At 65.6% G+C, this 57,126-nt stretch carries 50 protein-coding genes (2 of these 50 running past the window's edge); 24 read left to right on the plus strand and 26 right to left on the minus strand.

Annotation, left to right across the window (positions count from 1 at the left end; all coding sequences use genetic code 11):
* The 5 genes from QZ471_RS09145 to QZ471_RS09165 all read right to left on the minus strand — a co-directional run.
* Positions 1 to 552: the 5' portion of an ABC transporter permease gene (locus QZ471_RS09145; protein ID WP_295462922.1), read on the minus strand. 405 nt of this gene lie to the left of the window's left edge; 552 of the gene's 957 nt are visible here — the first part of the coding sequence; the start codon lies at positions 550 to 552; its stop codon lies off the left edge, out of view.
* 73 nt (positions 553 to 625) lie between these two features.
* Positions 626 to 2,263 (minus strand): ABC transporter substrate-binding protein, encoded by a 1,638-nt coding sequence (locus QZ471_RS09150; RefSeq protein ID WP_295462925.1) that lies wholly within the window; start codon positions 2,261 to 2,263, stop codon positions 626 to 628.
* A 449-nt stretch (positions 2,264 to 2,712) separates the two neighbouring features.
* Complete coding sequence (locus tag QZ471_RS09155) at positions 2,713 to 4,005, minus strand: FAD-binding oxidoreductase (RefSeq protein WP_295462928.1); 1,293 nt, start codon at positions 4,003 to 4,005, stop codon at positions 2,713 to 2,715.
* A gap of 25 nt (positions 4,006 to 4,030) precedes the next feature.
* Positions 4,031 to 4,702 carry a haloacid dehalogenase type II gene (locus QZ471_RS09160; RefSeq protein WP_295462932.1) on the minus strand — a complete coding sequence of 224 codons (672 nt, stop codon included), beginning with the start codon at positions 4,700 to 4,702 and terminating at the stop codon, positions 4,031 to 4,033.
* Positions 4,703 to 4,867: 165 nt separating this feature from the next.
* The gene (locus QZ471_RS09165; RefSeq protein ID WP_295462934.1) at positions 4,868 to 6,343 is read right to left on the minus strand and encodes an aldehyde dehydrogenase family protein; all 1,476 of its coding nucleotides are present in this window, start codon (positions 6,341 to 6,343) and stop codon (positions 4,868 to 4,870) included.
* Between the two features lie 183 nt (positions 6,344 to 6,526).
* On the opposite strand from QZ471_RS09165, the gene QZ471_RS09170 reads away from it, so the two are divergent.
* Positions 6,527 to 7,369 (plus strand): GNAT family N-acetyltransferase, encoded by an 843-nt coding sequence (locus QZ471_RS09170; protein ID WP_295462936.1) that lies wholly within the window; start codon positions 6,527 to 6,529, stop codon positions 7,367 to 7,369.
* A 121-nt stretch (positions 7,370 to 7,490) separates the two neighbouring features.
* Here QZ471_RS09170 and QZ471_RS09175 read toward each other — a convergent pair whose 3' ends face one another.
* Entirely contained in the window at positions 7,491 to 8,186 is a 696-nt protein-coding gene (locus QZ471_RS09175) for a hypothetical protein (protein WP_295462938.1), read from the minus strand.
* A gap of 345 nt (positions 8,187 to 8,531) precedes the next feature.
* Here QZ471_RS09175 and QZ471_RS09180 point away from each other — a divergent pair, with 345 nt between their 5' ends.
* Positions 8,532 to 9,680: a GGDEF domain-containing protein gene (locus QZ471_RS09180; RefSeq protein WP_295462940.1), complete on the plus strand. Its 1,149-nt coding sequence runs from the start codon at positions 8,532 to 8,534 to the stop codon at positions 9,678 to 9,680.
* 12 nt (positions 9,681 to 9,692) lie between these two features.
* Here the strand turns inward: QZ471_RS09180 and QZ471_RS09185 are convergent, their stop codons facing one another.
* The 7 genes from QZ471_RS09185 to QZ471_RS09215 form a co-directional block, all read right to left on the minus strand.
* Positions 9,693 to 10,100, minus strand: a complete 408-nt coding sequence (locus QZ471_RS09185; RefSeq protein WP_295462942.1) for a hypothetical protein — start codon at positions 10,098 to 10,100, stop codon at positions 9,693 to 9,695.
* Between the two features lie 75 nt (positions 10,101 to 10,175).
* A complete protein-coding gene (locus QZ471_RS09190) occupies positions 10,176 to 11,318 on the minus strand; it encodes a glycerate kinase (RefSeq protein WP_295462943.1) in 1,143 nt (380 codons plus the stop codon).
* Between the two features lie 100 nt (positions 11,319 to 11,418).
* The gene (locus QZ471_RS09195) at positions 11,419 to 12,495 is read right to left on the minus strand and encodes a sugar diacid recognition domain-containing protein (RefSeq protein WP_295462944.1); all 1,077 of its coding nucleotides are present in this window, start codon (positions 12,493 to 12,495) and stop codon (positions 11,419 to 11,421) included.
* 93 nt (positions 12,496 to 12,588) lie between these two features.
* Positions 12,589 to 13,668 (minus strand): 4-hydroxyphenylpyruvate dioxygenase, encoded by a 1,080-nt coding sequence (gene hppD / locus QZ471_RS09200; protein WP_295462945.1) that lies wholly within the window; start codon positions 13,666 to 13,668, stop codon positions 12,589 to 12,591.
* A 128-nt stretch (positions 13,669 to 13,796) separates the two neighbouring features.
* Entirely contained in the window at positions 13,797 to 14,435 is a 639-nt protein-coding gene (maiA, locus tag QZ471_RS09205; protein ID WP_295462946.1) for a maleylacetoacetate isomerase, read from the minus strand.
* 99 nt (positions 14,436 to 14,534) lie between these two features.
* Positions 14,535 to 15,782, minus strand: a complete 1,248-nt coding sequence (locus tag QZ471_RS09210) for a 2-oxo acid dehydrogenase subunit E2 (protein WP_295462948.1) — start codon at positions 15,780 to 15,782, stop codon at positions 14,535 to 14,537.
* A 1-nt stretch (position 15,783) separates the two neighbouring features.
* Positions 15,784 to 17,880 carry a transketolase C-terminal domain-containing protein gene (locus QZ471_RS09215; protein WP_295462950.1) on the minus strand — a complete coding sequence of 699 codons (2,097 nt, stop codon included), beginning with the start codon at positions 17,878 to 17,880 and terminating at the stop codon, positions 15,784 to 15,786.
* Positions 17,881 to 18,013: 133 nt separating this feature from the next.
* On the opposite strand from QZ471_RS09215, the gene QZ471_RS09220 reads away from it, so the two are divergent.
* A complete protein-coding gene (locus tag QZ471_RS09220; RefSeq protein WP_295462952.1) occupies positions 18,014 to 18,496 on the plus strand; it encodes an Lrp/AsnC family transcriptional regulator in 483 nt (160 codons plus the stop codon).
* A 3-nt stretch (positions 18,497 to 18,499) separates the two neighbouring features.
* Here QZ471_RS09220 and fahA read toward each other — a convergent pair whose 3' ends face one another.
* Positions 18,500 to 19,798 carry a fumarylacetoacetase gene (gene fahA, locus QZ471_RS09225; protein WP_295462954.1) on the minus strand — a complete coding sequence of 433 codons (1,299 nt, stop codon included), beginning with the start codon at positions 19,796 to 19,798 and terminating at the stop codon, positions 18,500 to 18,502.
* The gene (gene hmgA, locus QZ471_RS09230; RefSeq protein WP_295462956.1) at positions 19,798 to 21,117 is read right to left on the minus strand and encodes a homogentisate 1,2-dioxygenase; all 1,320 of its coding nucleotides are present in this window, start codon (positions 21,115 to 21,117) and stop codon (positions 19,798 to 19,800) included. Before hmgA ends, fahA begins: the two co-directional genes overlap by 1 nt.
* 98 nt (positions 21,118 to 21,215) lie before the next feature.
* On the opposite strand from hmgA, the gene QZ471_RS09235 reads away from it, so the two are divergent.
* Together QZ471_RS09235 and QZ471_RS09240 are read left to right on the plus strand one after the other, a co-directional pair.
* Positions 21,216 to 21,989, plus strand: a complete 774-nt coding sequence (locus QZ471_RS09235) for an IclR family transcriptional regulator (protein ID WP_295462958.1) — start codon at positions 21,216 to 21,218, stop codon at positions 21,987 to 21,989.
* A 224-nt stretch (positions 21,990 to 22,213) separates the two neighbouring features.
* On the plus strand, positions 22,214 to 23,245 hold the full coding sequence (locus QZ471_RS09240; protein ID WP_295462960.1) for a GGDEF domain-containing protein: 1,032 nt from the start codon (positions 22,214 to 22,216) through the stop codon (positions 23,243 to 23,245).
* Positions 23,246 to 23,260: 15 nt separating this feature from the next.
* Here the strand turns inward: QZ471_RS09240 and QZ471_RS09245 are convergent, their stop codons facing one another.
* From QZ471_RS09245 to QZ471_RS09255, 3 genes are all read right to left on the minus strand, one after another.
* Positions 23,261 to 24,931, minus strand: coding sequence for a methyl-accepting chemotaxis protein (locus QZ471_RS09245; RefSeq protein WP_295462962.1), 1,671 nt, complete (start codon positions 24,929 to 24,931; stop codon positions 23,261 to 23,263).
* Between the two features lie 163 nt (positions 24,932 to 25,094).
* A complete protein-coding gene (locus QZ471_RS09250) occupies positions 25,095 to 25,358 on the minus strand; it encodes a hypothetical protein (protein WP_295462964.1) in 264 nt (87 codons plus the stop codon).
* 50 nt (positions 25,359 to 25,408) lie between these two features.
* The gene (locus tag QZ471_RS09255; protein WP_295462966.1) at positions 25,409 to 25,861 is read right to left on the minus strand and encodes a MarR family transcriptional regulator; all 453 of its coding nucleotides are present in this window, start codon (positions 25,859 to 25,861) and stop codon (positions 25,409 to 25,411) included.
* A 258-nt stretch (positions 25,862 to 26,119) separates the two neighbouring features.
* Here QZ471_RS09255 and QZ471_RS09260 point away from each other — a divergent pair, with 258 nt between their 5' ends.
* Positions 26,120 to 27,274, plus strand: a complete 1,155-nt coding sequence (locus QZ471_RS09260) for an MFS transporter (RefSeq protein ID WP_295463081.1) — start codon at positions 26,120 to 26,122, stop codon at positions 27,272 to 27,274.
* A gap of 104 nt (positions 27,275 to 27,378) precedes the next feature.
* Positions 27,379 to 28,035 (plus strand): ion channel, encoded by a 657-nt coding sequence (locus QZ471_RS09265; RefSeq protein ID WP_295462967.1) that lies wholly within the window; start codon positions 27,379 to 27,381, stop codon positions 28,033 to 28,035.
* Here the strand turns inward: QZ471_RS09265 and solA are convergent.
* Positions 28,032 to 29,201, minus strand: coding sequence for an N-methyl-L-tryptophan oxidase (gene solA / locus QZ471_RS09270; RefSeq protein ID WP_295462968.1), 1,170 nt, complete (start codon positions 29,199 to 29,201; stop codon positions 28,032 to 28,034). The genes QZ471_RS09265 and solA overlap by 4 nt on opposite strands.
* 119 nt (positions 29,202 to 29,320) lie before the next feature.
* Positions 29,321 to 30,319 (minus strand): fatty acid desaturase, encoded by a 999-nt coding sequence (locus QZ471_RS09275; protein ID WP_295462969.1) that lies wholly within the window; start codon positions 30,317 to 30,319, stop codon positions 29,321 to 29,323.
* A 358-nt stretch (positions 30,320 to 30,677) separates the two neighbouring features.
* Here QZ471_RS09275 and QZ471_RS09280 point away from each other — a divergent pair, with 358 nt between their 5' ends.
* From QZ471_RS09280 to QZ471_RS09310, 7 genes are all read left to right on the plus strand, one after another.
* The gene (locus QZ471_RS09280; protein ID WP_295462970.1) at positions 30,678 to 31,589 is read left to right on the plus strand and encodes a TauD/TfdA family dioxygenase; all 912 of its coding nucleotides are present in this window, start codon (positions 30,678 to 30,680) and stop codon (positions 31,587 to 31,589) included.
* Between the two features lie 21 nt (positions 31,590 to 31,610).
* A complete protein-coding gene (locus QZ471_RS09285; protein WP_295462971.1) occupies positions 31,611 to 32,729 on the plus strand; it encodes an ABC transporter substrate-binding protein in 1,119 nt (372 codons plus the stop codon).
* Complete coding sequence (locus QZ471_RS09290; RefSeq protein WP_295462972.1) at positions 32,716 to 33,561, plus strand: ABC transporter permease; 846 nt, start codon at positions 32,716 to 32,718, stop codon at positions 33,559 to 33,561. Before QZ471_RS09285 ends, QZ471_RS09290 begins: the two co-directional genes overlap by 14 nt.
* Positions 33,558 to 34,331, plus strand: coding sequence for an ABC transporter permease (locus QZ471_RS09295; protein WP_295462973.1), 774 nt, complete (start codon positions 33,558 to 33,560; stop codon positions 34,329 to 34,331). Before QZ471_RS09290 ends, QZ471_RS09295 begins: the two co-directional genes overlap by 4 nt.
* A 15-nt stretch (positions 34,332 to 34,346) precedes the next feature.
* Positions 34,347 to 35,108: an ABC transporter ATP-binding protein gene (locus tag QZ471_RS09300; RefSeq protein ID WP_295462974.1), complete on the plus strand. Its 762-nt coding sequence runs from the start codon at positions 34,347 to 34,349 to the stop codon at positions 35,106 to 35,108.
* A 25-nt stretch (positions 35,109 to 35,133) separates the two neighbouring features.
* A complete protein-coding gene (locus QZ471_RS09305) occupies positions 35,134 to 36,357 on the plus strand; it encodes an acyl-CoA dehydrogenase family protein (protein WP_295462975.1) in 1,224 nt (407 codons plus the stop codon).
* A 119-nt stretch (positions 36,358 to 36,476) separates the two neighbouring features.
* Complete coding sequence (locus QZ471_RS09310; protein ID WP_295462977.1) at positions 36,477 to 36,611, plus strand: hypothetical protein; 135 nt, start codon at positions 36,477 to 36,479, stop codon at positions 36,609 to 36,611.
* Between the two features lie 49 nt (positions 36,612 to 36,660).
* On the opposite strand, the gene tauD is transcribed toward QZ471_RS09310, so the two are convergent.
* The 5 genes from tauD to QZ471_RS09335 all read right to left on the minus strand — a co-directional run bounded on the left by tauD (position 36,661) and on the right by QZ471_RS09335 (position 40,733).
* Entirely contained in the window at positions 36,661 to 37,512 is an 852-nt protein-coding gene (gene tauD, locus QZ471_RS09315) for a taurine dioxygenase (RefSeq protein WP_295462979.1), read from the minus strand.
* 11 nt (positions 37,513 to 37,523) lie between these two features.
* On the minus strand, positions 37,524 to 38,339 hold the full coding sequence (gene tauC, locus QZ471_RS09320; RefSeq protein ID WP_295462981.1) for a taurine ABC transporter permease TauC: 816 nt from the start codon (positions 38,337 to 38,339) through the stop codon (positions 37,524 to 37,526).
* Positions 38,329 to 39,117: an ATP-binding cassette domain-containing protein gene (locus tag QZ471_RS09325; protein WP_295462983.1), complete on the minus strand. Its 789-nt coding sequence runs from the start codon at positions 39,115 to 39,117 to the stop codon at positions 38,329 to 38,331. The genes tauC and QZ471_RS09325 overlap by 11 nt, the downstream gene beginning before the upstream one ends.
* A gap of 72 nt (positions 39,118 to 39,189) precedes the next feature.
* Positions 39,190 to 40,176: a taurine ABC transporter substrate-binding protein gene (gene tauA, locus QZ471_RS09330; protein ID WP_295462985.1), complete on the minus strand. Its 987-nt coding sequence runs from the start codon at positions 40,174 to 40,176 to the stop codon at positions 39,190 to 39,192.
* Between the two features lie 185 nt (positions 40,177 to 40,361).
* Entirely contained in the window at positions 40,362 to 40,733 is a 372-nt protein-coding gene (locus tag QZ471_RS09335) for a response regulator (RefSeq protein WP_295462987.1), read from the minus strand.
* Positions 40,734 to 41,186: 453 nt separating this feature from the next.
* Here QZ471_RS09335 and QZ471_RS09340 point away from each other — a divergent pair, with 453 nt between their 5' ends.
* The 10 genes from QZ471_RS09340 to QZ471_RS09385 all read left to right on the plus strand — a co-directional run bounded on the left by QZ471_RS09340 (position 41,187) and on the right by QZ471_RS09385 (position 57,054).
* Entirely contained in the window at positions 41,187 to 42,308 is a 1,122-nt protein-coding gene (locus tag QZ471_RS09340) for a mechanosensitive ion channel domain-containing protein (protein ID WP_295462989.1), read from the plus strand.
* Between the two features lie 349 nt (positions 42,309 to 42,657).
* Positions 42,658 to 44,241: a glycogen synthase GlgA gene (gene glgA, locus QZ471_RS09345; RefSeq protein WP_295462991.1), complete on the plus strand. Its 1,584-nt coding sequence runs from the start codon at positions 42,658 to 42,660 to the stop codon at positions 44,239 to 44,241.
* A 159-nt stretch (positions 44,242 to 44,400) separates the two neighbouring features.
* Positions 44,401 to 46,206: a malto-oligosyltrehalose trehalohydrolase gene (treZ, locus tag QZ471_RS09350; RefSeq protein ID WP_295462993.1), complete on the plus strand. Its 1,806-nt coding sequence runs from the start codon at positions 44,401 to 44,403 to the stop codon at positions 46,204 to 46,206.
* Positions 46,203 to 48,269 (plus strand): 4-alpha-glucanotransferase, encoded by a 2,067-nt coding sequence (gene malQ, locus QZ471_RS09355; protein ID WP_295462995.1) that lies wholly within the window; start codon positions 46,203 to 46,205, stop codon positions 48,267 to 48,269. Before treZ ends, malQ begins: the two co-directional genes overlap by 4 nt.
* Positions 48,266 to 51,073, plus strand: a complete 2,808-nt coding sequence (treY, locus tag QZ471_RS09360; protein WP_295462997.1) for a malto-oligosyltrehalose synthase — start codon at positions 48,266 to 48,268, stop codon at positions 51,071 to 51,073. Before malQ ends, treY begins: the two co-directional genes overlap by 4 nt.
* The gene (locus QZ471_RS09365; RefSeq protein ID WP_295462999.1) at positions 51,070 to 51,567 is read left to right on the plus strand and encodes a DUF2934 domain-containing protein; all 498 of its coding nucleotides are present in this window, start codon (positions 51,070 to 51,072) and stop codon (positions 51,565 to 51,567) included. The genes treY and QZ471_RS09365 overlap by 4 nt, the downstream gene beginning before the upstream one ends.
* 252 nt (positions 51,568 to 51,819) lie before the next feature.
* On the plus strand, positions 51,820 to 54,009 hold the full coding sequence (gene glgX / locus QZ471_RS09370) for a glycogen debranching protein GlgX (RefSeq protein WP_295463001.1): 2,190 nt from the start codon (positions 51,820 to 51,822) through the stop codon (positions 54,007 to 54,009).
* The gene (locus QZ471_RS09375; protein ID WP_058785766.1) at positions 54,006 to 54,767 is read left to right on the plus strand and encodes an endonuclease/exonuclease/phosphatase family protein; all 762 of its coding nucleotides are present in this window, start codon (positions 54,006 to 54,008) and stop codon (positions 54,765 to 54,767) included. The genes glgX and QZ471_RS09375 overlap by 4 nt, the downstream gene beginning before the upstream one ends.
* Positions 54,764 to 56,011, plus strand: coding sequence for a cardiolipin synthase ClsB (clsB, locus tag QZ471_RS09380; RefSeq protein ID WP_295463004.1), 1,248 nt, complete (start codon positions 54,764 to 54,766; stop codon positions 56,009 to 56,011). The genes QZ471_RS09375 and clsB overlap by 4 nt, the downstream gene beginning before the upstream one ends.
* Entirely contained in the window at positions 56,008 to 57,054 is a 1,047-nt protein-coding gene (locus QZ471_RS09385) for a YbhN family protein (protein WP_295463006.1), read from the plus strand. The genes clsB and QZ471_RS09385 overlap by 4 nt, the downstream gene beginning before the upstream one ends.
* 6 nt (positions 57,055 to 57,060) lie before the next feature.
* Here the strand turns inward: QZ471_RS09385 and QZ471_RS09390 are convergent, their stop codons facing one another.
* Positions 57,061 to 57,126: the end of a polysaccharide lyase family 7 protein gene (locus QZ471_RS09390; RefSeq protein WP_295463008.1), read on the minus strand. It continues 663 nt past the right edge of the window; the window shows 66 of its 729 coding nt (coding positions 664–729); the start codon falls outside the window, past its right edge — the gene reads right to left on this strand; it ends in the stop codon at positions 57,061 to 57,063.

Genomic DNA, 57,126 nt, shown 5'->3' on the forward strand with positions numbered 1-57,126 from the left:
GGCGCGCAGGAAGTCCAGGGGACCGTCGATGTCGTGGGCGAAGGAGAGCGCCGAGGTCCATTGCAGGTGCACGGCGAAGACCAGCACCGCCAGGGTCGCCACCAGGAATTCCGGCACCGCGACGATGCCCAGGGTGAAGACATTCAGCGCCCGGTCCAGCCGCCCACCCGCGTTCATCGCCGAGACGATGCCCAGCCCGAGCGCCAGGGGCACCGACACCAGGGCGGTCACCCCGGCCAGCATCAAGGAACCGCCGAGGCGATCACCGATCAAGGCGCTGATCGGCATCTGGCTGGCCAGGGACTGACCGAGATCGCCGTGCAGCAGGCCGCCCAACCAGTGGACGTAGCGCAGCAGCGCCGGCTGGTCCAGGCCCATCTGGGCGCGCAGCGCAGCGACCTGCTCGGGCAGCGCGAATTGACCCAGCGCCTGCTGGGCGGCGTCGCCCGGCAGCAAGGCCGAGACGAAGAACACCAGCAGCGAGACGATGATCAGCGTCAGCACGGCGCCGCCGAGGCGTCTGGCGATGAGGGAAACGACGGAGCGATCCAAGGTCACCTCCTGCGAAAGCTTGGAACGGCGCGCTCGGGCCTTCCCGCCCGGGAGCGCCGCCAGGTGCGGCGCCTCAGCTTTCCAGCCAGACGTGTTCGGCGAACATGTACCCCATCAACCCACCGATGGGGATGATCCCGTAGCCGCCGAGCTTGGCCGAGTGGGCGTCGATGGAACTGGTGAAGATCGGCAGGCCGATGCCGCAGTGCTGGTTGATCAGCAACTGCATGTCGGCGTACATCTGCTTGCGCTTGGCCAGGTCGGTTTCGCCGCGGGACGCCACCAGCAACTGGTCGAACTGTTCGTTCTTCCAGCCGGATTCGTTCCAGGGCGCATCGGATTTGAAGAATTGCGACAGCAGGATGTTGGCGGTGGGCCGGGCATTGATGTTGCCGAAGCCCAGCGGATCCTTCATCCAGTGGTTGTCCCAGTAGCCGTCGGCACTGACCCGGTTGACCATCAGGTTGAGCCCGGCCTGGCGCGCGGACTGCTGCAGCACCAGGGCCATCTCGTTGGCGTTGTCGGCGGCGGTGGAGGTCACCAGCGGCATCCGCGCACCGGCGATACCGGCCTTCTGGAACAGGAACTTGGCCTTGTCCGGATCGTAGGGGCGCTGGGGTACGTCGGCTGCGTAGTAAGGCGTGCCGGGCATGATCGGCTGGTCGTTGCCGATGAGGCCGTAGCCGAGGAACACCGATTTGAGGATCTGCTCGCGATCGAACAGCAGCTTCATGCCCTCCACCACATTGGGGTCGTTGAAGGGCCGGTTGGGGATTCTCATGATGAGATCGGTGTAGCTGCCGGAGTTGTTGGCGACGATCTTGAGCTTGCCACCCTGCTTGATGCGCTCCGCCGAACGGGGATCCACCGACACGATGAGCTGGACGTCGTTGGCCAGCAGGGCATTGACCCGCGACGGCTCGTCGGTGATGCCGATCAGCTCGACCTCGTCGAGATAGGGCTTGCCGGATTTCCAGTAGTTCTCGTTGCGCACGCCCAGGGTACGTACGCCCGGCTTGAATTCCTTCACCTTGAAGGGACCGGTGCCGTTGGCGGTGGAGAAGTCCTTGGTGCCGTCGGCGATGATCAGGAACGGCGAGATGGCCAAGACCGCCGGCAGCTCGGAGTTCGGCGATACCAGGCGGATGCGCACCTCGTCGGGCGCCACGGCGGTCACCTCGGCGAATTGATCGGCCAGCGCCTTGACCTTGGAGCCCACCGCCGGGTCCTTGTGGCGCAGCAGCGAGTAGACGACGTCGGCGCTGTCGAAGGTCTTGCCATTGTGGAATTGCACGCCCTGGCGCAGCTTGATCGTCCAGGTCAGGGCGTCCTGGGTGTCCATCTGGGTGGCCAGGGCCATCTGGGGTTCGAGGTGGCTGTCGAAGACGGTCAGGCCGTTGTAGAAGAAGTACTGGCGGGTGTAGTCGCCCGAGAAGGAGCCCTTGGCCGGATCGAGCGTATCGGCCGTGGACGAACCCGCGGCGGCAGCGCGAACCCGCCCACCGCGGCGCGGCGTGGCGCCGACCGCATCTTCTGCGGCGAACGCCCGGCCGTCACGGCCGAGCAGACTGCCCACTCCGGTCGCCAGCAACCCGGCGGCACCCAGCAGGCGCAACGCATCGCGTCGCGACAGGCCCCGATGCAGGGCTTCGAAGGCCCGAACGCTCTCAGCAGCACCTATCAGGGGACTTCCAGTCTTTTTCTCGGTCATGTCGGCTCGCTCGTTGGGGACTCTGTCGCCAGGCCGCGCGCCCCTCCCCGGGAGCGCGGCGCTGTCCTCGTGGCCGCGTTGTCCAGCGGCCTGAGTCATTACAGCACCGGGCCCTCGCCGATTACCGTCGTATTGGCCCTGCGGCGAGATAGAAAAGATCGTTTTGCCCGACCGGCTCAGCATTCTTTGCGGTGTGCTTCGCCGCGGCGCATGGACCGCGCCGATGCCCGGCTTTGGCGCGCGTCGCCGGCATCTCGCCGGCATCTAACCCCCCATTGCAAAGGGCTGGGCCGGCGGGCGACGGCTTGCCAAAGGGTCCGCGTGCAGCAGTTTCTGCTCAGCGGAACGCCGCTTGCGGCCAAGCCTTGCGCAGTGCCCAGACGTGCAAAAGCCGCCAGCCCGCGCACCGTCGAAGACGGACGCGAGCTGGCGGCTCAAGGATCGCCCCGCTAATGCAGTCGATCCTGCACCCGGTAGTACAGTCCCACCAACGGTAGGAACCAGGGTTTGCCGAAATGCCCGGGGATGGCCGGCCAGTCCAGTACGCGCCAGGGATTGGCCTGGCTACGGCCCTCCAGCACCTCGGCCATCACCCGACCCATGTGCACCGACATCTGCACCCCGTGGCCGCTGTAGCCCATGGCGTAGAACAGGCCCTCCTGCTCGCCGGCACGGGGCAGGCGGTCGGCGGTCATGTCCACCAGGCCGCCCCAGCAATAATCGATGGGGGCCTGGGCCAGGGTCGGAAACAGCTGTCCGAGGGCGGCCCGCAGAACGGCGCCGCTCTTGGCGTCTTGCCGCGGATCGGACAGGGCGAAGCGCGCCCGCCCGCCGAAGATCAGCCGGTGGTCCGGCGTGGTACGGAAATAGTTGCCGATGATGCGGCTGGTCACGTAGGTACGTCGATTGGGCAGAAGTTCGTCCAGCAGCGCCTTGGGTAGCGGTGCGGTGGCGATGATGAAGCTGCCCACCGAGGCGATGCGCCGGCGAAACCATTGGAAGGGCCCGACCTGGGCGTTGCCGGTGGCCACCAGCACCTGGCGGGCGCGCAACTCGCCCTTGGCACTGGTCACCCGGAAGCTGCCATCGGGCAGCCGCTGCAGATCGCTGACCGCCGCCCCTTCGTAGACCAGGGCACCGCGGCGTACCGCGGCTTCGGCAAGGCCAACGCCGAAACGCCCCATGTGCATCTGGGCGCCATTGCGTTGCAGCAGGCCGCCATGGAAGCCCGCCGACGCGACCTCGGTTCGTACCTGGGCGGGACTGAGCAGCTCCACTTCTGGATCCACCTCTTGGCGAATCAGCTCGCAGGTGCGTGCCAGGGTGTCGTAGTGCTGCGGCTTGGCGGCCAGCTTCAGCTTGCCCGCCTTGAGGAAGTCACAGGCGATGCCCTCCTCGGCGATCACCGCCTCGACGCTGGCCACCGCATCGGCATAGGCCTGGTAGAAGGCCCGGGCGCGCTCGGCGCCCAGGCTGGCGCGCAGGGCTGCATAGTCTTGGGCAACCCCGGTATTGCAGTGCCCACCGTTGCGACCGGAGGCTTCGCCGATCACCCGGCCGGCCTCCAGCACCGCCACGCTGGCACCCCGCTTGCGCAAGGCCACGGCCGCCGACAAGCCGGTGAAGCCGCCACCGATGACGGCGACGTCCACCTCGCCTGCCACCGGTCCGGGGCTGGCCCCGGTGAAGCCCGGCGCGGTCGCGAGCCAGTAGGAATCGGACGATGCTGGGCCGTGACTCATGGGCGGACTCTCCTGCGGCAAGGGCTTACGCGAGACCGACCACGGCCGCCAGGCCGCCGATGTCCTTGATCTCGGTGTTGCTGTAGAAGGGCGTGCTCGGCTCGTGGCCGCGATTCACGAACACCTTGTTCTTGATGTTCATGTAGTCCGCGGGGATCAGGTCGTAGCGGAAGCTGGAGGACACGTGGAGCACGTCTTCCGGACCGCAGCCGAGGTTGTCCAGCATGTATTCGAAGGCGGCCAGGCGCGGCTTGTAGGCCTGGCCCTGCTCGGCGGTGAAAACGCGGTGGAAGGGCACGCCCAGCTTGTCGACGTTGGACATGATCTGCTCGTCGGCGGCGTTGGAATAGATCACCAGGGGGATCTTGTCGGCGATCTTGGCCAGGCCGGCGGTGACGTCCGGGTGCGGGCCCCAGCTCGGCACCGCTTCGTAGTAGGCGTTGGCCTCGGCGTCGGTGAAGGAGATGCCCCAGCGCTTGCAGGTACGCTCCACGGCCGAGTAGAGCACTTCCGAATAGGGCTTCCAGGCGCCGAGCACCTCGTCGAAGCGGTAGCCGTTGAAGTCTTTGCAGAACTGGTCCATCGCCTCGGCCGGGATGCGGTCGGCGAACATCTCGCGGGCCATGTCGGACATGCGGAAACGGGTCAGGGTGCCGTAGCAGTCGAAAGTGATGTACTTAGGCCGAAAGGCGGTCATGGCGTGGGTCCTTTGACGGAAAGTCGTGAGTGGAGGCTGGGACGTTGGGGCTGTCCCTGGCAAGCATTACAGCATCGGCGGGCCTGGCGAATGTCCGCTTTCAGGCACCAGCGGAGACAGAAAAAGCCGTTTTGCGGCTAGGCCTCAGCATTGTTTGCGGAAGCCTCAGGAGTGCTCCAGGTCGATCAGCACGCTCTTGCTGCGCAGGTTGGCCTCGAAGGCCGCGCGACCCAGGTCCTTGCCGATCCCGGACCGCTTGTAGCCGCCGGTGGGGATGATCCAGTCATGACTGCGCCCATAGCGATTGACCCAGACGGTACCGGCTTCCAGGGCGCGGGTCAGGCGCAGCGCCCGGCCGAGATCGGCGGTATGCACCCCGGCCGCCAGGCCATAGGTGGGGTGATCGGCCAGGGCCAGGGCCTCGGCTTCGTCGTCGAACACCTGCACGGTGAGCACTGGGCCGAAGATCTCTTCACGCACCGCGGGATTGTCCGCGCTCACCCCGGCGATCAGGGTCGGCTGATAGTAGGCGCCGCCCATGCCCTCCTCCAAGGCGCCGCCGACCAGTAGCTCCGCGCCGGCCGCCCGGCTGCGGCTGACGATGTCCTGGATGCGCTGGCCCTGGCGGTGGGAAATGATCGGCGCCAGGGTGGCCTCCGTCGCCCAGGTCGGTCCGGGCCGCAGCTCGGCGAAGGCGGCGCGAATGCCGTCCAGCATCGGCTCCAGGGCGGCGCGCTGCACCAGCAGGCGCGAACCGGAGACGCAGACCTGGCCGGCGTTGCCGGTGATGGCAGCGGCCACGCTATGAGCGGTACGGGCCAGATCCGGGGCATCGGCGAACACCAGTTGCGGACTCTTGCCCCCCAGTTCCAGGGTCACCGGCTTGGGACCGCTCTCGGCGCAGGCGGTCATGATGGCGGTACCGGTGCCGGTGGAGCCGGTGAAGGTCACCTTGCCGATGCGCGGATGGCGGCACAGGGCGTCGCCGGTCACCCGGCCATCGCCCTGGACCACGCTGAGGATGCCGGCCGGCAGGCCCGCCAGGACGGCCAGCTCGGCCAGGCGCAGGATGGAGAACGGGGTCAGCTCCGACGGCTTGATCACCACGGCATTACCGGCGGCGAGCGCAGGTGCCATCTTCCAACCGGCCATGCTCAGCGGAAAATTCCAGGGCGCGATTGCCCCCACCACGCCATAGGGTTCGGTGATCTGCAGGCCCAGGTGGCTGGTAGCAGTGGCCGCCACCTCGCCGCCATGCTTGTCGGCGAACTCGGCGAAGAAGCGGATGCCCTCGGCCACGTAGGGGATGTCCCAGGCCAGCACCTCACGCAGCGGACGGGTCGAACCCACGGCTTCCAGCGGTCCGAGCACCTCGCCGTCGGCTTCCACCAGATCGGCCCAGCGGCGCATCACCCGGGCACGCTCCCGGGGCGGGCGAGTCGCCCAGTCGCTGGCCTTCCAGGCGTGCCAGGTGCCCTCCACCACCTCGTCCACCAGCGCCGCCGAGGCACAGGGCAAGCCGCTTTGGAAGCCACTGTCGGAGGGCCGGAACACATCCAGCTCAGGGCGGGCGTCGCAGAGGCGCCCACCGATGAAATGAGCACAACGAACCGCAATTTTTCTGGGGTCGAACGAGGCCATGGCGCGCTCCGCTAGGGCTGTGGGCTTGGCCCCATGCTAGGCGTGCCTGCCGCCATCTTTTGCCGAACTGATGCGGACCTTCGGCGCCTCCCAGCGCCGCGCCTACCCACCGGCAACCGAATCTGCCGTCGGGTCTTGCTAGGCTGGCGCCTGAATTAGCCAGACCCGAACCGGAGCCCTGCCGTGTCCCACGTCACCCTAAGACCCCTGCGCGAAACCGACCTCGCCACCGCCCACCGCCTGTCCCAGGCGCTGCAATGGCCCCACCGCCTGGAAGACTGGCAGTGCCTCTTCCACACCGGCGAAGGCCTGGTACTGGAAGACGACCAGGGAGTGTTCGGCACCGGCTTCTGCGTGCCCCAGGGCGACTACGCCACCATCGGCCTGGTGATCGTCGCCGACAGCCATCAAGGTAAAGGTCATGGGCGGCGCCTCATGGACGGCCTGCTGCAACTGGCTGGTACCCGCACGCCGCTGTTGGTGGCCACGGTACGCGGCGCCCCGCTCTACCGCAGCCAGGGCTTCGAGTCCTACGAGCGCATCTACCAGCACCAGATCGCGACGCTGCCCGCCGTGACCGAACGGCAGCCGATGGAAAGCCAGGTGTGCGAGCTGACCCCGGCAGCGGCCCCACAACTGGAACGCCTTGCCCAGCTCGCCAGTGGCCTGGACCGCACCGCCCTGCTACGGGAACTGCTGCCCCAGGCCGAACGCCTCGTTGGCCTGGAAAGCGAAGGCCAACTGCGCGGCTTCGCCCTGCTGCGCCCCTATGGTCGCGGCCTCTCGGTCGGCCCGGTGATCGCCGAATCCAGCGAGCAGGCCAAGGCGCTGATCCTCACCCTGCTGCGCGATGCAGAGGGGCGTTACGTGAGATTCGACGTCACCGCCCGCAGCGGTCTCAATCCCTGGCTCCTGGAGCTAGGCATCCCGCAGGTCGATGAGGTCGAGCAAATGGCCCGGGGCAAAGCACCCGAGCCCCGCGACGGCCTGGACCAGTTCGCCCTGCTGACCCAGGCATTGGGCTAGTCAACCCGAAAGAGGTAGCGCCTTTCATACCGAGCCAATCGCGGCTTCTTATCACCATCGGCGACCCGAACGCGTATTGGCTCACCGCTTATTTGGCTTTCAAGCGACCTTCACGACACCATCAGGTAGGGCTTGCGTAAGCACATAGCAGTTGCGAGATGACAGGCCCTTGCACATAGGAAACCGCCGCGCTCAGAAATAACACCCCAACTGTAGTAGCGAACAAGGCACGAATCCGGCCAAACTCGTGCACGAGACGCTGCAACCGGAACATTAGAAAAATAAAAACTGCATAACCTATCAGCACGAAAAAGTTTGACAGGACCGCCATTGAGCTTGTTTGAATTGTCGAACTAACCGCTTCGCCATAGCCAGCCGCAGTACAATTTTGCGCCATCACCTTCAAGCGCACCCCTAATGCAGGCATTTCGAACAACTTCAAAAAAACCAACCAGCCAGCAAGGTAGAAGAAGGCATTGATGCTAACCAGCATCCCCTTTCGTGCACCTGACAACCGAGCGGCCAATCCGAAGCAAGCGCCATAAAACAAGATGAGCAGCCAGTTTGCCATGGTCATTACACCGACAAACTCAAAGCTTGGCACTACACCTGCCGACCGAGACGCAGGCAGCCCTAGTACGCTCAAACCTGTGGCTACAGCGATGCCAAACAGCCATGCCCGAGGACAGGCTTCCCTACGCTTCTTCATTTCTTCAAAAAAGGCGGGGCTGGACTGAAGGAGCAGTTGAGCATCTCGTGCAGACGCGCCTATGACTGTCCACATTTTTTCCAGGAAAAATGCCGCTGTTTTCTCCAACTGTACATTTCTCCGCATGGCAACGACTGATTGGCAAGCTTATACATCGACCAGGTAAATGTCGCACGCCGGTGCCACGCGGCAGGTGCTTGTCGAGACGTTTCGTAAAAAGCTCACTTTGGCCCACATGAATGTTCAGTCAATCATCGCGACAGCGGAAACGCTCGGCCGGTAGCGGTCATCATTTCAGGGGTTCAAGAGCTATTCTCCTCACCCGATGCCAGCCTGCAACCTAATGCTGTCCTACCGCTTACAGAACTTGGCAAACCGCTCGGTCAGACGCTCATCTATTGCCAATAACACCTACGGTTATCCTGCGTGAACTCGCAGTTACCAGGCCCAACCATGCTTTCCACCCTCGTCACCTCCTCCAGCATCGTTTTCATCAGTCTGCTGTTCGGCGCCGGCCTGCTCGTGGCCTGGCGGGAGTTCGGCTTGCAGCGCCACGTAGCGCTCTGGGCGCTGTCTTTCATGGCCGCCGCCGTGGGCCACGGCCTACGTATCGCCGGCGGCCTCTGGGTCGCCCAGCAAGGGCTGCTCGCCATGCTCGCCTGTCATGCCTCCATCGCCAGCTTCGCCCTGCTGGCCTGGGGCTTTCGCCTGCGGGCCCAGCGCGACAGCCGCCTGGTGCTCGGCTGTTGGCTCGCCTCGTTGCTGGTGATCACCGCGGTCTGGTACGGCCAGCTCGCCGAATGGCGGACCTTCTCGCGGATAGGCACCGCCGCGGTCGATGCATTCATGGTCGCCATCATTCTGGCGACCCTGCGCCATAGCCGGGGTACCGCGCGCCTTCTGCAGGGGTATCTGGCCCTCTATGGGCTATACATCGCCAGCGTCGGCGTCACCGCCTGGCTGGCACGGCCGGGCGGGATGCTGGGCAACGACGTCTTCATCATCGTGCTGTCGATCGGCACCCCGACCGGGATGATCGGCAGCGGCATCCTGACCTTGCTGATCGTCTCGGCCGATCTGGCCGCCGAGTTGCGCCGTCAGGCGCGCACCGATGCCCTCACCGGCTTGCTCAATCGGCGTGGCCTCGAAGAGCGGGCCGAGGAGCTGCTGGCGGAGCCACGCCGGCCGAGCGCCCTGGCGGTGGTGATCGCCGATCTCGATCACTTCAAGTCGATCAACGACCGTCTCGGTCACGCGGCGGGGGACGATGTCCTGCGCCGCTTCGCCCTGCATCTGCGCGAAACCCTAGGAGCGCGAGGGCTGGCGGGACGCCTGGGAGGCGAAGAATTCGTCCTCTTGCTGGCCGACTGCACGGCCGAGGCCGCCTATGGCCTGGTCGACACCCTGCGCGCCGGCGTTCCGGCCCGCTTCACCGCCAGCCATCCGGAGCTCGAGCAGGTGAGCGCCAGCTTCGGCATCGCCCTGGTGCAGCCCGGACAATCCTGGTCCGCCACCCTGGCCCGCGCCGACGCCGCGCTCTATCGGGCGAAGCGCGCAGGGCGCAATCGGGTACTGCTGGACGAGTCCGAAGTCCCGGCCTGACGGGCTAGCGAATCAGCGCCACTCGCACCCGGCCACGCGATTGCAGCTGGTGCGGGCGCGGTCGCCCTGGGAGGTGGAGAAACGGCTGATGACGTTCCAGCCCAGCTGGCGGGTGCGGCCGAGCCAGAGATTGCCGTCGCTGCTGAGCCCGCTGAAGAACTGCAGCCGGCCCAGGCGGGTGCTGGTCTGCGCCCAGGTCAGGCCCGACGCCGCATCGAAGCCGCGCATCAGGGTGTCGTTGCCCTGCACCGCCACGCCATACCAACCACCCTGTCCGTCGTGGCAGCGCAGCACAAAGGCACTACGCACACAGGTATTGGCCGGTTTGAGACTGGGAATGGCCGCCTGGGCGGCAGCCAGCGGCATCAGTAGCAGCGCAGTAGCCAACAGGCAGCTACGCGGGATCGAGGACGAGTTCATGGCGCCAGTGGGTCGGGAAGCGGAACGCCCAGCATGAGGTAAAACCCGCGGCCTTGCCAGAGGGTAGCCGCGGGTCTAGCCCGGCCTTTTCGCCACCTGCCAGAACCGTCCGATGTCCCGCGCGGTACGCTCCAGCAGGAGGTCGGCCTGGGCCACGGCCTCGTCCAGACTGAGCGGTCCCGGCACCAGGCTGAAGGCCGCCGCGAGACCCTGCTCATAGAGGGCGTCGTAGCCCTCGCCCAGAGATCCGGCCACGGCCACCACCGGCACGCCATGGCGCCGGGCCAGGCGCAGCACGCCGGCTGGGGTCTTGCCTCTCAGGGTCTGGCCGTCCAGCCGCCCCTCCCCGGTCAGCGCCAGATCCGCACCCAGCAGCGCTTGCTCCAGGCCTACCAGTTCGGCCACCACCTCGACGCCGGGGCGGAAGGTAGCTCCCAGAAACGCCAGGGCGGCGAAGCCTACCCCACCGGCAGCCCCGGCACCGGGCTGCTCGCGAACGTCGCGGCCAAGGGTCGCGGCGGTGACCGAAGCGAAATGGGCCAGGGCGTCATCGAGCTGACGCACCTGCGTGGTCGAGGCGCCCTTCTGTGGACCGAAAATGTGGCTGGCGCCCTGGGGACCGCAGAGGGGATTATCGACATCGGCGGCGATGACCACTTCCACCTCCGCCAGGCGGGGATGCAGCGGCGCCAATTCGATCCGCGCCAACTGTGCCAGGGCCGCTCCGCCGGGTGCCAGCGGCTGCCCGCGGTCATCCAGCAACCGCACGCCCAGCGCCTGCAACAGACCCGCGCCGCCATCGTTGGTGGCACTGCCGCCGATGGCCAGCACCAGGCGCTCGGCGCCCGCATCCAAGGCCACGTGCAGCAACTCGCCGGTGCCCCGGGAGGTAGCGGCCAGCACGTCGCGCCGCGCCTTGGGCACCAATTCCAGGCCACTGGCGCTGGCCATCTCGACGAAGGCGGTGCGCTGCTCGGCCAGCCAGCCCCAGCGCGCGGTCACTGGCTCGCCCAGCGGACCGGTGACCTGCCGCTCGCGTACTTCACCGCCCGTGGCAGCCAGGACGGCGTCCAGCGTGCCCTCGCCGCCGTCCCCCAGGGGGCACTCGATCAGCTCGGCCTCCGGCAAGGCCTGGCGCAAGCCACGGGCCAGGGCGCGGGCAACGCCGGCGGCGGTCAGACTTTCCTTGAAGGAATCCGGGGCGATGACGATCTTCATGGGGCGATTCTCCGTTGTTGTGCTCCAAGTCTTCTCCGGAACATACAAGACCACAACGGGGCGAACGCCCTATGAGAATCAGCGAAGCCTGTGCAGTTGCCTAATCGATATCCATCAGCAGCCAGGCGCAATAGAGTTCAGCCGCCTCGGCGAAGCGCCGCGGATCACGCCCGGTCAGCGCCTGGATGCGCTCCAGTCGGTGCCTTAGGCCGTTGCGGTGCAGCCCGAGCGCTTCAGCGCAGGCCTGGGGACTGGCGTCCGCCGCGAACCAGGCGTGCAGCGTCGCGAGCAGCTGGCCGTCACGGTCGGCCTGTCGCAGGCGCAGCAGGGGCTCCAGCAGCCTGGCGTTAGCGGTGCCGGCTGCCTGGGTCTGCAGCCAGGTCGGCAAGGCCAGGTCATCCCAGGTCAGCTCGGTACGCTCAGGTTGCAGCCGCTTCGCCACCCTGAGCAGCTCCAACGCCCAACCCGTCGTCTCGGCCAGCCCTTGCCAGGGCCGGGCCTCGTTGATCCAGACACTGCGCTCCAGCGCCCAGCCTTGGTCGGGCAACGCTACCAGCAGCGCCTGGGGCGCCTCCGTACCGGGGCGATACCAGAGCCATTGGCGCTCCTCCCGTGGCAGGCACCAACTGTTATGCACTCGCCGCTGAGCCCAGTCGCCGAAGGTGGGCGCAGGAGTGGTGAACTCCAGCAACAGGACGTCACGCGGCAGCTCCGGGCGCAGTCCCAACAGCATCGCGTGGCGGCCCAGCTCAGGGGCTGCACCTGGGGCCAGCAATTGGCGCAGCAGGGACGCGTTCATCAGGGACGCTTCGGTAGGCTGCCCGGCCGCCTGTTCGATGAGCATTTCCGCGGTCAGGCGCAGCAGCTCCGCCGGTAGCCGCAGCTGCTCGGCATCCTCCCCGGTCACCCCGAGCACACCCACCAGCTCGCCCTGGCGATACAGCGGCAGGTTGATCCCCGCCTGGGCGCCCGGTAGGCGCGCCGCGGTCGCCGCATCCAGGGCCACCGCCTGGCCTTCGGCGATGACTCGTTGCGCACCGGCATGGCGGGTGAACAGCCGCGTGGCGTCTCCCGAGCCGATGATCAGCCCGGCCGCATCCATGACGTTGACGTTGCCCGGCAGGATGCGCATGGCACGCTCGACGATTTCCTGCGCCAGGGTCTGGCTCAGCTCCAAGGCCACCTCCGCGGTTGAAGAACGCCGGCATGGCGCGCCGTCACCTTAGAGGGGACCCCACCAGTGAGCAAGCCGCTGGGGAAACGCGAACCGCTACGCCGTCGTATTCAGCACCCCACGCCGCACCTGGTCGCGCTCGATGGATTCGAACAGCGCCTTGAAGTTGCCCTCGCCGAAGCCGGTATCGCCCTTGCGCTGGATGAATTCGAAGAACACCGGGCCCAGCAGCGTCTGGGAGAAGATCTGCAGCAACAGCCGCCGCTCCCCGCCTTCGGCGCTGCCGTCGAGCAGGATGCCGCGGGCTTTCAGCTCCTCCACCGGCTCGCCATGGTTGGGCAGCCGCCCTTCGAGCATCTCGTAGTAGGTCTCCGGTGGCGCGGTCATGAAGCGGGTGCCAAAGGCCTTGAGGCGATCCCAGGTGGCCACCAGGTCATCGGTGAGGAAGGCCACGTGCTGGATGCCCTCGCCATTGAACTGCATGAGGAATTCCTCGATCTGCCCGGCGCCCTTGGAGGATTCCTCGTTCAGCGGGATGCGCACCAGGCCGTCCGGTGCGGTCATGGCCTTGGAGGTCAGGCCGGTGTATTCGCCCTTGATGTCGAAATAGCGCAGCTCGCGGAAATTGAACAGCCGCTCGTAGAAGTCGGCCCAGTAGGCCATGCGTCCGCGATAGACGTTATGGGTCAGGTGATCGATCACCTTGAGTCCGGCACCGAAGGGCTTGCGCTCCACCCCGTCCAGGAACACGAAGTCGATGTCGTAGATGGAACTGCCCTCCTCGTAGCGATCGATGAGGTACAGGGGCGCACCGCCGATGCCCTTGATCGCCGGCAGGCGCAATTCCATCGGCCCGGTGGGCATGTCCACCGCCTGGGCGCCCAGCTCCAGCGCCTTGGCATAGGCGTGGTGGGAGTCCCGGCAGCGAAAGGCCATGCCACACACCGAGGGGCCATGCTCGGCGGCGAAATAGGCCGCATGCCCGGTCTTCTCGCGATTGACGATGGCGTTGATGTCGCCTTGGCGAAACAGCACCACGTCCTTGGATCTGTGATTGGCGACGTGGCTGAAGCCGAGGCTTTCCAGCACGGGTTCGATGACATTGGGCGTGGGCGAGGCGAATTCGATGAACTCGAAACCCATGAGGCCCATGGGGTTTTCAAACAGATCGGCCATGATTGGCTCCTTGACTGGCGACTGGACTAAGTGGAAGGCCTAGACGCTGGTCAAGGGCGGCGCGCAGGAGATGCCCCTCACGCTGCGGGCGAGGAAGTCGCCGAGGATGAGCTGGCAGCCGAGCAGCTTCACGAGGCCACCTGCGCGGGGGTATCGGGTTGCGCCTCAGGGTGCGCCTGCTGGAAAGCGGGATGCGCGGCGGCCAGGGCCTCCACGCGCAGGATCCGCGGATAAGGCGAGAGGTCGACCTGGAAGCGCCGCGCGGCATAGAGCTGCGGCAGCAGATAGACGTCCGCCAATCCCAACTCGCCGAAACAGTAGCCGCAGTCGCCGAGTTGGGTCTCCACGGCGGCCAGACCTTCACCGATCCAATGGGCGATCCAGGCGCGGATGGCCGGTTCGTCCAGGCCCAGGCCGCGCAGGCGATTGAGCACCGAGACGTTGTGCAGGGGATGGACGTCGCAGGCGATCAGCGCCGCGATGCCGCGGTGGCGCGCGCGCAGGAGCGGATCGGCCGGCAGCAACGGTATCGCCGGATAGCGCTCTTCCAGGTATTCGAGGATGGCCGGGGACTGGCTCAGGACGTCGCCGGCCTCGATCTTCAGGCTGGGTACACGCCCCTGGGGGTTGAGCGTCCGATAGGCCGGCTGGAGCTGCTCGCCGCGCAACAGATCGACCGGCACGGCACGATAGTCGAGCCCCTTGAGCGCCAGCGCCAGGCGGACCCGATAGGACGAGGTCGAGCGGTAATAGGTGTAAAGGTCCATCAGGGCAGTCCCACGATCGCCTTCGTTATTATTTTTGCGTAATCGAATTACGTAAAATGGAATTTGCGCCCATTGCGGTGACACTGTCAATGCCGGGCGCTACTCCTGGGGCCAGGTCTCGATTACCTCCACGAAGCGTGTCAGCCAGGCATTGGCCTGGCTGCCATCCAGCACCCGGTGATCGATGGTCAGGGATACATAGGCTTTGAGCCGGGCCTGGAAGGTATCGATGCCGTCGATCTCCCGCACCACCACGCGCTTCTCCAGCGCCCCAACCCCAAGAATCGCGGACTGCGGCTGGTTGATGATGATGGGCGCAGCCAGCAGCGAACCCGACACGCCGTGATTGGACAGGGTGAAGGTGCCCCCACGTACCTCTTCCGGTTTGAGCGACCCGCCCCGTGCCGCTTCGGTCAGGCGTTGCAACTGGCTGGCGAGGCCCAATAGCGACAGCTCCTGGGACTTGGGGATGACCGGGACGATGAGCCCCCGATCTCCCAGCGCGGTGCCTATGCCCAGGTTCACGTCGGCGAAGACCTCCAGGTAATCGTCATGCCACCGACTGTTCACTTCCGGCACCCGGCGCATGGCCGCCACCGCCGCGACGATCAGATAAGCCGTGTGGGTCAGTCGCACGCCCTGTGCGGCGAACAGCGGCTTGTGTCGGCGGCGATGCGCCTCGACGGCGGTGAAATCGGCTTCGAACACCGTCGTGACATGGGGTGCGACGCTCACCGACTGTTGCAGCCGCTGGGCGATGGTGCGGCGCATGGCGCTGTGGGGAATCTGGGCAGCGACCCTCGGACCCGCGGTAGCGCTGCGTTCGCTCGCGGGGTCAAGCGTAGTGTGCTCGAAGACGACCGGCTGCGCGCGCTCGGCGATCACCCTCAGCACGTCTTCGCGGGTCAGACGCCCGTCGCGCCCGGTGCCTCGATGCGCCAGCGCCCGCGGGTCCAGCCCGTGCTCCGCCAGTAACCGTCGCACCACAGGCGACAGGCGCAGCGCCGGATCGAAGCGCTCGCGCTCACCGGGAACGGGCGGTTGAGTCGTCTCGGGCGCCGCCTGCGGGGCTGCCAGCGGCTGCCCCGCGCCGGTGGCGATGCGACCGAGCACGGCGCCCGGCTCGGCGTCGCGACCGCTCGCCATGAGCACGTCGAGAATACCCGCCACGGGAGCGGCGACTTCCACCACCACCTTGTCGGTTTCCAGCTCGACCACGGGCTCGTCCTTGACCACCGGCTCGCCAGCGGCCTTCAGCCAACGCCGTACGACGGCCTTGGTCCCGTCTCGCTCCAGAGGCGCACGAATGTCCACGGTGGGTGGGTTGGACAGGGTCAGATCGTTCATGTCAGAACCCCACCAGTTCATCGATCTTGGCGCGAATCCGCGCTACCGAAGGCAGGGCGAACTCCATCAGCGCCGGATGATGAGGACTGGGGATGTCAGGCATGGTCAGCCGCGCCACTGGCGCATCCAGCTCTAGGAAGACCTGCTCGGCCACCACGGCGGCGATCTCGGCACCGAAGCCGGCGGTGCCGAGATCCTCGTGGACGATCAGGCAGCGGTGGGTGCGCCTGACCGAGGCGAGGACCGCCTCGCGATCCCAGGGCATCAGGGTGCGCAGGTCGATGACCTCCACCGAACGGCCCTCTGCCGCCTCTTCGCAACGCTCGACCATGGCACCCCAGGTCACCAGCGTCAGGGCGTCCCCGGCCACCACGGTACGGGCCTTGCCGAAGGGCAGCACGAAGTCGTCTCCTGGATAGGGCCGCCGTGCCGAAGCGGCATCGAGCATGGCGCGGTGCTCGAAGAAGATCACCGGATCGTTGCCCCTAAGGGCGGTACGCAGCAGGCCGACGGCATCCTCGGCGTTGGACGGCACCGCCACCCGCCAGCCCGGTGAGTGCACGAATTGCACCTCGTTGGTCTGGCTGTGCCAGGGATCGCCGCACTTGAAGAAGCCACCGGGAATCCGCACCACCATGGGCGCGGCGAAACGGTTGTGGGTGCGCCAGCGCATGGTGCCGCAGTCATTGATCTGCTCCATGGCCGGGTCGGCGTACTTGCGGAACTGGATCTCGGGTACCGGCACCAGCCCGGCCAGAGCCATGCCCACCGCCCGGCCGATGATGCCCTCTTCCGACAGACTGGTGTCGAAGACGCGCGCGGCACCGTACTTCTCCTGCAGGCCCAGGGTCACCGCATGGACGCCACCCTTGGGGCCGACATCCTCGCCGAACAACGCGACCCGCTCGTTCACCGCCAGCTCAAGATCCAGGGTACGCCGGATGGCAGCGACCATGTTCAGCCGCGGGCCCTCCGGCTTGGGCACTTCGCTGACCGGCGGCGGCACGTAGCCTTCCGGATGCTGACCGCCGCGCTGCTGCAACTCGCCCTCCCAGAACACATGGCGCGTCACCTGCTCGGGATCGCTCACCGGCCGCGCCTCCGCGTCCGCCCGCGCGCGCTCGACGGCCTCCTGGGCGGAGCGCTCCAGCGTGTCCCAGTCTTCCGCCGACAGCACCGCCGGCACCAGGAACTCACGCAGCCGCGGCAAGGGATCGCGGGACCACTCGCGCTTCACCGTCGCCGCGCTCTTGTAGGCCTGGGTGTCCTGGAAGCTATGGCCCTGCAGCCGCGGCACCTTGAGCCGCAACAGGCAGGGCCCCTGGCGGTCCCGCACCTGGGCGATGGCCTGCTGGATCAGGGCAGCGCTCTCCTGGGGATCGCAACCATCGCCGGAGAGCACGTGCAGGTTCTGGAAGCTGGCGAGATTGCGGGCGATGTCCGCGCCGGGCGTCTGGAAGGTCGAGGGGACGGAGATGCCGAAGCCGTTGTCCTCGATGTAGAAGAGCATCGGCAGCTTCTGCGTGGTGGCGATAGTCAGGGCGGACCAGAAGCCGTTGGTGGCGACCGAACCGTCGCCGCCCATCACCACGCTGATGGCCCGGGCATAGCTCGCATCGCCCATCACCCGGGCACGGTATTCCACGGCCTGGGCCCAGCCGGCGGTGGGCGTGTACTGGGCGCCCACCCCACCGCACATGGGCAGTGCCGTGGCGCCACCCAGATTGGGATAGTTGAACACCACGCCGATGTCGCGACCGTCGGAATACCCCCCCGCCCGGGCCATGGACGAGCCCAGCGCGTCGGCCAGATCCACGCCTAGCGCCAGCAGCATCGGCCGCGACCGGTAATAGCCGCAGGCCGCATCGTGGGCCTCGGTGAGCGACAGACCGAGCAGGATCTGCGCCAGGTCATGGCCCCGTGCGGAGAACTGGTAGAGCACCTTGCGCTCGGGCACCAGCCGGGTTTCCTCCAGCTCATCGAGAGCGCGGGAGACCAGCATCAGGTAGGCCACCCGCCGCCAGTCATAGGCGGCGTGAGGGGCGAGTGCGGATGGCGCCGGTGCGACCTGGCGCGGCTGCTTCTGGATCACCGTCATCTTGTTCTTGTCCTGTGGTGAATGAGGTGCCGGACCTCTTGCACAGGATGGTAAGAGCCGCCGAGAAGAAAGTGCTTTTCCGTTTTCTCGGAAAACGCATAATCCGACCAGGAGCAGGTACGGAAAACAAGAAATGAAAAATGAATCTACTCGCGACAGCTATTCGCGGAAAATTCTCGCCGCCTTGCAGCAGGATGGCAGGCTGTCGGTCCAGGACCTGTCCCAGCGCATCGGGCTGTCCACCACCCCCACTTGGAAGCGGCTCAAGGCGCTGGAAAAGGAAGGCGTCATCCAGGGCTACACCACGGTGGTCGATCGCACCCGCGTCGGGCTCGCCAACTGCGTACTGGCCGAGGTGAATCTGTCGCGCCACGTGGAGAACGTGGTGGAGGAATTCGAGCGGGCGGTGCAGGACTGCCCCGCCATCATCGAGTGCTTCAGCACCACTGGCCAGGCCGACTATCTGCTCAAGGTGGTCACCGCCGACATCGCCAGCTACGACGCCTTCCTGCACAGCGTTATCTTCAAACTGCCGGGGGTGAGCGAGATCCGTTCCGCGGTGGTGCTGCGGGAGATCAAACGGCCCTCGCCCCTCCCCCTCGACCAGCTGAGCTGACGACTAGTCCGCCGCCAGTACCCGCCCGCGACACTCGCCGAAACCGATGCCCGGCAATCCTGGGCGCCGGCCGCGGGCCTTGAGGATGACCTCGTCGCCGTCTTCGAGGAAGGTGCGGGCCTCGCCGCTGGGCAGCTGCAGCGGCTGCTTGCCACCCTGGGTAAGTTCCAGCAGGCTGCCGCAACTGGTGGCGTCCGGCCCGGACAGGGTGCCCGAGCCGAACAGATCACCGGGACTCAGAGCGCAACCATTGACCGTGTGGTGCGCCACCATCTGCGCCACCGTCCAATACATGTTCAGGGTATTGCTCAGCGCCAGGCGCTGGGGCGGCAAGCCCTGCTCGGCCATCGCGGGCGTGAGCAGCAGCACCTCCAGCTCCAGCTCCAGCGCGCCGGCGGCCTGGTCCTCTTCGTCGAACAGATAGGGCAAGGGCTGCGGATCGCCAGCCGGCCGCGGTGGCTGGGCGACGCGATAGGGCTCCAGGGCTTCCGGCGTCACCACCCAGGGCGACAGGGTGCTGGCGAAGCTCTTGGACAGGAAGGGCCCCAGTGGCTGGTACTCCCAGGCCTGGATGTCCCGCGCCGACCAGTCGTTGAGCAGGCAGAAGCCGGCGATGTGCGACGCGGCGGTGCCGATGGCGATGGGCTCGCCCTGGGCATTGCCCGGTCCGATCCAAATCCCCAGCTCCAGCTCGTAATCCAGGCGGCGGCAGGGACCGAAGACCGGCGCCTCCTGTCCGGGCGGCAGCGTCTGGCCCTTGGGTCGCTTGAAGGCCTCACCTGAGACCCCGAGGGTCGAGGCCCGCCCGTGGTAGGCGATGGGGACATGCTTGTAGTTGGGCAGCAAGGGATTGTCCGGGCGGAACAGCTTGCCGATCTGGGTGGCGTGGTGGATGCCGACGTAGAAGTCGGTGTAGTCGCCGACCCGGGCCGGCAGGTGCATCCGGCAGCCAGTCTGGGGAACCAGCAGGTGCTCGCCCAGCGCCTGCAAGTCCTCGCGTTGTGGATGGTCGGCTCTCAGCAGCGCCTGCACCGCTTTGCGCAGGGCGACCCGAACCGCCTTGCCGGCGGCGAAGAAGGCGTTCAAGGTCTCCTGGCTCGCCAGTTCGGCAGCGCGCTGCGCCTGGCCCTGGAACAGCCCGGCTTCGACGGCGAAGCCTAGGTCGAGGATGAGATCGCCCACGGCGATTCCGCCACGCGGCCGTTCCTCGCCGCGACTGAAGATGCCTAGCGGCAGGTTGTGCAGGGAGAAATCCGGATGGTCATTGGCCGACGCGACCCAGCTGTGCAGTTCTGCGCTCATCACCGCCCTCCTTCGCCAGGCTGCACGAAGGTCTTGGCCAGACCCGCCCAGCAGGCGTCGTAGTCTGCCTGCAACTGCGGTGAGGCCAGGGCGTGCCGACTGGGCCGCAGCACGCGGCCGGTCTCGAACATGAAGGCCATGGTGCTCTCGATCTTGAGGGGTCGCAGCTCGGCGGCGATGGCGTTCTGGGTGGACAGCTGGTCGGGGCCGTGGGCGCTCATGCAACTGTGCAGCGAGGCGCCGCCCGGCGCGAAGCCGTCGGCCTTGGCGTCGTAGGCGCCCTGGATCAGGCCCATGAATTCGTTCATCAGGTTGCGGTGGAACCACGGCGGGCGGAAGGTGTTCTCCGCCACCATCCAGCGTGGCGGAAAGATCACGAAGTCGATGTTGGCCATGCCTTCGCTGCCACCCGGCGCGGTCAGGACCGTGAAGATCGACGGGTCCGGGTGATCGAAGCTCACCGTGCCCAGGGTATTGAAACGGCGCAGGTCATACTTGTACGGCACGTTGTTGCCATGCCAGGCCACCACGTCCAGCGGCGAGTGATCCAGCTCGGTTTCCCAGAGTTCGCCGAGGAATTTCTGCACCAGGCAGGTGGGCGCCGTCACGTCCTCAAAGCGCGCCACGGGCGCCTGGAAGTCTCGCGGATTGGCCAGGCCGTTGCTGCCGATGGGCCCCAGCTCCGGCAGGCGCAGCGCACGACCATGGTTCTCGCAGACATAACCCCGCACCGGCCCATCGTCAGGCAACTCCACGCGAAATTTCATCCCGCGCGGAATCAGCGCGATCTCCAGCGGTTCGAGGGTCAGCACGCCCAGCTCGGTGACGAGCGCCAGGCGCCCCTGCTCCGGCACGATCAGCAACTCGCCGTCGGCGTCATAGAAAACCCGCGCCATCCCGGCATTCGCGGCATAGCGATAGAGACTCACGCCGTCCGCCTGCTCACCGGCCGCGTTCGCTGCCACCAACTCCAGGCCGGCGAGGAAGTCGGTGGGGGCGTCGGGTAGCGGCAAAGGATTCCAGCGCAGGCGGTTGGGCGTGGGCGCGCCCAGCTCCCGACCGGTCAGCTGGATGGCCGAGCGTTCGAAGCGACCATGGGCCGCCGAAGGACGCAGACGATAAAGCCAGGTGCGTCTTGCCTCGCTGCGCGGGACGGTGAAGGCGGTGCCGGAGAGCTGCTCGGCATAGAGCCCATAGGGCGCGTGCTGGGGTGAGTTCTGGCCGACGGGCAAGGCACCGGCCAGGACCTCGGAACTGAAGTGATTGCCAAAGCCCGACTGATAATTCGTGGGAGCGCGCTCTTGTTGTTGTGCCTTCATCTGCTCACCCATTTTGCGTAATAGGTTTACGCAAAAAGTAAATTGAACCCTGGAAAGCGTCAAGCTATAACTTCGCCTTTCCCCGTGCGATCCATTAGATGACGAACACTCCCGAAGAGCCCTCCCCCCGGCGGCAAAAGGTCCAGGCGGCCGAAGTCGGCACCGACATCCTCAAGGCTCTGGCCGAACTGGCGCCCTCCACCTCCCTCTCCCGCCTGGCCAGCCACCTGGACATGCCCGCCAGCAAGGTGCATCGCTACCTGCAGGCGCTGATCGCCAGCGGCTTCGCCGAGCAGGACCCGCGTACCAATCACTACGGACTCGGCCAGGCTGCGCTGTTCGTGGGCCTGGCCGCCCTGGGCCGGCTGGACGTGGTGAAGATCGCTGCGCCGGCGCTGACGGCGTTGCGCGACGAGGTGGGCGAGACCTGCTTCCTGGCGGTCTGGGCCAACCAAGGGCCGACGGTGGTGCTGGTCGAGCAGGCGGTACGCGCCGTCACCTTGGTGACCCAGGTCGGCTCGGTGCTGCCGCTGCTCGGTTCGTCCACCGGACTGGTGTTCAACACCTTCCTGCCGGATGCCGAAACCCGAGCGCTCCGCCAGGAGGCCCTGCGCCTGCCGGCGGCGCCGACCGCCGATGACCTCCGGGCGCAAGCCGAACGCTTGCGCGAGACCGGCATCCAGCCGGTACAGGGGCTGCTCATGGCCGGGGTGAATGCCTTGTCGGCACCGCTGTTCGGCGTCGGCGGGCGATTGGCGGGCGTGGTCACGGTAGTTGGCGCCGCTCCGGGCTTCACCGCGGATCTGGAGGGTACCGTCGCCTCGCGGTTGCGGGATACCGCCTTGGGTATCAGTCAGCGCCTTGGCGGCTGAGCCTGCCACGCGGAACGCATGCTCTGCCCTGACCAAGGCGAATGGTCTGGGAACACCGGGCTTGGCGCCTTATCGGAAATGACCGCAGGGTCGCTCGCGATGGCTCCGCTGGGCGCCCAAAGGACTCCGTTCGGCTAGCGATCCACCCTAGATAGCCTTATGCCATTAAGCTTACTATTTAGTACCGTTACTATTAGTGCGATGTTTCTTGGCGGGCCTTTTTGATGCATACCCTATCCTCTCGCGACCGCAACCAGGCCCTGCAAGATTCCTTGCAGCAATTCTGGCGCGTCGCCACGCCCGTGGTCCAGGCAGCCATGGCGATCCACGTGGCGCTGCTGGTCGTCTTCGCCCTGCTCGACAAGCCGCTGATGGTCGGCGCCAACGTGCTGAGCATTGCCCTGTACGTCGGTTGTCTGACCGCCCTGCGCCGCCGCCGCTATCGCTCCGCGAGCCTCCTCATGAGCAGCGAGATCGTCGCCCATGCCTGGCTCGCTACCTGGCAGCTGGGGTGGGACAGCAACTTCCACTACTACGTCCTGTGCATCCTGCCGATCGTCATCTACAACTACCGCACGGCACCCAAGCGGCACCTGCTGCTGGTGCTCGGTATCCTGGTCACGCTCGCCGGCGGCTACCTGCTGCACCCACAGGCGGGACTGGCCCCCACGGCCATGCGACTGTTCGGCACTGGCAATATCATCAGCGCTCTGCTGTTGCTGCTCTATGGCACAGGCGCCGCCTTCCATTACAGCACCAAGATGCAGCTGGACCTACTGCACTCCGCCAGCCATGACAGCCTCACCAATCTCTACAATCGTCGGCGCATCCTCGATCAGGCACACCAGGAAAAAGGCCTGAGCGGCAGCCTCATCCTGTTCGATGTCGACCACTTCAAATCCATCAACGACCGCTTCGGCCACGATTGTGGCGACCTGGTATTGCAGCGGATCGCCGACGTCATTCGCCGCGAGGTGCGCCAGTCGGACCTCGCGGCGCGTTGGGGCGGTGAGGAATTCCTCGTCCTGCTGCCCAAGGCCACGACCGGCGTCGCCTGGACCGTGGCGGAGCGCATCCGCCAGCGCCTGGCCGAGGTGACCGAGGCCCTCGACCGGGGCCCCGTAAGGGTCACGGCTACCCTCGCAGTGTGCGAGATCCGTGATTGCGAAGTTTTCGCCAGCGCCCTGGAGCGGGCCGACCAGGCGCTCTATCTCGGCAAGCAGCAGGGTCGCGACCGGGTGATGCTGGCCGCCTGAACCTCGCGCGCCTGGCTAGACCACGAAACGTTGCAGGGTCCCGTGCAGGTCGGCGGCGAGGCTCGAGAGTTGTTGGCTGCTGGCACTGGTCTGCTGGGCACCGGCGGCGGTTTGGGTGGCGGCATCCCGGATCAGCGTCAGATTGCGGTCGACCTCCTCGGTGGTCGCCGTCTGCTGCTGGGTGGCCGCGGAAATCGCATCGTTGCGTCTTTCGATAGCAGCGACGGCCTGGGTGATGCCTTCCAACACCTGCCAGGTAGCCTGTGCCTTGTCGCGGGTTTGGCTGGCCTGGGCCCGGCTCTGATCGAGCGCTACCGCGGTCTTCTGGCTGACCTGCTGCACGCCGCCGATGAGGCCTTCGATCTCGCGGGTCGAATCGCCAGTCCGCCGCGCCAGCCCGCGCACCTCGTCCGCTACCACGGCGAAGCCACGGCCAGCGTCACCCGCGCGCGCCGCTTCGATGGCGGCATTGAGCGCCAGCAGATTGGTCTGCTCGGCGACTTCACGAATCACATCGAGCATCTTGCTGATGCCCTTGGACTGCTCGGCCAGGTGCCCGGCCTGGGCGGCGGCCTCGTCAACGTTGCCCACCAGTTCGGTGATGGCGGCCAGCGTTTCCTGTACCTGCGCCTTTCCTTCATGGGCCTGGTCGACGCAACGGCGTGACTCTTCCGACGTGGACATGGCATGTTCGCAGACGGCCTGCACCGCCTGGTTGAGCTGGTTGACCGCCACCGCCGCCTGCTGGATCTCGGCGGTCTGCCGTTCAAGGTTGACACAGCTTTCGTCCATCACCGCGCACATCTGCGTCGACGCCGACGCCAGTTGCTCGGAGGCATCGCCCGTGCGCGCCAGCACTTCGCGCAGGTTGCCCTGCATGCGCTCCAGGGCCAGCAACAACGTCGCCGCCTCGTCCCGCCCCTGGGGCTCGATGCGCTGCCGCAGATCGCCCGCGGCGATGCCGGTGGCGATATCCACGGCTTGGCGCAGGGGCTGCACCACGCTGCGAGTCAGGCGCCACGCCAGTAGCAGCAGCAGCACGATGGCACTGCCGATGGCCGACCAGACGATGGTGCGGGCCTTGATGAACTGGCTCTCGGCACGTTCCTTGGCCTGGGCCGCGCTCTGCTTGTTCAGTTCGCGCAACAGCTGGACCTGCATGTCCATCAGATCGCCCTTGAGGCCCACCACGGTGTCCAGCTGCATCCGTGCCGCCGGTATCTGCTGCTGCTCGATCAGCTGCACCTCCTGGCGCAGACCGCTCACGAAGGGCTGGTAGGCCTCGTGCAGCGCCTTCACCGAATCGCCTTCGGTGGCATCGGTGATCACGGGTTCATAGTCGCGGAACAGCTGGTCGGTCTCGTTCACCAGCTGTTCCAGGGTGATCTTGCTCATGGCTACGGCGCCGGGGTCTTCGGCGTTGAGCAACACCACCGATGCCTGATTGCGCAATTTCCCGAGGTTAACCGCCAGCGCATCGGCAATGGCGATGCTCGGCAGGCAGTCCTGCTCCATGATCAGCGCCTGGCGCCGCAGTTGCTGCATTTCCCATAGCGAGAAGCTGCCGAGGCCGGCCAGCAGCACCGCGGCGAAGGTGAAGGAGCACAGCATCCGCGGGCCGGTCCTGAGCGATCTGAGCCAGGATCGGCGAGACCAACGACGCAAGGGAGCGAAGAGACGGAACATGGTCGCCACTACCAGAAGACGATAATGCGCGCAGACTAGGGAAGTCAGATGTCGACTTGATTACAAAAGGCCAGTGTCGGTGAAAGACATCAGACCACCGCTTCGAGCGCCCAAAGCGCTCCAGGTGGACAGGGTGGCGCCTTGCTCCAGCGCCGCGCGCCGCTCAGCCGCAGGCGACTTCCACGGGGACCAGTCGCAGCTTGATGCCGGTGCGTCTCAGCGTGAGGATGTCACCCTCGCGCTGACCGACCTCGTCGCCCAGGGTACTGCAGAGCGTTCCGCCGAGCAGCCGCGCGTAGGTGCGCGGATCCTCGCCGTCGCAGCCTGCGGCGATGTGCAATTCGCCCTGCAGCAGCTTCCCGGCGGTGCGGCCGCTGGCGAGGTCGACGAGGAGGTAGTCGCGGTCAGGCTGGTAGGTGAAGGTCATACGATTTCCCGAGCGGCTGTAGCCATGGGAACCCCCAGCCCGGGGTTGGTTCAGGAATTCGTTCCGCCTTCCTGGTCGAGGCGCTGGCGCAGCCGCACCAGGGTCTCGCGCAGATCGTCGAGGCCGGCATCACCCAGGGCACAGACTTCCCGTACATGGCTGTTGACGCCGCTGGCCTGGTCGCGCAGGGCCCGCCCGTTCGCAGTGAGTTCGATGGACAGGTTGCGCTCGTCCTCCGCACTGCGCCGCCGCGTGACCAGCCCCGCTCCCTCGAGCCGCTTGACCACCGGCGTCAGGGCACCCGAATCCTGACGCAAGCGACTGGACAGCTCCTTGAGCGTGAGGCCGTCATGCTCCCAGAGCACCAGCATGATCAGATATTGCGGGAAGGTGAGCCCCATGCTTTCCAGTAATGGCTTGTAGAGCTGGGTCATGGCGAGCGAAGCCGAATACAGGGAAAAGCACAGTTGTTGGTCGAGCAGCAGTGGATCTTTGACAGTCATGGTTAGGCCGTTGCGAGAGGCAGAAACAGGATGGATCGGGGCCATGGAACGCCGCTACGAGCCACAAGACTCGCGCCGCCGTGATCAACTCCTGGAAACATCCGGTAACTTGCGCTGGATTCCGATTTAACAGGATGCCACAGTGAGGGGCTGGACATAAATAATAAGGGTAATACCTGCATGGCCGTTTCCTCTGCCTCCCCGCTCACACCCGGCGAAACCGCTGTCGCCAGCGCGGCGACGGCCTCGCCTCTGGTCATGGGGATTCTCGCTTCCTGCGCCCTCGCCCATTTGATCAATGACCTCATCCAATCGGTGCTGCCCTCGATCTATCCGATGCTCAAGGACAGTTATGGTCTGACTTTTACCCAGATCGGCCTCATCACCCTGGCCTTCCAGATCACTGCTTCGCTGCTGCAGCCTTGGATCGGCTTCCACACCGATCGCCATCCCAAGCCCTACCTGTTGCCAGCGGGCATGGTCTGCACCCTGATCGGTGTGCTGCTGCTGGCCTTCGTCGGCAGCTTTCCAGCGATCCTCGCCGCTTCGGCGCTGATCGGCGTCGGCTCCTCCACCTTCCATCCGGAGACCTCGAGGGTCGCACGATTGGCCTCGGGCGGTCGCTTCGGCCTGGCCCAGTCGACCTTCCAGGTGGGCGGCAACGCCGGTACCGCCATCGGCCCACTGCTGGCCGCAGCCATCGTCATTCCCTACGGCCAGACCCATGTCGCCTGGTTCGCCCTCTTCGCGGTCTTCGCCATCGGCGTGCAGTACGGCCTGTCGCGCTGGTATCGCCAGCACCTACGCAGCGCAAAGGGTCGCAAGGCGGCCCAGGTGGATCACGGCCTGTCGCGCGGACGGGTGACCTTCGCCCTGGTCGTGCTGGCCCTGCTGGTGTTCTCCAAGTACATCTACATGGCCAGCATCACCAGCTACTTCACCTTCTACCTGATCGAACGCTTCGGCCTGTCGGTGGCCAGTTCCCAGTTGCACCTGTTCCTCTTCCTCGGCGCGGTCGCGGCCGGGACCTTTCTCGGTGGCCCCATCGGCGACCGTATCGGGCGCAAGGCGGTCATCTGGTTCTCGATCCTCGGCGCGGCGCCCTTCACCCTGGCCCTGCCCTACGTGGACCTGTTCTGGACCAGCGTGCTCAGCGTCATCATCGGCTTCGTGCTGGCCTCGGCCTTTTCCGCCATCGTGGTCTATGCCCAGGAGCTGGTCCCGGGCAACGTCGGCATGATCGCCGGCGTCTTCTTCGGCCTGATGTTCGGCTTCAGCGCCATCGCCGCGGCCGGCCTCGGCGCGCTGGCGGATCACCACGGCATCGAATACGTCTACCAGCTGTGCTCTTACATGCCGCTGCTGGGCGTGCTGACCATCCTGCTGCCCGCTACCCGCCACAAGAGCGCCTGAGGCTGAACGCCACGAGCGCACGCCATCCCGAAGGCGCGCTCGTCATGGCGCCGCCGATCGGCAACCGCTACGCTTGCCGCCCCTGAACCGCTGCCCGAGCCCCGATGAAGACCCCGCTGCACTACCTGGTCCGCTACCCGTCCGCCAACCTGCTGTTCATCCAGTTGCTCGGACTGCTGCTCTATCCGCTGGTGGAGCACCAGGAGCATGGTCGTGCCCTGGTCGGCGCCTTCGGCATCATCGTCCTGGCCACCGCCCTGCGCATGGTGCGCCGCAGCCCGACCATCCAGTGGCTGGGCTTCATCCTGGCGGGCTGCATCCTGATCCTCACGGTGCTGATCGAATGGCGCGGCGAGCATCAGTTCGTGGTGACGCTGGCGATCCTGGACGCCGTCTTCTACTTCTACACCGCCGGTAGCCTGATCGCCTACATGATGGAAGATCAGCGCGCCACCACCGACGAACTCTTCGCCGTGGGCGCGACCTTCACCCTGCTGGCCTGGGCCTTCGCCCACACCTTTTCCGCCTGCCAGATGCTGCAACCGGGCAGCTTCACCGCGGCCAACGATCCCACCGCCCCGCGCACCTGGACGGAGTTGCTCTATGTGAGCTTCGCCATCCTCTCCGGCGTCGGCCTGAGCGATATCTATCCGATCCGTCCCATGGCTCGCTCGCTGGTGATGCTCGGGCAATTCTCCGGGGTGATGTACATCGCCCTGGTGGTCACCCGCCTGGTCACCCTGACGGTACGCAACCGCTAGCCGAACCGCGCCAGGGCGAAGGCACTCAGATCGATAGCGCTGCCTCCCTCCACCACCCGCTGCGCCAGGGCCTCGCCCAGGGCAGCGGAATGCTTGAATCCATGCCCGGAACAGGCGCTGACCAGGGTGACGCCCGGCAGCCTGGGATGCTCGTCGACGATGAAGCCGAAGTCGGGTGTGACGGTATAGGCGCAGACCGCGCTGCGCACCGCCCGCGGCGACAGGCCACCCACCCACCGTCCTACTTGATCGCTGAACAGCTTGCTCGATTCGTCAGGATGAATGTGCCGGTCAATACGTGTAGGGGTGGTATTATTCAGATACTGCTCGGTGGCGACCTTTACCGAGTGCTCGCCGGGGAGCGGCGGGAAACCGTAGAAGAGATCGCTGTCGCCACTGCCATGCGCCAGGATGAAGCTCGGCGAATCAGCCGGAAACCGTGCAGGCTCGGCCAGCTCGAACCAGTGCAGCGTCTGTCGGCAGACCCGCAGCAGATCCGTGAAGGGTGCGCCGAGCAACCCGGCACTCCACATGCCGGCGGCGACGATGACCCGCTCGGCCCGCCAGGTACCCTGGGCCGAACGCAGGAGCACGCCCTGCCCGTCCTGGACGATCTGTTCGATGGTGGTGTAGGCGAACAGCTGAGCGCCGCGCTCCCGAGCGCCATCCAGCTGCGCCTGGATGCAGGCCTCCGGGTAGAGGTAGCCGCCGCCTGGCTCGAAATAGCCCAGGGCATCGTCCTCCACCTGGAACTGGGGAAAGCGTCGGCGAATGCCGGGGCCGTCCCAGGCTTCGTGCGGGATGCCGTAGCGCTGCGCCAGTTCCAGGGTGGCCCGGGTGAAATCCGGCCGGCCATGGTGGCTCGTCGCCGTGGCGGTGGCCGTCATGATCAGCACCCCGCACTGCTCGAACAGCTTCACCCCGCGCTCAGCCTCCAACTCCCGCCATAGCTGGTGCGAACGCAGCGCCAAGGGCACATAGGCAGCGCCCTCGCCCACCGCCTGACGGGTGATACGGGTCGCGCCATGGCTGGAGCCCAGATCGTGGGGTGGCGAATGACGGTCGATTCCCGCCACCTTCACGCCCCGCCTGGCCAGTTGATAGAGGGCGGCGGCGCCCATGGCGCCCAGCCCCAGGACGATCACATCGAAGCTCTTTTCCTGCACGTCCAGCCCTCCGCATTCACGAAGGCCGCACTCTAGCAGACGCCCGATCACACCCCGCCCTGTTGATCACGGGCGCGGCGGAAGGGTTATGCAGTTACACCGCCGGTATAGGGGTGGTATTACCAAGGCAGGCAGTAGGCGCAGGGCCGCTGCTGATCCTCTGCCGCCCGCGGCGTGATGGGCGCTGCTGGGTGCAAGGGTGCATCCACCGGACGCCAGGCGAAGCGACGAGCCAGGTCGCGGTAACCGGCGAATACGAACTGACCGCTGCGGGCCTGATAGGCCTTCCGCCTGGCGCGATAGACACGGGGAATCTGATACCAAGGCAGGCCTGGCAGATCGTGATGCACCAGATGCAGGCTGTTATTGAGGAACAGCAGGCGCAAGGGCCCGCGGCTCTCGTTGAGCACGCAGCGCTGCGCCGGGTCCTGGGCGGGGCGGTGTTCGTAGAAGGAGCGGACCAGGGCCAGCGCCAGTGCCGGCCAGGCGGCACCCAGGACATAGACCACCGCCGGCATGCCGGCCAGGCGTTGGACGCCGAATAGCAGCAGCGCGATGAGCGCCAGGTGCAGAGTCCAGGTCTGCAACACGGCCGGCTCACCACGGCGCCAGCGGCGAACCTCTTGGCAGAGCGTGCCGTGCAGCGCCAGGATCGGTCCCATCAGCAGGCGACCGGCCAGGGTTTTGTCCAGCCACAGCAGTCCGCGGCCCAGCGGCCCCCGCCGCTCCCAGAGCTCGCCGTCGAGATAGCGGCTTTCCGGATCGCGCTGGGGATCGGTGAGGTGCTCACGCTGGTGATGCTGCAGATGGCTATCGCGATAGAGCGGATAGGGAAACCACAGGCCGAGCGGCGGATACGCCAACAACCCATTGAGCCACTGCCAGCGGGTGGGATGCCCATGGATGAGTTCATGCTGCAGGGATTGCTGCAGCACCAGAACGAGGACCAGCGGCGGTAGCACCCAGTAGCCAGCCCAGGACCAGGCGCTGACCAGCGCCAGCCAGCCGCCATAGACACCGATGAGCAGCGCCCAGGTCGGCCATTCGCTGCGCGCCGTGAAGGTTCGTCGCAACAACTTCACGAAGTAGCGCTGCCGCCGATCCAGATAGACATTCACCTCAGCACCTGAGCAAGACCAAAGGAAGCACGACCCTAATCAAGTAACTGGAGAGCGCCAAATAACCTTGCGGCATTACCTCCTGCCGTCATACGCCCCTGCTGGACACCTGCTGTTTCGGAGCGGGCAGCCGGCCTTGTCGAACATTTCACAAGTCACCGGGCGAGAAGCAAAAATTGAGGCAAGACAATTACATGGAGAATGTATCGGAGTGAAAAGAGTCAACGCCAAGTGTTGCTCCATAAACACTGAGATAACAACTCGACACCGGCATAAACTTAGTCCCATTTAAGATTAGAAACTTCGTAAAACCCACTTCTACACTCCGGCGACATTTCATCCCGCCAGGAGTCTTGCCATGTCTCTCGTTATCGAACCCGTCACTGGTCGTATCGGCGCTCAGGTGAGCGGCGTGAAACTGTCAGCCGCCCTCGACGATGCGACCTTCGCCGCGCTGCACCAGGCGCTGCTGACCCACAAGGTGCTGTTCCTGCGCGATCAGCACCTCAGCGACGAAGAGCACGAAGCCTTCTCCCGCCGTTTCGGCGAACAGGTCCCCCACCCCACCGTACGATCCGCGGAACGCAGTGCGGCCATTCTCAACCTGGACTCGCGCAACAGCCGGGCCAACTCCTGGCATACCGATGTCACCTTCGTGGTGGATTATCCGAAGATTTCCATCCTGCGCGGCGTGGTGATCCCGGCCCAGGGTGGCGATACCGTCTGGGCCAATACCGCGGCGGCCTACGCCGATCTGCCGGAACCACTCAAGGCGCTGGCCGACGGTCTGCGCGCCCTGCATACCAATCTCTACGACTACGCCCCACCGCGTCATGCCGAAGCCAACGGCCTGCGGCGCTATCGCGAGGAATTCACCGCGGAGGTGTACGAGACCGAGCATCCGCTGGTACGCGTCCATCCGGAGACCGGTGAACGCGCGCTGGTACTGGGGCATTTCGTCAAGCAGCTCCAGGGCGTGAGCGCCAACGACTCGCGACAGCTGCTGCGCCTGTTCCAGGATCGGGTGACGGCGCTGGAAAACACCGTGCGTTGGCGCTGGCAGGCGGGCGACGTAGTGCTCTGGGACAACCGTGCCACCCAGCACATCGCCATCGACGACTACGGCAGCGCCGAGCGCATCGTGCGCCGCACCACCATCGCCGGCGAGGTGCCCGTCGGCGTTGACGGCCGCCCCAGCCAAGCCATCAAGCCCACCGCGGAGGCCCGCTCGCCGCGGACCGAAGCCGACAAGAAACATTTGGCCGCCTGACGGTCCAGCAAGGAGCCTGCCATGGGAAGCTTTGGAAATCTGGGCCGCCGCCTCGTCGCGGCCATCGCCCTGATCGGTACCACCGGTGCCGCCCACGCCGAGGTGTTGCGCATCGGCATCGCGCAGGCCGGGGGCGGCGATCCCCCGACCTTCGGCGGGACCCCGCTGGGGGTGGTGCGCAACCAGCAACTGCTGGAAAAGGCCTTCGCCGGCACCGATACCGAGGTGCAGTGGTTCTTCTTCAAGGGCGCCGGGCCGGCGGTGAACGAAGCTCTGTCGAATCGGCAGATCGATTTCGCCTATCAGGGCGATCTGCCCCAGGTGGTGGCCCGGGCCAATGGCCTCGACACCAAGCTGCTGGTCACCCTCGGCACCCGTTCCAACGTCTACGTGGCGGTGCCCAAGGGCTCGCCGATCACCAGCATCGCCGATCTCAAGGACAAGAAGGTCGCCATCTTCCGCGGCACCAATGGCCATCTGGTCGCCATCAACGTACTGGCCGAGCAGGGTCTGACCGAACGCGACCTCAAGGTGATCAACCTCGACACCGGCAGCACCCAGGCAGCCCTGGCCGCCAAGGGGGTGGACGCGGCCTTCGGCGGTCTGGAACTGTTCAAGCTGCGCGACCAGGGACTGGTGGACATCATCTACAGCACCCAGGGCCAGGACCCGCGCCTGACCCGGCAGGTGGCGCTCACCGTGCGCGGAGAGTACGAACGCGAGCACCCCGCGCAGACTCAGAAAGTGGTGGACGTGGTGGTCCAGGCGGCCAGGTGGGCCTCCGAGGAGAGCAATCGCCAGGCCCTGCTGGAGGAATGGGCCAAGTCCGGTGCCCCCTTGACGTCCTGGCAGGCGGAGTACGCCGGGCAGTCGCTGAAGGACCGCAACTCGCCGCTGGTGGATGGCTTCGTCAAGGGCCGCTACCAGGCGGTTGCCGACCAGGCCAAGCAGGAGAAGCTGATCCGGCGACCCGTCCAACTCGATGGCTGGTTCGATACTCGCTATCTGGAGCAGGCGCTGCAACGGCAGAACCTGCAGAACTTCTGGATCGCCTACGCCGCCGATGGGCGCACGCGCCTGCCACTGGCCCAGGCGACCCCGGACCCCATAGCGGAGGTCGCCCAGCATGAGTCGCGCTGACGCCTTACCCTTGGCCCCCGCCGCCACGCCGACAGCGCGGCGGCCCGCCGCCCCTGCGACCCTGCATCGATGGCTATACCCTGCACTGCCCTTCGTCCTGCCACTGACGGCACTCGGCATCTGGCAACTCGGCGTGGTGCAGGGCTGGGTGTCACCCCAGGTCCTGCCGCCCCTCAGCTATGTCTACGAGACCCTGGTGGAGCTGACACGCAGTGGCGATCTCTGGCTACATGCCGGCGCCAGTCTGCAGCGGGTGTTGGTGGGCTTCCTGCTGGGTGCCGGCCTGGGAGCGCTGCTGGGCGCCGCCATGGGTCTTTCAGCGCGGCTCAGGGGGTTGTTGCTGCCCACCTTCAATGCCTTGGTACAGATCCCGGTACTGGGCTGGCTGCCCTTCGCCTTGCTGCTGTTCGGCATCGGCGAACCTCTCAAGTACGTACTCATCGCCAAGGCGGCGCTGGTCCCGGTGACCCTGGCCACCCTGCAGGTCTTCCGCGAGGCGCCCCAGGGTCTGGTCGAGGTGGCCCGGGTGAACGGCTTCAGCCAACGACAGATCATCAGCGGCGTCGTGCTCCCGGCCGGGGTCCCGACGCTCTTCACCGGACTGCGGCTGGGCTTTACCAAGGCCTGGCTGTCACTGGTGGTGGTGGAGCTGGTGGCCTCCAGCGAAGGCCTTGGCTATCTGATCGTCTACGGCCGCCAGCTGTTCCAGCTCGACCTGGTGATGGCGGCGGTAGTGGTCGTCGGCGCCGTCGGCTACGCCATCGACCGTGGCTTCGACGCCCTCGAACGGCGACTCGGACGGGGCTCGGCCACCAGCGGGGGTGGCGCGTGACCGTCCCCGGCGCAGCGCGGTCCGCACTCCCCAGCCGCGGCTGGTGGCTACCTGCCGCGGCCCTCGTCGCCTGGTGGCTGTGGACGCAACTGGACGACACGCCCTCTCCGCTGTTGGTCAGCCCCCAACGGGTGCTCGCCACCGCCTGGGACCTGCTGGCCTCAGGACAACTCTGGCGCATGCTGGCCGCGAGTCTGGCGCGCAACCTCGCCGGCTTCGCCATCGGCACTCTGGCGGGGCTGGTACTCGGCTATCTGCTCAGCCAGTCACGGCTGTTCGAGCGCCTGGTGGGTCCGAGCTTCAACACCTTCAAGCAGGTGTCGCTGTTCGCCTGGATTCCCTTGATCTCGGTGTGGTTCGGCCTGGGCGATGTCGCCAAGGTGGTTTTCCTATCGCTGGCGGCACTGGTGCCGGTCACCGTGCACACCTGCGACGGCCTACGCAGCGTACCGCCGCGGCTGCTGGAGGTCGCCCGGGTCTACGGCTACAGCCGGCAGCAGACGCTGCGGGAGGTGATGCTGCCGGCCGCGTTACCGACGATCTTCACCGGTCTCTATCTCGCGCTGATCTATTCCTGGCTCGCCACCCTCGGCGCCGAATACCTACTGGTCTCCGGTGAGGGTATCGGCAATACCCTCGTCGACGGCAGCGAGCATTTCCGCATGGACCTGGTACTGGTCGGCATGGTGGTGATCGGCCTGGTCGGCGCCGCCCTCAACCTCTTCACTCAGCGCCTGGAACGGCGCCTGCTGCGGCGCTATGGCCGCTAGCCGCAAGGAGATCCCATGACCCTCGCCATCGACCACGTCAGCAAGAGCTTCGTCGATCCACGCCGCCCTACTGGTGCGCTCCAGGTATTGCAGGACATCCGCCTGGATGTCGCGCCGGGCGAGTTCATCAGCATCGTCGGCGCCAGCGGCTGCGGCAAATCCACCCTGCTGAGCCTCATCCTCGGCCTCGACGACGATTATCAGGGCAGTATCCAGCTCGATGGCCAGCCCGTCATCGGCACCGGCCTCGAGCGCGGCATCGTATTCCAGGATCACCGGCTGTTCCCCTGGCTGAATGTGGAGCAAAACGTCGCGGTGGGCCTCCGCAACGCTCCCCTGAGCGCGGCCGAAAAAGCCGAGCGTGTCTGGGATCACCTACGGCTGGTCGGCCTGGAAGGCTTCGCCGCCGCCTATCCGCACCAGATCTCCGGTGGCATGGCACAACGCGTGGCGATCGCCCGCGGCCTGGTCAATCGCCCCCGGGTACTGCTGCTGGACGAGCCCTTCGGCGCCCTGGACGCCCTCACCCGTACCCGACTGCAGCACGAATTGCAGCGTATCTGGCAGCGCGAAGGTACGACCATGCTGCTGGTGACCCACGACGTCGACGAAGCGGTCTTCCTCGGCGACCGGGTAGTGGTCATGGAGCCCCACCCCGGCCGCATTCGCCGCATCGTCGAGATCGACCTGCCTCGTCCCCGCCATCGCAGTGACGCGGCCTTCCTCGCCCTGCGCGATGACGTCCTCGCCGACTTCGTCGACCCCGATTTCCATTGAAACGACCAGAAGGACCCTGCCACGCATGACCGTCATTTCCTCCGGCTGGGGCGCCGGCCCCTCCCCTCGCCATGCCGAACTCTCGGCCCGTTTTCGCCCCCTGTTCCAGCGCATCCGCGCTGGCGCCATCGAACGCGAGGTGCAGCGTCGCCTGCCCGTCGAGGAACTGGACTGGCTCAAGACCTCAGGCTTCACCGCACTGCGCCTGCCCGTCGAGCACGGCGGCGCGGGCGTCACCCTGCCGGAACTGTTCGCCTTGCTCATCGAACTGGGCGAAGCCGACTCGAACCTGGTCCAGGCGCTGCGCGGCCACATGGGCTTCGTCGAGGGCCTGTTGAACAGCGACAACGCCGCCCGCCGCACCCGATGGTTCGCCCGCATCGCCGCCGGCGAGACCCTCGGCCCCGCGTCCAGCGAGGTGGGCGACGCCCGCCGTGCCGAATTCAGCACCCGCCTGCGGCGCGACGGCGACCTGTTGCTGCTCTCGGGCACCAAGTTCTACACCACCGGCTCGCTGTATGCCGACTGGATCGACGTAGGCGCTACCGACGACGCCGGCAACCGCGTCATGGCCACGGTCCGGCGCGACGCCCCTGGCGTGGAGGTGGTGGACGACTGGAATGGCTTTGGCCAGACCCTCACCGCCAGCGGTACCGCGACCTTCACCAACGTGCGGGTAGCGCCGGAGGATGTGGTGGCGGTAGGTGAACGCTTTCGCTATTCGCCGGGCTTCTTCCAGGTCTTCCACCTGGCCAATCTCGCCGGCATGGGGCGTGCGATGAGTGACGAGGTCGCCGCGGCGGTGGCGGCCCGCACCCGCACCTTCACCATCGGCAACGCCGACCGGGTCAGCCAGGACCCGCAGGTCCTCGAGGTGGTGGGCAAGGTACGCAGCGCCGCCTACTGCGCCGGGGTGATCACCCTCAAGACCGCCGAGGCACTGCAGCGGGTGTACGACCTGCGCCACGCGGATGACCAGGCCGCCGAGGATCAGGCAGTGGCTCTGGCGGAGCTGGAAGTCTGCCAGGCGCTGAACGTGGTCACGGATCTCATCATCGATGCCTCCGGGCGGCTATTCGATGCCCTGGGCGCCTCGGCGACCCTCAGACCCCAGGGGCTGGATCGCTTCTGGCGCAATGCCCGCACCCTCGCCTCGCACAATCCGCGCATCTACAAGGATCGGATCGTCGGCGACTTCGCGGTCAACGGGACCGCGCCGCCACCCCAGTGGAAGATCGGCGTGGCCTGAGGCAGAGGCGCTTCGGTGGTCGCGCCAACCGCCGAAGCGCACTCCAGAGCCGACCAAGGCGCTACTCGCCCAGACCGCCGATGCAGTAAGCTCCCAGGCTTTCCCGAAGGAGTGGCGTCATGGACAATTCCCGCAGCAATCGTCAGGTCATGTGGAAGGCGATCAAGGACCCGCGCTTCATCCCCGTGGTGGTAGCCGTGGTCTGTATCGTGCTGTTCTTCGTCCTCGGCCTGGTCGACGTCCTGGGCAACTGACGCCCATCGCCTCCGCCGCTGCCAGGTCAGCGACCCAGCAGCCCTGCCTTCAGATCGCTTCCCGCGGCCCTCGCGGCCGATCACCGAGGATGGTCGCCCGATGCATCACGCGCCGCTGGGGACGATAGTCGTCACAGGCGTAGTGCTGGGTGATGCGATTGTCCCAGAAGGCCAGATCCCCAACCCGCCACTGCCAGCGCACCTGGAATTCCGGTCGCGCGGCATGGGCGAACAGCAGCCGCAACAGGGCATCGCTCTCGCTCTCCGTCAGCTCGACGATGCGGGTGGTGAAGCCCTCGCTGACGAACAACCCCTTCGCCCCGGTTTCCGGGTGTACCCGCACCAGCGGATGGCGAACGGGCGGATTGGCCGCCCGCGCCGCGTTGAAGCGTTCCAGGGCGTCCGGAGTCTGGCCGAAGCGTTCCAGAGGGAAGGACTTGCTCAGGTCGTGCCAGGCACTTAGGCCCTCGAGCAGCTCGCGGATAGGCGCGGACAAGGCAGCGTAGGCCGCCGAGTTGCTCGCCCAGAGGGTATCGCCGCCATAGGGCGGCAACTGCCGGGCACTGAGCAGCGAGCCCAGCGGCGGTGTCTGGATGAAGCTGACGTCGGTGTGCCAGAGGGCGTTATCGCGCAGGTCGTTGAGTTCGGTGTCCAGCACCAGGATTTCCGGCTGCTCGGGGTGCTTGGGATAGATCGGATGGATGTGCAGGTCACCGAAACGCGCGGCCACATCCCGCTGTTGGCGCGGCGTGAGCAACTGGTCGCGGAGGAACAGCACCTGATGCTCTAACAGCCCCTGGTGCAGCGCCGCGTGACTCGTGGCGGTCAGGGGCTCGCGCAGATCCAGGCCGTGGACAAGGGCGCCCAGCGCCGGACTGAGACGTTCGAAGGTAATGGTCATCTGGTTGCTCCTCACTTCCAGCCGGCGTAGCGCCGCTGCAAGGCGCGCAAGCCGAGTTCGATGGATAGGGCGATGCTGGCGATCAGCAGGATGCCTACCACCACCACGTCGGTGGCCATGAATTGGGCGGCCGACTGCACCATGAAACCGAGGCCACGGTTGGCGGCGATCAGCTCGGCGGCCACCAGCGTCGACCAGCCCACCCCAAGGGCGATCCGCAGACCGGTGAGGATGTCCGGCAAGGCGCTGGGCAGGATGACGTGGCGGACCACCTGGCCTCGTGAGGCGCCCAGGCAACGCACCGCCTGGATGCGGGCACGATCGACCCGGCGCACCCCGCCCACGGTGGCGATCAGCAGCGGGGCGAACAGTGCCAGGTAGATCAGCAGCACCTTGGACAGCTCGCCGATGCCGAACCAGATCACCATGAGCGGCAGGTAGGCCAGCGGCGGAATCGGTCGATAGAACTCCACCAGCGGGTCCAGGGCGGCGTTCAGCGTCGGGTTGAGGCCCATGGCGATACCCAGGGGCACCGCGGTGAGCACGGCCGCGAACAGCGCGGCGAGCACCCGCAGCAGACTGGTGCCCAGGTGCTGCCAGAGGCTCGCATCCAGGTAGCCGTCGGCGAGCAGTCCCTGCAGCGCCACGACCAACTGCTCGGGAGACGGCAGGAACAGTGTGTCCACCCAGCCGAAGTGGGTCGCGCTCCACCAGAGCACCAGCACGGCGGCCAGGGTGCCAAGGGCGGCGACGCGGCGGCGGTCCAGCGGGAAACGGCGTTTTTCCCGCAGCGCCTGGGCCGGGGTGGTCAGGGTGTCAGAGGACATGGTCGGGTGTCTCCTGTAGAAAGAGGTCGAGAAGTTCCTGGCGCAACAGAGCGAAGCGCGGATCGGCCTTGATCTCGCGGACCGGTTCACCGGCCAGGTAGCGCCGCGAGAACGGCACGTCCAGGCGTCGGACGACCCGTGCCGGCGGGCCATCCAGCACCAGCAGTTCGGTGGCCAGGAACAGGGCTTCGTCGACGCTGTGGGTGATCAGGAACAGCCCCTTGCCGGCGCGCTTCCACACCTCCAGCAGCAGCACCTGCATGCGCTCACGGGTCAGGGCATCGAGGGCACCGAAGGGTTCGTCCAACAGCAGGAAATCCGGGTCCACCGCCAGGGCACGCGCCAGTCCAAGGCGCTGGCGCTGACCGCCGGAGAGCTCGCCGACGGCATGCTCACCGTGCTGCGCCAGTCCTACCAGCTCGAGCATCTCCTGCGCCTTGCGCTCCCGTTCGGCCCGTGCCAGACCGCGCAGGCGCAGACCGAGGGCGACATTCTCCCGGGCATTGAGCCAGGGCATCAGGGCATCGTCCTGGAACACCACCCCGCGTTCACCACCCGGCCCCTCCAGGGTGCGTCCATCGAGCTGCACCCGTCCGCCATCCAGCCGCTGGAAGCCAGCGAGGACGTTGAGCAGGCTGGACTTGCCGCACCCTGATGGACCCAGCACCACCAGGGCGGCGCCCTTGGCGATGGAGAGATCGAGCTGTTGCAGAATGGGTTGCGTCCGGCCAGCGCGGACGAATGCGAGGCTGGCCTGTTCCAGGCTGAGTCGACTCATGACCGGCTCCTGTCGAAAGGAAAAAAAGCCCCTCCGAAGAGGGGCGAGTCGTGGCGTGAAGAGGGGTGACTATCACTGGGCCTTGCGGACGTAGTCGGCGCTCACATAGGGCGAGTAGTCGTCGAGCACCGTGGGAATGCGCTTCTGTTCCTTGAGGAATTCCGCGGTCCTGGCGATGGCCTTGGCCGTGCCGCCGCCGAGCAACTCTGGGCCGAGCTGGGCTTGGGCATCCGGGTAGCGCGAACCGGCTAGCAACTCGGGAATGTCGGCAGCGTCGGCGCCAGTGAGGCGGGCGATCTTCTTCGCCTGCGCCGAATCCGGGCCCCACTGCTTGCCATGGGCCTGGTAGTCGGCGAAGGCGTCGAGGGTGACCTTGGCGAACTGGCTAACGATCTCGGGATGCGTCTCGGCGAAGTCCTTGCGGGCGACCCAGACCTCGAAGGTGGGGGCGCCCCAGGCACCCACCTGGGCGGCATCGGCGAGCACCTTGCCGTTCTTCTTGATCTCGCCCAGAGCGGGAGACCAGACGAAGGCGCCATCGATGTCACCCCGCCGCCAGGCCGCGGCGATCTCGGTGGGGTTGAGGTTGACGATCTTCACCTTGGTGGGATCGACGCCCCAATGCTTGAGGGCGCCCAGCAGGCTGTAGTGCGAGGTGGACACGAAGGGCGTGGCGATGGTCTTGCCCACCAGTTGTTCGGGCTTGTCGATGCCGCTGCCGTTGCGCACCACCAGTGCCTCGGCGGAATCGATCTGCGCCGAGACGATGAAGGTCACCAACGGCAGCTTGCGCGAGGTGGCGGCGGCCAGTGGGCTGGAGCCGAGGTTGCCGATCTGCACATCGCCGGACGCCAGGGCAGCGACCACTTCCGGGCCACTGTTGAAGCGCCGCCAGTCGATCCGCTGACCGATGGCCTTGTCGTACAGGCCATCGGCCTGGGCCACCTTGGAGGGACCGACACCGGTCTGGTAGCCGATTACCAGATCGGCGGCCTGGGCCTGACCGACCAGCGCCAAGGCGCTCACCGCGAGCACCAGGGATTTGATGAGGGAATTCACTTGAAGCCTCCTTGTCCAGCGCCCGTGGGGCGCCTGATGCGTCGTAGCGACGCGAGCTGGAGGCCAAGCTAAACGATCTAAGGATTGGAAAATAAATAACGAAATGGAATCAGCTTAGGCACTGCGATTTCTCCTGCACAGACCCCAATCACCTCGGGGTCCACCAGGACGAACCGCGGGAGGACTCAGGCCTTGCGCTGATTCAGGAAACGGAAGCAACCCGCCAGCAGGTCATCGAAACGCCAGGGCTTGGGAAGATAGTGGATGTCCGGCGCGCGCTCGGGCTGCAGCTCTTCGAAATAGCCCGATGAAACGATGATGGGCAGACCGGGCAACTGCTGCTTGACGCGCCGTGCCAATTCGAGACCGTCGATTGCGCCGGGCATGCGGACGTCGGTGATCAGCAGATCGGGGACTGGTCGCGCGGTCGACAGATGTTCCCAGGCTTGATCCGCGGTGCCGAAGGTCCGCACCTCGAAGCCTTCGCCTTCGAGCACTTCTTCCATCAACCCGAGCAACATGTTCTCGTCTTCGACGACCACTACCACTGGTTTCATAAATCCGTCTCGATCTTCGTAGGTCCGCCGTTCGACAGGACGTGTCTTGTTGGGGCGCGAATTCTACTCCCATCCAGGGCGCGCGGGCAGTTTCCTCGCAGTGCCTACGTCTCACATCCTGTCGATCCGCCCTTAGCCCGCGGGCCATAGTCGCCGCTACACCAGGTGTCGTGGCGCCGGACAGGCCGGCCGCGTTGCTTCCGCCCTCTCTTCCAGCCTAGCCCCACCCTGCGACACTGCGCCGCGCCAACTGGCGGAAAAAAGCCGCCTCTCGAACCCTAACACGGCACATTAGGGGTGGTATTACTGATAACTATGTCTGGCTGCGTTAGCCATGCATGGGAACCGGGGCCGATGTCCTCAGTCGGACACCAGGTATCTCGAAGGGCTTCCCGCGATTCCGACGCGCCAGCTCTGCGGATCCTGGGAAGCCGTCTGCCGGAGGAAAAGCGCATGACGGCCATCGACTGGACGGGCTGGCTGCAAGCCCCCTGGGTCACCACCCTGATCGCCGCGGTGGTCGCCCTGGCGATCAGTGCCATCGCCCTGACCCTGGCCTTCGCCGCCATTCGACGCTTGGCCAACCCCTTCCTGCTCGCCCGTAATCTGGTGAAGTACGCGGAAAAGCCAGCGCGCCTGGCCGTGCCCCTCGTGGTGCTCCAAGGTGTCTGGAATTCAGCACCTGATGCCCTGCCGCTGTTGCGCGCCGTACAGCACGTCACCGGTCTGCTCAGCATCGCCGCCTTCACCTGGCTGGGCCTGCGGGCGGTCAAGGCGGTGGGTGCCACCATCGCCCTGCGCAACCCGGTGGACGTGGTCGACAATCTTCGAGCCCGCCGTATCCAGACGCAGAATCGAGTGCTGGTCCGCAGCCTGAGCTTCGTGGTGCTGCTGGTCGGCATCGCCCTGATGCTGATGACCTTTCCCGCCGTGCGCCAGGTGGGCGCCAGCCTGCTGGCTTCCGCCGGGGTCGCCGGGTTGGTGGCCGGCATCGCGGCACGACCGGTACTGGGCAATCTCATCGCCGGTCTGCAGATCGCCGTGACCCAACCGATTCGCCTCGATGACGTGGTGATCGTCGAGGGCGAATGGGGGCGCGTGGAAGAGATCACCGGCACCTACGTGGTGGTACGTATCTGGGACGATCGGCGCCTGGTGGTGCCCCTGCAATACTTCATCGAGACCCCTTTCCAGAACTGGACACGCTCGTCCTCGAGCCTGATCGGCTCGGTATTCATTTGGGTTGACTATTCCCTGCCCTTGGCGCCCATCCGCACCGAGTTGGAACGCGCCTGCGCGGAAGTGCCCCATTTGTGGGATGGGCGGGTCTGTGTGCTCCAGGTGACGGATGCCTCCAGCGAATCCATGCAGATTCGCGTGCTGGTGAGTTCCGGTGATTCTTCGAAGAACTGGGACCTGCGCTGCTTCGTGCGCGAGCGGCTAATTACCTATATCAACCGCGAATTTCCGCTCTGCCTGCCCAAGCTGCGAACCGAGCTGGGCCGGCGCGACAGCCTGCCGGCCATACAATCCGACGAAAGGCAAGAGCCCGTGGCGAGACAACCAGAAGTCTGAATCGTCAGTCATTTTCGGCAATTACGCGGAGATCAAGCGGTTCATCTCAGGCATGTCTTTAACGGCGACGCACGGTACCTCTGCCAATTCGGGCATGCATCTCGCAAAGACAAACAGGACGGCAACATTCGCGCGGGAAACTTGTGACGTCGTCCGTGAGTCAGTGCGAGAGCATTCTGGAATTTCGCGAAGCAGTTCTCGCCCAACTCCAGGCATCTCGCAAGAGGTGATCGGCAAAAAGGCTGTAGCAGCTCGGCTGTAGGCGTTTTTGAACCAGGAAGCATCGAGCTTCAGGAAAGAAGCAATCAGGTAAACCTCAGTCTCGAACTCGCTGCATTGGGAGCGCACCATGGCAAACGCCGTCGTGGGGAAATTTGGGGCTCTTGAGCCCGTTGAAACTGCCACTCGCACCACCAGATCCAGCACTCCTCGCAAGCGTTCGGAAGAACCTCAGCTGACGCTGAGCTCCGTCGTCGAAAGTCGTAAGCGCATTCTTTTCGTGACCCCGGAAATTTCCGATTTCGTCAAGGCCGGTGGCCTTGGCGAGGTCTCCGGCGCCCTGCCCCGCGCCCTCGCCGCGTCCCATGACGTACGGGTGCTGATCCCGGGCTATCGCCAGGTCATCGCCGCGGTCAAGGATCGCATGCAGATGGTTGGCCGCATCGCCGCTCGCGGCGCCATGCCCGCCTGTGACGTTGGCCGCGTGAATCTGGAAGACGGCCTGGTCGTCTATGTCCTGATCTGCCCCGAACTCTACGAGCGTCCGGGCAATCCCTATGGCGACCTCGACAACGTCGACTGGGCCGACAACCATATCCGCTTCGGTCGCCTGTCCAGTGCCGCCGCCGACTTCGCCCTGGGCGAAGCCTCGATCCGCTGGGTTCCCGATCTGCTGCACCTGAACGACTGGCAGACCGGTCTCGCCGCGGGCTACCTGCGCTGGCAGGGCTCGACCACGCCCTGCCTGACCACCATCCACAACCTGGCCTACCAGGGGCTGTTCCCCGCTTCGGTACTCGCCGACCTGGACATCCCCGAGCATGCCTTCCAGATGGAAGGCCTTGAGTTCTGGGGCAAGGTATCCTTCCTCAAGGCGGGTCTGGTCTACGCCGACCACATCACCACCGTCAGCCACACCTACGCCCAGGAAATCACCACGCCGGAATTCGGCTATGGCCTGGAAGGCCTGCTGCAGGTGAAAGCCCGCGAAGGCAAGTTGACCGGCCTGCTCAATGGCATCGACGACGGCTGGAGCGCCTGCAGCGATCCGCACCTGTGCCAGCAGTTCACCGAGTCGGACTGGGAAGGCAAGGCGGTGAACGCCGCGCGCATTCGCGAGGAGTTCGGGCTGGAGCCGTCCAACGGGCCCCTGTTCGCCGTGGTTTCGCGCCTGGTGCAGCAGAAGGGTATCGACCTGACCATCCAGGCGGCCGATCACATCGTCGCCCGCGGTGGCCAGCTGATGATCATCGGCTGTGGCGAGCAGCACATCGAGCGGCAGGTACGGGCTTTGGCCTTGCGTTATCCCGGTCGGGTCAGCGCCCACATCGGCTTCTGCGAAACCGAAGCCCGGCGCATGTACGCGGGTAGCGACTTCCTGCTGATGCCTTCGCGCTTCGAACCCTGCGGCCTGAGCCAGATGTACGCACAGCGCTTCGCCTCGCTGCCGATCGCCACCCGCACCGGTGGCCTGGCCGACAGCATCGAAGACGGCACCACGGGCTTCCTGTTCACCCCGCTCTCGCTGGAAAACTACCTCGGCGCCATCGACCGCGCCCTGGGGGTGTTCGAGCGTCAGGACCTGTTGTTCGCCATGCGTCGTCGCGCCATGCAGGGCCCCTTCTTCTGGTCCGAATGCGCCAAGCCCTACGCCTCGCTCTACCTCGACATGATCGACGTTCACGCTCAACAGCAGCGCCAGGCCCACGCCTGAGATCGAACGCCGCCTGGACGGCGCTTTTTCTGGGTCCAAGACCGACGAAAAGCGCCTGACCCGCTCAACTTTGAGCGACTCCCACCGGTCATAACAGCAGCTGCGGCCATCAGGGCCGCAGCGCTTTTTCTGCCCTCCGGTTTCGGGAGTTATCCATTCATGACTGACATTTCTCGCGACGCAGCCGCAACGACCGGGGGCTACGCCTGGCAGACCCGTGCTGGCGCCACCCTGCTGGGCAAGGATCGCACCCTCTTCCACTTCTGGGCGCCCAGTGCGGACGCGGTGTCCGTGGCGCTCGAGGGCGGCATGACCCTAGCGCTCGAAGCCCAGGGCGACGGCTGGTTCGGCATCGAGGCCCAGTGCGGCGCGGGCACGCGCTACCGCTACCAGATCGGCGACCTGCTGGTGCCGGACCCCGCCTCTCGCGCCCAGGCCGGCGACGTGCACGAGCCGAGCATCGTCATCGACCCCACCACCTACCACTGGCAGACCGTCGAATGGAACGGCCGGCCCTGGCACGAGAGCGTCATCTACGAGGTGCACGTCGGTACCCTGGGGGGCTTCTCCGGCGTCGAGAAGCTGGTTCCGCGCCTGGCGGCCCTGGGCATCACGGCCATCGAGCTGATGCCACTGTCGGAATTCCCCGGTGGTCGCAACTGGGGTTACGACGGGGTCCTACCCTATGCCGTGGAGGCCTCCTACGGCACGCCGGACGACCTCAAGTCGCTGATCGATACCGCCCATGCCCATGGTGTCATGGTTTACCTGGACGTGGTCTACAACCACTTCGGCCCGGACGGCAACTACCTGCACGCCTACGCCGAACGCTTCTTCCGCGAGGACATCCATACCCCCTGGGGCGCCGCCATCGATTTTCGCCAGGACGCGGTCCGCCGCTACTTCATCGACAACGCCCTGCTGTGGCTGATGGAGTACCGCTTCGACGGCCTGAGATTCGACGCCGTGCACGCCATTGGCGACCAGGGCTTCCTCGAGGAAATGGCCGAGGAGATCCGCGCCACCGTGGAGCCCGGGCGCCATGTCCATCTGATGCTGGAGAACGAGGACAACACCGCCACCCTGCTGGGTGGCAAGCACTACAACGCCCAGTGGACGGACGACTGGCACAACGTCATCCACCCCATGCTGACCGACGAGAACGAAGGCTACTACCAGGACTTCACCGAGGATGCCACGGCCAAGCTGGTGCGTTGCCTCGGCGAAGGCTTCATCTACCAGGGCGAAAAGACCCGCCACGGTAAGGCCCGCGGCGAGCCGAGCAAGGACTTGCCGGCCAGTGCCTTCATTATCTTCCTACAGAACCACGACCAGGTGGGCAACCGCGCTTTCGGCGAGCGCCTGACGCGACTGGCGCCCGAGCCCGCGCTCAAGGCGGCCACCGCCCTGCTGCTGCTGAGCCCGATGATTCCCCTGCTGTTCATCGGCGAGGAATGGGGCAGCCGCCAGCCGTTCCTGTTCTTCACCAGCCACAACGACGAGTTGGCCGAACTGGTGCGTGATGGCCGACGCAACGAGTTCAAGGACTTCGACTTCTTCACCAGCGAAGAGCATCGCCAGCAGATTCCCGATCCCAATGCGCCCAAGACCTTCGAGGATTCCAAGCCCAACTTCGGCGAAGCCGATCAGCCCGACCATGCGGCCTGGCTGGGACTCTATCGCGAGTTGCTGGAGATCCGTCGCCGGGAGCTGTTCCCACGGTTGCAAGGTGCCCGTGCTGCCGGTGCCGAAGCCCTGGCCGACCGCGCCGTACGTGCCCGCTGGACCCTGGCCGACGGCAGCCGCCTGACCATCGAACTCAACCTGAGCGAAGGCGTAGTGAAGGTGGACGAAGCGCCTGCAGGCGAGTTGCTGCACAGCAGTGATCCCGCCGCCGCTCCCCTTCGTCAGGACGGCCAATTGGCCGCGCACTCGGCATTGGTCTGGCTGGAGAAGCACGCATGAGCGAGGATCGCCTCGAACAACTGGCCAAGGCGGCCGGCATTTCCATCGAATGGACCGCCTATGACGGTCAGCGCCAACGGGTAAGCCCCGACGCACTACGCAATCTGCTCAAGGCCATCGAGCTACCGGCCGACAGCGACGCGGACATCGACGCCAGCCTGCGCCAGCTGGCGGAGGTCGGTGACAAGCATCACCTGCCGCCACTGATCACCGCCCAGGTGGGCAAGCCGGTCGGTACGCCGGATCAGTTCGAACGTGGCGTCCGCTACCAGGTGCAGTTGGAAAACGGCGAGCTCCTGGAGGGCAGCGTGGATGCCCAGGGCCAGCTGGCCGCCATCGCCGAACCCGGCTATCACCAGGCGGAGGTGGATGGCCAGCGCCTGACCCTGGCGGTGGCGCCAGCGCGCTGCTTCACCATCGAAGACGCCACCGGTGACGCCCATGCCCACCTCTGGGGCCTGGCGGTACAGCTCTACAGCCTGAGACGTGAAGGCGGCAGCGGTGCGGGAGACCTCCAAGGGTTGGTGCAATTCGCCCAGGCGGCGGCGGCCAAGGGTGCCGATGCCCTGGCCATCAGTCCGCTGCATGCCATGTTCAGCGCCGATGGCCGGCGTTACAGCCCCTATTCGCCTTCCAGCCGGGTGTTCTTCAATGTGCTCTATGCGGCGCCGGAGTTGGTGCTGGGTAGCGAGGCCGTACGCAAGGCCGCCGATCGCAGCGGCCTGCAAGAGGAAGCCGAACGCCTCGAACAGCTGGAGCTGATCGACTGGCCCGCGCTGGCCAAGCTGCGCTTGCGCCTGCTGCGCACCCTGCACCTGGACTTCCGTACTGCCGACAGTGACCTGCGCGAGCGGTTTGAAGCGTTCCGCCGCGAAGGCGGTGAAGCCCTGGAGAATCACTGCCGCTTCGAAGCCCTGCATGCTTCCTTCACCCAGGGTGACGCCTCACCTAGCTGGCAGCATTGGCCGCAGCAGTATCGCGATCCCAGGAATCCAGCCGTAGCCGAATTCGCCGATCGCCATGCCCAGGACGTGGAGTTCTATGCCTTCACCCAGTGGCTGGCCAGCGAAGGCCTGGCCGCGGCGCAACGGCAGTGCCGTGAATCAGGCATGAAAATCGGCCTGATCGCCGACATCGCCGTGGGCGCGGATGGTGGTGGCAGCCAGGCCTGGAGTCGTCAGGAAGAATTGCTCGCCTCGGTCACTGTCGGCTGTCCGCCGGACCTGTTGAACCAGAAAGGCCAGGGCTGGGGTATTTCCGCCTTCTCCCCCACCGGCATGGTCAAGCATGGCTTCCGCGCCTTCATCGAGATGCTCAGGGCCAACTTCGCCCATGCCGGCGGCGTGCGCATCGATCACGTGATGGGGCTGCAACGTCTCTGGTTGGTGCCTGAAGGCGCTTCCCCGGCCGACGGGGCCTATCTCTCCTATCCCATCGACGATTTGCTGCGGCTGGTCGCTCTGGAGTCCTGGCGCCATCGCTGCGTGGTGATGGGCGAAGACCTGGGCACGGTGCCCGAAGGCTTCCGCGAACGCCTGGCGGAGCGCGCCGTGATGGGCATGCAGGTCCTGCTGTTCGAGCGCGATGGCCAGGCCTTCAAGCCTGCTGCGCAGTGGTCGAACACGGCCATGGGCATGCCCACTACCCACGACCTACCGACCCTCACCGGCTGGTGGCAGGGCCGAGATGCCGACTGGCAGGAACAGCTGGATCTGCTGCCCGACGGTACCTCACGGGAGGATCGCCTCGCCGAGCGCGCCGAGGATCGCCGACACCTGGCCAAGGTACTGCACCTCGACGATACCAGCGTCGATAACGTCGAGGCCGCGGTGGACGCCGCCATCGACTTCATCGGTCGCACCCCCGCTCCGCTGATCATCCTGCCGGTGGAAGACGCCCTGGGCCAACTGGAACAGGCCAACCTGCCCGGCACCACCAACGAACACCCCAATTGGCTGCGCCGTTGGGATGCGCCCGCGGATCGTCTGCTGGACGCCACTACCCCTGAACGACGCCTAAGCGTGCTGAGCGCTGCTCGTAACAATCCGGAGAACACTCGATGAGTCGCTTGCGCGCTACCGTACGCCTACAGTTCCACAAGGATTTCACCTTCGACGATGCCCTGCCCCTGGTGGAGTACTACGCCAAGCTGGGTATCAGTCACTTCTATGCATCGCCCATCACCACCGCGCGCGCTGGCTCGGTACATGGCTACGACGTGGTCGATCCGACGCGGGTGAATCCGGAACTGGGCGGTGAAGAGGCACTGCGCCGCCTGGTCGCCCGGCTGCGCGAGCACGGCATGGGCCTGATCGCCGACTTCGTCCCCAACCATACCAATGTGGGTGGCTCGGAGAACGCCTGGTGGCTGGACATCCTCGAATGGGGCCGCCAGAGCCGCTACGCCGGCTTCTACGACATCAACTGGTACGGTCCCGACCCGGACCTGCAGGGCCAAGTGCTGCTGCCATTCCTGGGTGACGCCTATGGCAAGGTGCTGCAGGCCGGCGAACTCAAGCTGGTGTTCGATGCCGAGCAAGGCGCCTTCCGCGTCGAGTACTACGCCCACCACTTCCCCATCAATCCCGGCACCTACGGTCAGATCCTGCGCGAAAGCGATCTGCCCCAGCTGAGCCTGTTCGCCGATGCCTTCTCGGCACGCGCCAAGGATCAGCAGGAGGCCCGTGGCGCCCAACGTCAACTGGCTGACGCTGCCAAGGAGCCGGCCGTCGCGGCCGCGATCGAGAAAGCGGTCGCTGCCTTCGACGGCAGTCAGCCAGACAATCAAGAGCGCCTGCACGCCCTGCTGGAAAGCCAGCACTATCGCCTGGCCAGCTGGCGCACCGCCTCGGACGACATCAACTGGCGGCGCTTCTTCGACATCACCGAACTGGGCGGCTTGCGCATGGAACGCCACGAGGTGTTCGAGGAAACACACTCGCTGATCTTCCGCCTGATCAGCGAAGGCCTGCTCGACGGCCTGCGGCTGGATCACATCGACGGCCTGGCCAATCCGCGTGCCTACTGCCGCAAGCTGCGCCGCCGGGTGGACGACCTCTGCGCCAGCCGTACCGGTGGTGCGCCGGAAGATGGCTTTCCCATTTACATCGAGAAGATCCTAGCCGACGGCGAACAGCTGCGCGAAAGCTGGGGCATCGACGGCACCACCGGCTACGAATTCATGAACGAGGTGTCGGCGGTACAGCATGCCGCCAGCGGTGAGGCCCCGCTCCGTAAGTTCTGGGCGGAAACCACTGGCCGTACCGAGGACTTCCTGGAAGAGGTCCGCGAAGCCCGGCGTCTGGTGCTCACCACCGCCTTGAACAGCGAATTCGAATCCGCCGTGCACACCTTGCACCTGCTGGCCCAGCAGGATTGGCGTACCCGCGACACCAGCCAGGGCGCCATCCGCCGGGTGCTGCTGGAGCTGATCGTGCAGTTCAAGGTCTATCGCACCTACGCAGGCGCGGCCGGTTTCGTCGGCAACGATGCCCAGTGGTTCGACACCGCCCTGGAAGCCGCTCGCCCCCAGGTCAGCGAAGCGGAGCAGCCCCTGCTGGAGCAACTGCGTGCCTGGCTGGGTGGCGATGCGCCGCGCTACAAGCCGGTGGGCAGCGTGGCTCGTCGCGAACAGCGGCGCGCCATCACCAAGTTCCAGCAGCTCACCTCGCCCATCGCCGCCAAGGCCGTGGAAGACACCGCCTGCTATCGCTCGGCGCCGCTGCTGTCGCGCAATGATGTGGGCTTCGATCCCCAGCATTTCGCCCAGCCAGTCAGTGCCTTCCACGCGGCCAGCGGCTGGCGCGCCGAGCATTTCCCGCGCAACATGCTGACCACCGCTACCCACGATCACAAGCGCGGCGAAGACACTCGGGCGCGGCTCGCGGTGGTCTCGGAAAATCCCCAGGCCTACATCGCCCAGGCCACTCGCTGGATGGAGCAGGCGGCGCCCCTGCGTGGCCAATGGAACGATGCGCCTGCCCCGACGCCGGGCGACGAGCTGATGCTCTACCAGACCCTGCTCGCCAGCTGGCCGCTGCAGCTGCGAGCCGATGACGACAAGGGCTTGCAGGCCTATCTGGAGCGCCTGCTGCAGTGGCAGGAAAAGGCCTTGCGTGAGGAGAAGCTGGAGTCCGACTGGTGGGCACCCAACGGTGACTACGAAGCGGCCTGCAAGGCCTTCCTGGAAGGGCTGCTCACCGATACCAAGTACCTTTCGCTGCGTAAGGAAATCGTCGCCGCCGTGCACGACCTGGCTCCCGCCGGCGCGCTCAATGGGCTGGTCCAGTTGCTGCTGCGCAACACCGCGCCGGGCGTGCCTGACCTCTACCAGGGCGGTGAATTCTGGGACTTCAGCCTGGTGGAGCCGGACAACCGTCGCGCCGTGGATTATGCCCCGCGCCGGGACGCCCTGACGCATCAGTCCTCCGCCGTGGCAGCCCTGGAGAACTGGCAGAACGGTGAGGTCAAGCAGCAGGTGCTGGCAGCGGCACTGCAACTGCGCAAGGAGCGGCCGCGCCTCTTCACCGAAGGCCGCTACGTCCCCCTGACCGTGGTAGGTGCACGGGCAGCGCACGTGCTGGCGTTCGCTCGCACCTTGGCAGAGCAGGCGGTGATCGTTGTGGTGCCGCTGCACACGTCCAGCCTGCTGGCGGACGGCGAGAAAATCGCTTTTTCCACCGATGTTTGGCAGGACACCCGGATAAAACTTCCGGAAACCTTGTCCATGTACCGTTTTGGGGAAACTTTCGTCCCCTCATCTGTCCATGTCCAGAAGAAAGAGCTATCTGTCAGCGAGGTTCTGGCACGCTTTCCGCTTGGATTGCTCAGCTCACAAGACATCACTCAAGGAGCCGCACCGCAATGACCCAAAAAGACGAACGCATCCAGCAGCTCGCCTATCAGATCTGGGAGTCCGAAGGGCGTCCGGCGCACGAACACGATCGCCACTGGGAGATGGCGACCCGCCTGTACGAAGCGGAACAGGAAGGTGTGGCCAAGAAGACCGTCGCCAAGAAGCCCCGCTCGACCAAGACCACCACCAGCAAGCCGGCGACTGGCAAAGCCAGCACCACGGGCAAGACCAAGAGCGGCAGCGAGAAGGCGGCGACCGAAGCGGCCGCTGCCGGCGAGTCCGTGACCGAGAAAGTCGAGGCGGCCGCCAAGAAGGTGGTGTCCAAGGCCAAGCAGGCCGTCAAGCCCAGCACCAGCAAGGCCACCCCCGCCAAGACCAGCGCCAGCAAGGCCAAGCCGGACGCGGCCGTCGAAGCCACCGGCGTAGGCGTGGCGCCCGCCACGCCGAAAAAGCCGCGGGCTTCCCGGGCCAAACCCGCGGCAGCCAAACCGGCTACCAGTGAGTGATGTGATGTGATGCTTCGGCCTGGCCGTTCGGCCAGGCCTTCTCCTACCGCTCGCAAGCGGTTCCGGCTTCCGCCGAATTCCAAGATTTCTCCTGAAAAAACAACGCTTTGTCGGCTCGCTCAGGCGCCCCGGAACTGCGCTGCGTCGGGCCTTTCATATGCAGGTAGCCGGATCTGTATCGATTCAGCCACCGGCAGGTATTGAGAGCCTAACCAGAGCTACTTCCTTCCTAGCTATCCCGAGAGCGTCGAAATGACATCATCCGATTCCAACAAGCCCTTAACCGAAGCGACCGCGTTCATTAGCAAGTCCAAGTCTCGTGTTCGTGAAGGATTGCCCTACCCCCTGGGCGCTACCTGGGACGGCTCCGGCGTGAACTTCGCCATCTTCTCGGCCAATGCCACCAAGGTGGAACTCTGTCTCTTCGACGACGAAGGCAAGGAAGAAATCGAACGCATCGAACTGCCGGAATTCACCAACGAGATCTGGCACGGCTATCTGCCCGACGCCCGTCCCGGCACGCTCTACGGCTACCGGGTGCACGGTCCGTATGAGCCGCAGAACGGCCACCGTTTCAACCACAACAAGCTGTTGATCGATCCCTATGCCAAGCAGATCGTCGGCGAGCTGGAGTGGAACGACGCCCTGTTCGGCTACACCATCGGTCATCCCGATGGCGATCTCTCCTTCGACGAACGTGACAGCGCGCCCTTCATGCCCCGCTGTCGGGTGATCGACCCCGCCTTCACCTGGGGCAACACCACCCACCCGCGGGTCCCGCGCGATCGCACCGTGTTCTACGAGACCCACGTTCGCGGCTACACCATGCAGCACCCGGCCGTCCCCGAGAACGCGCGTGGCACCTTCTCCGGTCTGCAGGAAAGCGAGGTCATCGACTACATCAAGTCGCTTGGCATCACTTCCGTCGAGCTGATGCCGATCCACTATTTCCTCGACGATAACCACCTGCTGGAAAAGGGCCTGAGAAACTTCTGGGGCTACAACACCCTGGCCTTCTTCGCGCCCCATTCGCGCTACATGGCCAGCCAGTCCATCGGTGAATTCAAGGTCATGGTCGCGCGCATGCACAACGCCGGCCTCGAGGTGATCCTCGATGTGGTCTACAACCACACCGCCGAAGGCAACGAGATGGGCCCGACCCTCTCGCTCAAGGGCATCGACAACGCCAACTACTACCGGCTGATGCCTGACGATGCGCGCTACTACATCAACGACACCGGCACCGGTAACACCTTGAACATGAGCCACCCCTGCGTGCTGCAGATGGTGACCGATTCGCTGCGCTACTGGGCCACCGAGATGGGCGTGGACGGCTTCCGCTTCGACCTGGCCACCATCCTCGGTCGTGAGCCGGATGGCTTCGACGAGGGCGGCGGCTTCCTGCACGCCTGCCGCCAGGACCCGATCCTGGCCGAGACCAAGCTAATCGCCGAGCCCTGGGACTGCGGCCCCGGCGGTTACCAGGTGGGCAACTTCCCGCCCGGCTGGATGGAGTGGAACGACACCTTCCGCGACACCGCCCGTGCGTTCTGGAAGGGTGACGAAGACCAGATCGGCGACTTCGCGAAGATCTTCCTGGGCTCCGGCGACAAGTTCAATCGCCGCGGTCGCAAGCCCTACTCTTCCGTCAATTTCGTCACCGCCCACGATGGCTTCACCCTGGCCGACACCGTGTCGTACAACGACAAGCACAACGAGGCCAATGGCGAGGACAACAAGGACGGTCACTCCCACAACCTCTCGTGGAACTGCGGCGTCGAGGGCGAAACCGACGATCCGGAGATCATCGAACTGCGCTATCGCCAGATGCGCAACCTGCTGGCCACGCTCTTCCTCTCCCAGGGCACGCCCATGCTGCTGGCCGGCGACGAATTCGCCCGCACCCAGGGCGGCAACAACAACGCCTACTGCCAGGACAGCGAGATCGGCTGGGTCAATTGGGACATCAGCGAGAAGAGCGCCCAGCTGCAGGAATACGTGCGCAATCTGATCGACCTGCGCCGCCGTTATCCGCTGCTGCGCCGGAGCCGTTTCTTCACCGGCGTCTACAACGAGGAGCTGGGCGTCAAGGATGTCACCTGGCTGCAGCCCAGTGGCGACGAGATGGGCGTGGAGCAATGGCAGGACGGCAGCAACAAGTGCATGGGCATCCTGCTCGATGGCCGGGCCCAGCCAACCGGTATTCGTCGCAAGGGTGCGGATACCTCGCTGCTGATTCTGGTCAATGCTCATTATGACGTGGTGGATTTCACCCTGCCGGAAGTACCCATGGGCGAGCATTGGGCGTTGCAGCTCGACACCAACCAGCCCGATCTGGACGCCGGCGACGTCTTCAATTTCGGAGATACCTATCAGGTCACCGGGCGCTCGGTACTGCTGTTCGAGCTGACCCAGACCAAACGGAGGAAACGCCAGGCATGACGAACGCGCAACAGGGTTTTTCGTTCAAGGTCCTGACCATCAACACGCACAAGGGCTTCACCTCCTTCAACCGCAAGTTCATCTTGCCGGAGTTGCGGGAGGCGGTGCGGACGGTGTCAGCGGACATTGTCTTCCTGCAGGAGGTGTTGGGCACCCACGAAAAACACCCGTTGCGCTTCGAGAACTGGCCGGCGGCGCCGCAGTACGAGTTCCTGGCCGATTCCATGTGGACCGACTTCGCCTACGGACGCAATGCGGTCTACCCGGACGGCCATCACGGTAATGCGGTGCTGTCGAAGTTTCCCATTGTCAGCTACGACAACTTCGACATCTCCATCGCCGGTCCGGAAAAACGCGGGATGCTGCATTGCGTCCTGCGGCTTCCGGACCAGGCGCTGGACCTGCACGTGATCTGCGTGCACCTGGGCCTACGCGAAAAGCACCGGCAGATGCAGATGAAGCTGATCTGCGAACACATCAACTCCCTGCCCAGCGACGCACCCGTCGTGGTGGCCGGGGATTTCAACGACTGGCGGCAGAAGGCCAACGACATCCTTGGCCAAGGCGCCGGCCTCGAAGAGGTGTTCATGAAGACCGCAGGGCGACTGCCCAAGACCTTTCCGGCGAAGCGCCCCCTGCTCTGCCTGGATCGTATCTATACGCGCAACGTTAGCGTGGGTCGCCCACAGGTGCTGGGCAATCAGCCGTGGTCGCACCTGTCCGACCACGCGCCCCTGGCCGCGGACTTCCACCTATGAACTTCGAATGGCGGGACGGAAACCGCATCGCCTTGCTGGAAAACGGCGAGGACTTCTTCCCTCGGGTCTTCGAGGCGATCCGCGCGGCCGAGCGCGAGGTCATCATCGAGACCTTCATCCTCTTCTACGACAAGGTCGGCAAGGCCCTGCAGCAGGAGCTGGTGGTCGCGGCCAAGCGCGGTGTCCAGGTGGACATCACCGTGGATGCCTATGGCTCCCCGGACCTGCCGCGGGACTTCATCGACGAGATGGTCCAGGCGGGTGTGCGCTTTCGCTACTACGATCCGCGCCCGCTGGTCATGGGCATGAGGACCAACCTCTTCCGTCGCCTGCACCGCAAGATCGTGGTGGTGGATGCGCGCCTGGGCTTCATTGGCGGCATCAACTACTCCGCCGAGCACCTAGGTGACTTTGGGCCCGAAGCCAAACAGGATTACGCCGTCGAGGTAGAAGGCCCTATCGTCGACGACATCCACCGCTTCGCCCGCGATGCCATCGACTCGCCGGAAGAGACTCACCGCTGGTGGGGCAAGCGCTCACGCAAGCCGGCCAACAATCGCAATCCCGGCAATGCCCAGGCCTTGTTCGTCTATCGCGACAATGACCAGCACCGCGCCGACATCGAGCAGCACTACCTGGAGATGCTGCGCAACGCCAAGCGCGAAGTGGTCATCGCCAACGCCTACTTCTTCCCCGGCTATCGCCTGCTGCGGGAGATGCGCAACGCCGCCCAGCGCGGCGTGCGGGTAGTGCTGATCGTCCAGGGCGAGCCGGACATGGCCATCGTCAAGGTCGGTGCCCAGATGCTCTACAACTACCTGGTCAAGGCCGGGGTGGAGATCTACGAGTACTGTCTGAGACCCCTGCACGGCAAGGTGGCGACCATGGACGAGCACTGGTCCACCGTGGGTTCGAGCAATCTCGATCCCCTGAGCCTGTCGCTCAACCTCGAATGCAATCTGATCTTCCACGACCACGCCTTCAACCGAGAATTGCGCGGTCGCCTGGAAAACCTGATCCAGAATCACTGCGAGCATGTGGATAGCAGCAAGGTGCCCAAGCGCACCTACTGGCACCTGGCCAAGACCATGCTGGTGTTCCACTTCCTGCGTCACTTCCCCGCCTGGGTGGGCTGGTTGCCCGGGCATACGCCGAAGATCGAACTGGTTAGCCCGCCAGTGCAACCCGAGCTCGAAACCCAGGACCGGGTGGATTCCTCGATTTCAAGGTACCCACAACGATGAGCAGCCATAGCGATACCCTGGAGCATGTCGATGAAGGTGAGGACGATCAGCAGGACGCCAAGCCGAAGAATGGCCGCTGGGTTCTGGCCAAGAAAATCTTGACCTGGGCCTTCCTGATCGCGGTCATCGTGCTGCTGGTGATCTATGCCCGCAAGGTGGACTGGGGCGAGGTGTGGAAGGTCTTCACCGGCTACAAGTGGACGACCCTGGCCATGGCCGGCGGCCTCGTCGTGCTCTCCTACATCATGTACGGCTGCTACGACCTCATCGGCCGCGCCTATTGCGGGCACAAGCTGGTCAAGCGCCAGGTGTTCCTGGTGTCCTTCATTTGCTACGCCTTCACCCTCACCCTGAGTACCTGGGTCGGCGGTATCGGCATGAGGTATCGGCTGTACTCACGGCTCGGACTTTCCAGCGGCACCATCACCCGCATCTTTTCCCTGAGCATCGCCACTAACTGGCTGGGCTATATCCTGCTGGCCGGCGGCATCTTCGTCAGCGGTGTGGTGGACATGCCGTCCAACTGGTTCGTCGGCGACACCACCCTGCGGCTGATCGGCGCCGGCCTGCTGGCCTTCATCGTCTTCTACCTGGCGGTCTGCGCCTTCGCCAAGCAACGCGAATGGACGGTACGCAAGCAGCGCCTGGCCCTGCCCTCGCTACGCATGGCCTGCCTGCAGCTGCTGGTGTCCTCGATCAACTGGATGGCCATGGCGGCCATCGTCTACCTGTTCCTCGGCCGCCAGGTGGACTATCTGCATGTGCTGGGCGTACTGCTCCTATCGAGCATCGCCATGGTAATCGTTCATATTCCCGCCGGGGTCGGCGTTCTGGAAACCGTGTTCATCGCCCTGCTGGCCAACGATGGCCTGTCCCACGGCAAGATCATTGCGGCCCTGCTCGGCTATCGGACGCTGTACTTCATCGTGCCGCTGCTGATCGCCGCGGTGCTTTACTTCGCCCTGGAAAGCCGCGCCAAGAAGCTCAAGGTGAGCAACGACCGGCGCGAGGAGCGCAAGCAGCAGGAAGCCCACAACGCCTGACAGCCGTCAGCGATTGTTGGGTTGGTGCATCGAGATCAGCCGATAGAACTGCACCTTTCCGCCTTCGCTGGC

The organism is uncultured Pseudomonas sp., assembly GCF_913774235.1.
Lineage (GTDB): Bacteria > Pseudomonadota > Gammaproteobacteria > Pseudomonadales > Pseudomonadaceae > Chryseomonas.

What these genes read in the sequence shown, in the direction of transcription:
- QZ471_RS09150 (WP_295462925.1), bottom strand. Translation starts at nt 2,263, where the DNA reads ATGACCGAGAAAAAGACTGGAAGTCCCCTGATAGGTGCTGCTGAGAGC.
- QZ471_RS09155 (WP_295462928.1), bottom strand. Translation starts at nt 4,005, where the DNA reads ATGAGTCACGGCCCAGCATCGTCCGATTCCTACTGGCTCGCGACCGCG.
- QZ471_RS09160 (WP_295462932.1), bottom strand. Translation starts at nt 4,702, where the DNA reads ATGACCGCCTTTCGGCCTAAGTACATCACTTTCGACTGCTACGGCACC.
- QZ471_RS09165 (WP_295462934.1), bottom strand. Translation starts at nt 6,343, where the DNA reads ATGGCCTCGTTCGACCCCAGAAAAATTGCGGTTCGTTGTGCTCATTTC.
- QZ471_RS09180 (WP_295462940.1), top strand. Translation starts at nt 8,532, where the DNA reads ATGCTTTCCACCCTCGTCACCTCCTCCAGCATCGTTTTCATCAGTCTG.
- QZ471_RS09185 (WP_295462942.1), bottom strand. Translation starts at nt 10,100, where the DNA reads ATGAACTCGTCCTCGATCCCGCGTAGCTGCCTGTTGGCTACTGCGCTG.
- QZ471_RS09190 (WP_295462943.1), bottom strand. Translation starts at nt 11,318, where the DNA reads ATGAAGATCGTCATCGCCCCGGATTCCTTCAAGGAAAGTCTGACCGCC.
- hppD (WP_295462945.1), bottom strand. Translation starts at nt 13,668, where the DNA reads ATGGCCGATCTGTTTGAAAACCCCATGGGCCTCATGGGTTTCGAGTTC.
- maiA (WP_295462946.1), bottom strand. Translation starts at nt 14,435, where the DNA reads ATGGACCTTTACACCTATTACCGCTCGACCTCGTCCTATCGGGTCCGC.
- QZ471_RS09210 (WP_295462948.1), bottom strand. Translation starts at nt 15,782, where the DNA reads ATGAACGATCTGACCCTGTCCAACCCACCCACCGTGGACATTCGTGCG.
- QZ471_RS09215 (WP_295462950.1), bottom strand. Translation starts at nt 17,880, where the DNA reads ATGACGGTGATCCAGAAGCAGCCGCGCCAGGTCGCACCGGCGCCATCC.
- QZ471_RS09220 (WP_295462952.1), top strand. Translation starts at nt 18,014, where the DNA reads ATGAAAAATGAATCTACTCGCGACAGCTATTCGCGGAAAATTCTCGCC.
- fahA (WP_295462954.1), bottom strand. Translation starts at nt 19,798, where the DNA reads ATGAGCGCAGAACTGCACAGCTGGGTCGCGTCGGCCAATGACCATCCG.
- hmgA (WP_295462956.1), bottom strand. Translation starts at nt 21,117, where the DNA reads ATGAAGGCACAACAACAAGAGCGCGCTCCCACGAATTATCAGTCGGGC.
- QZ471_RS09235 (WP_295462958.1), top strand. Translation starts at nt 21,216, where the DNA reads ATGACGAACACTCCCGAAGAGCCCTCCCCCCGGCGGCAAAAGGTCCAG.
- QZ471_RS09240 (WP_295462960.1), top strand. Translation starts at nt 22,214, where the DNA reads ATGCATACCCTATCCTCTCGCGACCGCAACCAGGCCCTGCAAGATTCC.
- QZ471_RS09245 (WP_295462962.1), bottom strand. Translation starts at nt 24,931, where the DNA reads ATGTTCCGTCTCTTCGCTCCCTTGCGTCGTTGGTCTCGCCGATCCTGG.
- QZ471_RS09250 (WP_295462964.1), bottom strand. Translation starts at nt 25,358, where the DNA reads ATGACCTTCACCTACCAGCCTGACCGCGACTACCTCCTCGTCGACCTC.
- QZ471_RS09255 (WP_295462966.1), bottom strand. Translation starts at nt 25,861, where the DNA reads ATGACTGTCAAAGATCCACTGCTGCTCGACCAACAACTGTGCTTTTCC.
- QZ471_RS09260 (WP_295463081.1), top strand. Translation starts at nt 26,120, where the DNA reads ATGGGGATTCTCGCTTCCTGCGCCCTCGCCCATTTGATCAATGACCTC.
- QZ471_RS09265 (WP_295462967.1), top strand. Translation starts at nt 27,379, where the DNA reads ATGAAGACCCCGCTGCACTACCTGGTCCGCTACCCGTCCGCCAACCTG.
- QZ471_RS09280 (WP_295462970.1), top strand. Translation starts at nt 30,678, where the DNA reads ATGTCTCTCGTTATCGAACCCGTCACTGGTCGTATCGGCGCTCAGGTG.
- QZ471_RS09285 (WP_295462971.1), top strand. Translation starts at nt 31,611, where the DNA reads ATGGGAAGCTTTGGAAATCTGGGCCGCCGCCTCGTCGCGGCCATCGCC.
- QZ471_RS09290 (WP_295462972.1), top strand. Translation starts at nt 32,716, where the DNA reads ATGAGTCGCGCTGACGCCTTACCCTTGGCCCCCGCCGCCACGCCGACA.
- QZ471_RS09300 (WP_295462974.1), top strand. Translation starts at nt 34,347, where the DNA reads ATGACCCTCGCCATCGACCACGTCAGCAAGAGCTTCGTCGATCCACGC.
- QZ471_RS09305 (WP_295462975.1), top strand. Translation starts at nt 35,134, where the DNA reads ATGACCGTCATTTCCTCCGGCTGGGGCGCCGGCCCCTCCCCTCGCCAT.
- QZ471_RS09310 (WP_295462977.1), top strand. Translation starts at nt 36,477, where the DNA reads ATGGACAATTCCCGCAGCAATCGTCAGGTCATGTGGAAGGCGATCAAG.
- tauD (WP_295462979.1), bottom strand. Translation starts at nt 37,512, where the DNA reads ATGACCATTACCTTCGAACGTCTCAGTCCGGCGCTGGGCGCCCTTGTC.
- tauC (WP_295462981.1), bottom strand. Translation starts at nt 38,339, where the DNA reads ATGTCCTCTGACACCCTGACCACCCCGGCCCAGGCGCTGCGGGAAAAA.
- QZ471_RS09325 (WP_295462983.1), bottom strand. Translation starts at nt 39,117, where the DNA reads ATGAGTCGACTCAGCCTGGAACAGGCCAGCCTCGCATTCGTCCGCGCT.
- QZ471_RS09335 (WP_295462987.1), bottom strand. Translation starts at nt 40,733, where the DNA reads ATGAAACCAGTGGTAGTGGTCGTCGAAGACGAGAACATGTTGCTCGGG.
- QZ471_RS09340 (WP_295462989.1), top strand. Translation starts at nt 41,187, where the DNA reads ATGACGGCCATCGACTGGACGGGCTGGCTGCAAGCCCCCTGGGTCACC.
- glgA (WP_295462991.1), top strand. Translation starts at nt 42,658, where the DNA reads ATGGCAAACGCCGTCGTGGGGAAATTTGGGGCTCTTGAGCCCGTTGAA.
- treZ (WP_295462993.1), top strand. Translation starts at nt 44,401, where the DNA reads ATGACTGACATTTCTCGCGACGCAGCCGCAACGACCGGGGGCTACGCC.
- malQ (WP_295462995.1), top strand. Translation starts at nt 46,203, where the DNA reads ATGAGCGAGGATCGCCTCGAACAACTGGCCAAGGCGGCCGGCATTTCC.
- treY (WP_295462997.1), top strand. Translation starts at nt 48,266, where the DNA reads ATGAGTCGCTTGCGCGCTACCGTACGCCTACAGTTCCACAAGGATTTC.
- QZ471_RS09365 (WP_295462999.1), top strand. Translation starts at nt 51,070, where the DNA reads ATGACCCAAAAAGACGAACGCATCCAGCAGCTCGCCTATCAGATCTGG.
- glgX (WP_295463001.1), top strand. Translation starts at nt 51,820, where the DNA reads ATGACATCATCCGATTCCAACAAGCCCTTAACCGAAGCGACCGCGTTC.
- QZ471_RS09375 (WP_058785766.1), top strand. Translation starts at nt 54,006, where the DNA reads ATGACGAACGCGCAACAGGGTTTTTCGTTCAAGGTCCTGACCATCAAC.
- clsB (WP_295463004.1), top strand. Translation starts at nt 54,764, where the DNA reads ATGAACTTCGAATGGCGGGACGGAAACCGCATCGCCTTGCTGGAAAAC.
- QZ471_RS09385 (WP_295463006.1), top strand. Translation starts at nt 56,008, where the DNA reads ATGAGCAGCCATAGCGATACCCTGGAGCATGTCGATGAAGGTGAGGAC.